This is a genomic window from Streptomyces sp. NPDC059002 (assembly GCF_042740435.1).
GTDB lineage: Bacteria > Actinomycetota > Actinomycetes > Streptomycetales > Streptomycetaceae > Streptomyces.
In genome coordinates this window covers 1-43,568 of the sequence record NZ_JBHYJI010000073.1, presented here as the reverse complement: position 1 = coordinate 43,568, position 43,568 = coordinate 1, and the positions used below count along the sequence as shown (strand labels likewise).

Below are 43,568 nucleotides of genomic sequence, written 5' to 3'. Positions count from 1 at the left end.
CCCTCGGCAGAACTCCTCCCGTCCGCCGCTTGACTCTTAGCAACGTGGGATGTCTACCGGCGCCCACTGACAATCGACCCCGGCCCCGATCCGCCCCGGCCGGTCGTCCACCGGCCGGGGCGGGCGTCCACCCGCGCGCGTACGCGCGCCGACGGCTCGTACGCCTACCAGCTGGTCTTGCGCTGCAGCTCCCACATCATCATGATCGCCGAGGGGTCGAGGGCGCGTTCGCCGCCCGCGATCTCCTCGCTGGACATGATGTACTGCTTGCCCTGCCACAGCGGCAGCAGCCGCACGTCGTCGACGAGGATCTTCTGGGCCCTCTCGAAGTCGTCGATCACGGCGCCCCGGTCGGTCTCCCTGCGCTCGCGCGGCAGCACCTGATCGGTGATCTCCTTGGAGAGGTAGGGCGTGTTGAGCACGTTCTTGGGGCCGACGAACGGCGCGATGAAGTTGTCCGCGTCCGGGAAGTCGGGGAACCAGCCGCGCCCGAAGACCGGGTACTCACCCTTGCTGTAGCCCTCCTGGAACTCGGTCCAGGGACGGTTCTTCAGCGTGATCCTGAAGAGTCCCGAGGACTCCAGCTGCCGCTTGAGCTCGGCGAATTCCTTCGCGGTCGCGGAGCCGTAGCGGTCGGACGTGTACCAGAGGGTGAGCGGTACGGGCTCGTTGATGCCCGCGTCGGTGAGGATCTTCTTGGCCTTGGCGGTACTGGGGTTCCCGTAGTCGTCGAAGAACCCGGTGGCGTGGCCGGTGAGACCCCTGGGGACCATCGAGTACAGCGGCTCGACGGTGTCCTTGTAGATGTTGTGGGCGATCGCCCCGCGGTCGACGATCTGCGCGAAGGCCCGCCGGACGGGCAGCTTCCTGGCCCACGGGTCCTTGGTGTTGAACACCAGGTAGCGGATCTCGGTGCCCGCGCCCTCGACGAGTTCGATGTCCTGCTCGCGCCTGCCCCTGCCCTGCATCTCGACGACGTCCGCCGAGTCGAGCCCGCGGAACGTCACGTCGATCTGCTTCGCCTTCAGGGCGTCGACCATCGCGGACGACTTCTTGAAGTAGCGGATGGTGACGGCGTCGTTCTTGACGTCGGCCGCCCCCTTGTAGTTGTCGTTCTTGACCAGCTCGGCCTTCTCGTTGCGTGCGTACGCCTCGAGTGTGTACGGCCCGGAGCCGGTGATCTCGTTGCCCTCGCGGAGCCGGTCGGCCGGGTACTCCTTGGGGTCGACGATCGACATGGCGGGGGTCGCGAGGACGAACGGAAAGGTCGCGTCCGGCTTCTTGAGGCGGAAGATGACGGTCCGCTCACCCTTGGTCTCGACCTTGTCGAGCGACCCGAGCAGCCCCATGGGCCCGCCCTTGACCACCTTCTTGGCGTCGAGGGTGCGCATGCGGTCGAAGGAGTACTTCACGGCCGCCGCGTCCAGCTTGTCGCCGTCGGAGAACTGCAGCCCCTCACGCAGCTCGCAGGTGAAGACCGTGCTGGAGGAGTCCTCGAAGTTGCAGGACTCGGCCGCGTCCGGCTCCGGCTCGGTGGCCCCCGAGGGGAAGCTGAGCAGCGTCTGAAAAACGTTTCTGTACAGCTCCCAGGAGCTGTCCCACGCCTTGGCGGGGTCCAGGGTGCTGGGCGCGCTCATCGTGCCTACGGTGATCTGCTCTTCGTCGTCCGATCCTTCGGAGGACAGCACCCCGCATCCCACCAGCAGGGATATGGACGCAAGCGCCGCCACATGGCGCAGACCCCTCGTCCGCTTCGCAAGGGGAACTTCACTGAACACGCGCACGCTCCTCGATCGGCCATGTCAGGGGGTCGGGAGACAATATCGCAGTGCCCCGCCGGGCCAACTCACCGCGCCGACGGGGCACTTGATGCGCGTGTACGTCGCTTTTGGCGGCGTACTCCACCCTTGAGCGGGCTTCGTCAGCCGACGCCCGCATTGAGGAAGATGCCGCCATCGACCACGAGTGTCTGGCCCGTGATCCAGTCGGACTGCGCGGAGGTGAGGAACGCGGCGGCACCCCCGATGTCCTCGGGCACGCCGAGCCTGCCGAGCGGGTAGGCGGCGGCCGCCTCCTCCTCGCGCCCCTCGTAGAGCGCCTGGGCGAACTTGGTCTTGACGACCGCGGGCGCGATGGAGTTCACGCGCACCTTCGGCGCGAACTCGTGCGCCAGCTGAAGGGTGAGGTTGACCATGGCGGCCTTGCTCATCCCGTACGCCCCGATGAAGGGCGAGGGGGAGATCCCGGCGACGGACGCGATGTTCACGATCGCGCCGCCGTGCTCGCTCTGCCAGGCCCGCCAGGTCTGCTGCGCGAAGCCGAGCGCCGAGATCACATTGGTCTCGAACACCTTGCGCGCCACATTGAGGTCCATGTCGGCCATCGGCCCGAACACCGGATTCGTACCGGCGTTGTTGACCAGGAAGTCGACCCGGCCGAACGCCTCCATGGCGCGCTCGACGGCGACCGCCTGGTGCGCCTCGTCGTGGGCCTTGCCCGGGACGCCGATGACCCGGTCGGCGCCGAGCTTCTCGACGGCCTCCTTGAGGGCGTCCTCATTGCGTCCGGTGATGCAGACCCGGTCGCCGCGGGCGACCAGTGCCTCGGCGATGCCGTATCCGATGCCGCGGCTCGCGCCCGTGACGAGCGCGGCCTTCCCACTGTCCTGCACTGCCATGATCGTTGCCTTCCAGGTCAGTTGAGCGGGCCACCGGCAACGTACATGACCTGACCCGAGACGAAGCCCGCCGCGTCGCCCGTGAAGAAGGCGATGGCGTTGGCGATGTCCTCGGGGCGGCCGACGCGCTGCACCGGGATCTGGGTGGCGGCCGCGGCCTGGAACTCCTCGAAGCCCATGCCGACGCGGTCGGCGGTGGCCTTGGTCATCTCGGTGACGATGAAGCCGGGGGCGACGGAGTTGGCGGTGACGCCGAACTTGCCGAGTTCCTTGGCAAGGGTCTTGGTGAAGCCCTGCAGACCGGCCTTGGCGGCCGCGTAGTTGACCTGGCCGCGGTTGCCGAGCGCCGAGGACGAGGAGAGGTTGACGATCCGGCCGAAGTTGGCGTCCACCATGTGCTTCTGGATGGCACGGGACATCAGGAACGCGCCACGCAGGTGCACGTTCATGACCGTGTCCCAGTCGCCCGCGCTCATCTTGAAGAGGAGGTTGTCGCGGAGCACGCCGGCGTTGTTGACGAGGATCGTCGGCGCGCCGAGCTCCGCGGCGATGCGGTCGACTGCCGCCTCGACCTGGGCCTCGTCGGACACGTCGCAGCCGACGGCGAGCGCCCTGCCACCGGCCGCGGTGATCTGCGCGACGGTGTCCTTGCAGGCGGCCTCGTCGAGGTCGATGACGGCCACGGCACGGCCCTCGGCGGCGAGCCGTACGGCGGTCGCCGCACCGATGCCTCGTGCGGCCCCGGTCACGACAGCGACGCGCTGCTCAGTGGTGGACATGCTGGTTCTCCTCGCCCTTGGGATGCGGCTCTACGGTACGCCCCGATGGTGAGCGACCGCTTAGTACCTTCAGCTGGACGAGACGCTAGAAGCCCTGGCACCGGGTGTCAACGGCACACAGGACCGCTGTGATTCATTACCTGGCCCCTGGCTCCGGGATCACCTGACGAGCAGGTCGAGGAGGCGGTCGAGCTCGGCGCCCGGATCCGCCGTGAGGCCGGTGTGCACGGGGCCCGGCTGGACCACCGTCGAACGCGGCGCGATCAGCCAGCGAAAGCGCCGGCCCGCCTCGTCCCGCTCGGCCTGACCCGCCGCCGCGCCGCCCGCGCAGATCCGCTCGACGGCGCCGAGCGCGGCCCGGATGCCGCTCACGTCGGCCGCCGGGTCGAGAGCCCGCAGCTTGGCCTCGTCGAGGTGGGTGCGCGCCCCCACGAAGGACTTGGCACGGCAGTAGACCACCACGCCCGCGTTGAACTGCTCGCCGCGCTCCACGCGGGGCACGACGCGCACCAGCGCGTACTCGAAGACGTCCCGCTGGGGCGCGGTCTGCTCGGTCACTGGGTGGCACCCTTCAGGTCGGTCCCCGGCAGGGTGATCCGTTCATGGATGGTCTTGGCGCGCGGCAGCAGCCTCGCCGCGTAGGCGCGCCGCACGTCGTCGGGGCCGTCGAAGCCCGGCTCGTCCACCAGCCACTCGTCGGGCACCTGCGCGGTGACCTCGGCGAGCAGCTCCTCGGTGACGAGCGGCGCGAGGCGCTCCGCGGCCGCCGCCACATCGGGCCCGTAGGGCGCGAGGACGTGGTCGGACGCGTCGTACGGCTTGGCGGCCGCGGTCTCGGCGGTGCGCCAGTTGTGGTGCCAGATCATGCTCGCGCCGTGGTCGATGAGCCACAGCTCGCCCTGCCGGCGCAGCAGGTTCGGGTTGCGCCAGGACCGGTCCACGTTGTTGATCAGGGCGTCGAACCAGACGATCCGGCCCGCCTCGGCCGGATCCACGTCGTACGCGAGCGGGTCGAAGCCCAGCGCGCCCGACAGGAACTCCATGCCCAGGTTGAGCCCGCCGCTGGCCTTGAGCAGCTCCTGCACCTGCTGGTCGGGCTCCCCGAGGCCGAGCACCGGGTCCAGCCTGATCTGTACGAGCCGTGGCATCCGCAGACCGAGCCTGCGCGCCAGCTCACCGCAGACCACCTCGGCGACGAGCGTCTTGCGCCCCTGTCCCGCGCCGGTGAACTTCATGACGTACATCGCGTACGCGCCCTGGTCGTCGGCGGTCTCGACGACTCCGGGCAGCGATCCGCCCTCCCGTAGAGGGGTGACATAGCGGACCGCGGTTACTTCGGTGAGCATTGGCTCAGATTACTGCCGCCGACCAGCTGTTGGATCACCCGCCCCGCTGCCTACATTGCCTGCCATGGACTCCTTTGATCTTCCTCGGCAGTTCGCACGTACCCGCCGCTTCTCGCTGGGCGTGCCACGGGCTTTCGCGGTCTCGCCGGACGGCGAGCGGGTGCTGTTCGTGCGCTCCACGGCGGGCGACGATCCGGTCAGCAGGCTGTGGCTGTTCCAGGACGGGGCCGAGCGGATACTCGTGGATCCGCTCGGCCTCGGTGCGACGGGTCCGGTGCCGGAGGCCGAGCGCGTACGCAGGGAACGCGCGCGGGAACAGTCGCAAGGAGTGGTGGCTTTCGCGACCGACCGCCACGCGCGCGTGGTCGCCTTCGCGCTGGGCGGTGCCTTGTGGGTGGTGGACACGGCCGGTGGCGCACCCCGCCGGATCCACACGGCGGGGCCCGTGGTCGACCCGCGCCCCTCTCCCGACGGGACCCTGATCGCGTACGTCACCGGGGGCGCGCTGCGGGTGGTCGGTGCCGACGGGACGGACGACAGGGCGCTCGCCGAGCCGGAGAACCCGGAGATCACCTACGGCCTCGCCGACCATGTCGCGGCCGAGTCCATGGGCAGGCAGCGGGGTTTCTGGTGGTCTCCGGAGAGCGACACGCTGTTCGTCGCGCGCGTGGACACCTCCCCCGTACAGCGCTGGTGGCTTTCGGACCCGGCGCACCCCGAGCGGGCACCGCGCGCGATCCGGTACCCGGCGGCGGGCACCGCCAACGCCGAGACGTCACTGCATCTGCTGCGTCTGGACGGCACGCGGATCGCCGTGCGCACCCCGGAGCGGGTGTCCGAGGCGCACGTCCCCGGCGAGTGGACGGACGACGCCTTCGAGTACGTCCCCACGGCGCTCTGGGACGCTCATGGCCCGCTGATCACTCTCCAGACCCGGGACCAGCGCTCGCTGTACGTCCTGGAGGTCGATCCGAAGAGCGGCGGGACGGAGCTGGTGTCGCACCGACGGGACCAGGCGTGGCTGGAGTTGATGCCGGGCACGCCCCTTCGCCTGGAGAGCGGCCGCCCCGTGAACCCCTGGCACCCGGGCGACCACACGCGCGGCCTGCGGGTGGGCAACACCCTGACGCCGCCCGGCCTCCAGGTGCACGAGGTCCTGGGCCGCACCGGCGAACGGGTGTGGTTCACCGCCTCGTACGAGCCCGCGGAGGTCCACGTCTGGTCGTTCGACCACGCGGACCACGAGCCCGACCCGGAGCGCCGCACCGGAACCCTGCGGCAGATCAGCGAGGGGCCCGGGGTGCACACGGCGGCCGTCGGGGGCGACACCGTGGTCCTGACCAGCAGGACTCCCGAGGGGCAGACGGTGACCGTGCTGCGCGGCGGCGAGCCGGTCGGCTGGATCGGGGTGCTCGCCGAGGAGCCCGTCGTGACGCCCCGGCCCCGTCATCTCACCCTCGGGGAGCGGGACTTGCGCAGCGCGCTGTACCTGCCGTCCTGGCACGAGCCGGGCTCCGCGCGGCTGCCCGTGCTGCTCTGCCCCTACGCAGGTCCAGGAATCCAACTCGTGGTCCACGCGCGCGCGTGGTGGACGGTCGTGGCGCAGTGGTTCGCGGAGCAGGGCTACGCGGTGCTGATCACGGACGGGCGCGGCACACCGGGGCGCGGGCACGCCTGGGAGAAGGCCGTGCACGGCGACCAGTTGACCCCGGTGCTCGACGACCAGGTGGACGCGCTGCATGCCGCCGCCGAGCTGTTCCCCGACGATCTGGACCTGGATCGGGTGGGCATCCGCGGCTGGTCCTTCGGCGGGTATCTCGCGGCGGGCGCGGTGCTGCACCGCCCCGATGTCTTCCGTACGGCGGTGGCGGGCGCGGCACCCACGGATCTGCGCCTCTACGACACGCACTGGAAGGAGCGCTATCTCGGCCACCCCGGCATCCAGGCGTCCTCGTACGAGAACTGCTCGCTGGTCGCGCACGCGCACCTCCTGGAGCGGCCGCTGATGCTCGTGCACGGCCTGTCCGACGACAATGTGCTGCCGGTCCACATGCTGCGCTTCTCCGCGGCGCTGCTGGCCGCGGGGCGACCGCACACGGTGCTGCCGCTGCCCGGGGCGAGCCATCTGGTGACGCAGGAGGACGTGGCGGCGAACCTGCTGCGGCTCGAACTCGACTTCCTGAACGCCTCCTTGGCCCCGGCGGTCCCGGCCACGGGCGGAAATTCTTGAACGTTTGAACACGGCGGGGCGCGCGTCCGTATCACCGGTCATGACGACTCACGACAGATCCCTCCCCGGGCCGCGCCGCCGCACCGTCGTGGCCACGCTCGGCGCCGCGGGGCTCGCCGCCGCCCTCTCCGCCTGCGGCGACGGCGACAGCAAGGACTCCGCCGATCCCGCCGACGCGGCAGCGCCCGAGAAGGGTGGTGCCGGCGGGGCCGTGCTCGCCAGGATCTCGGACATCCCCGTGGGCGGCGGGAAGATCTTCAAGGACGAGGGAGTGGTGGTCACCCAGCCCACGAAGGGCGAATTCAAGGCGTTCTCGAACCGCTGCACGCACAAACAGTGCCCCGTGACGAGCGTCGAGGGCGGCACCATCAACTGCCCCTGTCACGGCAGCAAGTTCGACATCACCGACGGCAGCGTGAAGCACGCCCCCGCGCCGAGCCCGCTGCCCACGGCGGAGATCTCCGTGGACGGCGACGCGATCAAGCTGGCCTGACGCGGCGCCCAGGGCCTGTCCGGCGGATCAGGCCGCGCGGGACAAGGCCTAGGAGCGCCGTGGCCGCTTCCACGCGCCGAGTACGTCCTCGGTGGTGGTGATGGTGGCGACGAGCGCGAGGGTGTTGCGGACCATCGCGGGCGTGTAGTCGGCGGGCACGCCCGCGATCGCGTCGGCGGGCACGACGGCGGTGTATCCGAGGTTCACGGCGTCGAACACCGCGTTCGGGATGGCGACATTGGCCGAGACGCCGGTGACCAGGAGGGTGCGGCAGCCCAGATTGCGCAGGAGCGGGTCGACGTCGGTGCCCGCGATGGGCGAGAGGCCGTGCAGTCGGCGTACGACGAAGTCCTCGTCCGCCACCTCGATCGGTGGCGCGATCCGCACGGCCGTCGTCCCCGAGAGCTGCTGCACGGGCAGCCGCGCGGCAGCGCGGAAGAGGCGGGCGTTGTGGCTGGCGCCCCGCCCGTCGGGCCGCCGCTCGGCCACCGCGTGCAGGACCTGTACGCCGCTCTGGTGCGCCCCCGCCACCAGCCGTGCGACATTGGCGAGGGCCCCGGACGACCGTGCCTCCTTGGCCAGTTCGGGCAGTGCGCTCTCCGTACCCACGACGCCCTGCTGGCACTCGACGGTCAGCAGGGCCGTGGTGGCCGGGTCGAGGAGTTCCCTGAGCTGTTCGTACGACGGCATGGCTCCCCCTGTCGCGGACGTCCGGGACATCCGGCGCCCGGAATTCGCGCGAGGCTAACGGCCATTGCGTCACGAAGGAAGAGCCCGCATGATTTCCTGACGCGCAGTCAGGTCCGGCTGTGCGCAGAGACATCCGCGCGCGGTCGGCCACGACTGTGCCAGTCAGTACGGGAGGACGACGCATGGCCGTCACACAGCGCCGAGGCCGCCGCATCATGATGACGCCGGCCGAACTCGACGAGTTCCTCGCCACGGAGCGCACCTGCCGGGTGGCGACCGTGTCCCCTGACGGCGCCCCGCACGTCAGCACACTCTGGTTCGCCTGGGACGGCACGTCCTTGTGGCTGTACTCGATCACCCGCAGCAAGCGCTGGTCCGACCTGCGCCACGACCAGCGGATCGCCGTGGTGGTCGACACCGGAGAGGAGTACGACCAGCTGCGCGGCGTCGAGCTGTCCGGCACGGTGGAGTTCATCGGCGAGTCCCCCCGCACCGGCGAGCCATGCCCCGAACTCGACGTCCCGGAGCGGCTGTTCGCCCGCAAGATGTTCGGCCTCGACCGGATGCCCCACGACAACCGCCACGCCTGGCTCCGCCTCACCCCGGACGCGATCGCCTCCTGGGACTTCCGGAAACTGGCGGGTCTTTAGGCGGCCAGGGCGCAAGAACCCCCGCACCGCCCCCGGAGGGCTACCGCAACCCCGCCCCCGCCACCCGCAGCGCCTCCACCGCCGCCCTGATCGACGGTCGGCGGTCGGCGTCCGCGCGCCACACCACGTACACATGGCGCCGCACCCGGTGCCGCACCGGAACCGTGCGCACGCCCGCGGGCATCGGGTCGCGGCCCAACTGCGGCGCCACGCACACCCCGAGACCCGCCGCGACGAGCGCGAGCTGGGTGTGGTGCTCCTCCGCGCGGTGTGCGATGTGGGGCTCGATGCCCTTGCCGCGCAGCGTGAACATGAGCCACTCGTGGCAGAACTCGCCTTCCGCCCAGGTGATCCACTCGTCGTCGGCGAACTCCTCGAGATCCACCTCCGCGCGGTCCGCCAGCGGATGCGCCGCGGGCATCGCGACATCGGCGGGGTCGTCGAGGAGCGGCGCCTTGACGAGGCCGTCCGGAATCGGCATCGGCTTGTTGTACCAGTCGAGGACGACCGCGAGGTCGATGTCACCGCGCACCACCGCGGCGATCGCGGGCGTCGGCTCCAGCTCCTGGCAGCCGACCCGCAGCCCCGGATGGTCGGCGCGCAGCGCGGACAGCGTGGCGGGCATCAGGCCCCGCATGGCCGTGGGAAACGCCCCCATGCGCAGCTCGCCGACCGCCTTGCCGCGCTGCTCCTCCAGGTCCGCCTGGGCGAGCTCGACCTGCGAGAGGATCCGCGCGGCGTGCTCGGCGAGCAGGCGCCCCGCGTCGGTCAGGCGCACCCCCCTGCCGTTCTTGGCGAGGAGCTGCTGGCCCACCTCCCGCTCCAGCTTGGTCATCTGCTGCGACACCGCCGACGTCGTGACGTGCAGACCCGCCGCCGCGCCGCTGACCGAGCCGTGCCGTGCCAGGGCGTCGAGGGTGCGCAGGCGCTCCAAGTTCAACATGTAAGCGATGCTACGCGATACCCCGCATTAAATCTCGCTTGTGCTACGAGATCGTCGAGCCTCATCGTGAGACACATGAGCACCGTCACGCCGCCGACCCGCCCGATCGCCGCGCCTCCCCAGGCCACCGACCGCCCCTCCACCGCCGAACCGGAGACCGCCGCCCCCGCCACCGATCCGGCTTCCGCCGCGCCCGGGCGCCCCGCCCTCGACTGGCGCATCCGCTTCGGCATCCTGTCGCTGATCTGGGGCTTCAGCTTCCTGCTGATCAAGGTCGGCACGGAAGGGTACGCGCCCTTCCAAGTGACGCTGGGGCGGCTCGTGTTCGGCACCGCCGTGATCGCCGCCGTGCTCGCGATGAAGCGGGAGCGACTGCCGCGCGGCACACGGACCTGGGCGCATCTGGCGGTCGCCGCGTTTCTGCTCAACGCCCTGCCGTTCTCGCTCTTCGCGTACGCGGAGTTGACGATTCCGTCGACCCTCGCCGGGATCTGCAACGCCACGTCACCGCTCTGGGGCATGGCCCTTTCGCTGGTCGCCCTCTCCGAAGACCGGCCCACCCGGCGCCGGGTCGCGGGCCTGGGCATCGGCTTCTTCGGAGTCCTCACCGTGCTCGGCGCCTGGCAGGGCTTCAGCGGACTCGACCCGCGCGGCACCGCGATGGCACTGCTCGCCTCGCTCAGCTACCCGATCGGCTGGATCTATGTACGCCGCACCCTGGCCGGTTCGGGACACTCGAACCTCTCCCTGTCCGGCGCCCAGTTGCTCGTCGCGACCGTCGAACTGGCCGTGGTGACCCCGCTGTTCACCTCGATGCCGACGCACTTCCCCGTCGTCCCGCTGCTGGCGATCGTGGCCCTCGGCGCCCTCGGCACGGGGGTCGCCCTCATGCTCCAGTACGCCCTGGTCGCCGAGGTCGGTCCGACCACCGCCCAGATGGTCACGTACTTCATCCCGGTCATCGCGACCGCCGCGGGCGTCGCCGTGCTCGGCGAGTCCCTGAGCTGGTCGACACCGGTCGGCGCGGTGATCGTCCTGGCGGGCGCGGCCCTCACCCAGTCCCGGCCGCGCCCCGGGGCGACCGCGCGTCGTCAGTCGTAGCGCCGGGCCGGAGCGGGCCCCGTGGCGGCGGCGACGGCCTCGGCCACCACCGGGATGTCCTCGTCGTCGAGCGCCGCCACGGTGATCCGCACACCGGGCGGAGCGCCGAGCCGGAACCGCGCGCCGGGGGCGACGGCCCACCCGGAGTGCAACAGCCGGGCGACGGCGCCGGTTTCGTCCGGCACGGGGATCCACACGTTCATGCCGCTGCGCCCGTACGCGGGGACGCCCCGCTCGGCGAGCGCCGCGATCAACGCGTCCCGCCGCCGGCCGTAGGAGGCGGCCACCGCACGCGCGTCCACCGCTCCGCCGGTCCACAGCCGCACCACGGCGCGCTGCTGGATCAGGCTGACCCAGCCGGGCCCGAGCCGCTGACGCCCCTGCACCCGGTCCACCGTGATGTGATCCCCCGTGAGGACGGCGAGCCGCAGATCGGGGCCGTACGCCTTGGCGGTGGAGCGGACGAGGGCCCAGCTGTGGGTCGTCCCCGCGAGCGGGTGCAGCGGCAGATCGACGATGCCGTGGCCGTGGTCGTCCTCGATGAGCAGTACGTCCTTGTGCGCGCCGAACGCCTTGCGCAGGGCACGCGCGCGTGGAGCGCTGACCGCGGCACCGGTGGGGTTCTGGGCGCGGTCGGTCACGATGGCCGCGCGCGCACCGCCCGCCAGCGCCCGTTCCACGTCGGCCGGTAGCGGCCCCTCGTCGTCCACACCGACCGGCACCGCACGCAGCGCGAGCGCCGAGACGAGGTCGAGCAGACTGCCCCAGCCCGGGTCCTCCACGGCCACCGCGTCGCCGGGCTTGAGGTGGGCGGCGAGCACCCGCTCGATGGCGTCGAGCGATCCGGAGGTGACGGCGACGGGGCCGGCGGGTACGCCGTCGGCGTCGAAGGCCACGCGCGCGTGCCGTGCGAGGTCCGGGTCCACGGCGTCCTCTCCGTAGAGCACGGGTTCCTTGTCGCCCTGCGCGGCGGCCGCCGCGAACGCCTCGGAGAGCGCGGGCAGCAGCCGGGGATCGGGGTTGCCCTTGGACACGTTCCGCACGCCGGGCGGGGCGTCCACCCGGATCAGTTCACGGGCGGTCGTGGCGGGCTTGGGCCGGATGCGACTGCCGCGCCGCCCCGCCGTCTCAATGACCCCCCGCTCACGCAGGGTGCGATAGGCGGCCGCCACGGTATTGGGATTGACCCCCAGGCGCTCCGCCAACTCCCGCATGGGAGGCAGCAATTGACCCGGTTCCAGGCCGCCGTCACCGACAGCACGCTCCACACTGGCAGCGATTTCAGCTGCGCGCCGACCCCTGATCGGATACTCTCCTAGCACAAACGCGATTATGCACTAGTGCAATCAAGGCGGCAAGTCGGCCGCACTGGGGCAGCGCACCACATCGCACACCACCACCGCCACGCCGAACACGCAGCACAGCACGCGAAGCAGCACCACAGGGAGAGGCCATGCAGACGACGCAGACCACCACGGACACCACTTCGCCGGACAGCGCCGCCTACGCACCCACCGACCGCACCGTCCCCACCCGCGCCAAGGAGCGCGCTTCGTACGACAAGGAGACGGTGTTCCAGATACTCGACGAGTCCTACGTGTGCCATCTCGGATTCGTGCGCGACGGAGCACCTGTCGTACTGCCGACGCTCTACGGGCGTGTGGGAGACCACCTCTATGTGCACGGTTCGACGGGATCGCGGCCGCTGCGCATGGCGGGTGCCGGCCAGGAGGAGCAGGCGGATCCGGGGCTCCAGGTGTGCCTGACCGTCACGCACGTCGACGGCCTGGTCCTGGCCCGCTCGGCCTTCCACCACTCGATGAACTACCGCTCCGTAGTGGTGCACGGGACCGCCCGCCAGGTCACGGACCCCGAGGAGAAGCGGACCGCGCTCGACGCCCTCGTCGACCACATCGTGCCGGGCCGCGCCGCCGACTCGCGCCCCGCCAACGCCAAGGAACTCGCGGCGACCGCCGTGCTCCGGCTCGACCTCGACGAGGTGTCGGCGAAGGCACGCACCGGCGGCCCGAACGACGACCCGGAGGACATGGACCTCCCCTACTGGTCGGGCGTGGTCCCGCTGCGCAAGGGCTACGACGCCCTGATCCCCTCCACCGACCTCGCCCCCGGCATCGAGGTGCCCGACTACCTGATCGAGCTGTGACGCGTCCCGGCCTGACGTAGGAAGCGCGGGTCCACGCAGGAATCCCGTCCTCGCGCAGGAATCCCGGCGCCACGCCACGCGCGCGTGCCGCCGGGACCGGGATCCGCCCGCCACGCGCGCGTGGCACCTACACCGGCGCCGGCACCCGCCGCGCCGCCACGACACCCCGCGCCTCGGCGACGGCGAGTCCCGTCACCGCGGCCAGCATCAGCACCGTGCCCGCCACGGTCGCCGCCGTCAGCTCCTCGCCGAGCAGCACGACCGCGATGACCGCCGCGCTCACCGGCTCCAGGAGCATGATCACGGAGACGGTCGCGGAGCGTACGACGGCCGCCCCCGCGAAGTACAGCGCGTACGCGACCGCTGTCGGTACCGCGGCGATGTACAGCAAGTAGACGCCCACGCGCGCGGGTTCGGCGGTGTGCGGCACCAGGCCCTCGGCCGCGCCGAGCGGCAGCAGACAGAGGGAGACGACGGCGAACGCCCAGACCGTGGTGTCGGACGAGTCGGCACCACCGTCCCGCCCCCACCACCGGGTGACCAGCGTCATCGCGGCGTACGCGGCCGCGGAGACGAGCCCCCACACCACGCCGACGGGCCGCACGGTGGCCTCACCACCGCCGAGTACGAGCACCACGAGACCCGCGAGGGCGCCCGCGACGGCGACGATCCCACCGGACCCGAGCCGCTCCCCCATGGTCAGCCGGGCGCCGAGCGCGATGAGCACGGGCCCCGACCCCATCGTGACGACGGTGCCGACCGCGAGCCCTGTCGTCTCCACGGCCGCGAAGTAGGCGGTCTGGAACACCGCGAGGGCCACGCCCGTCACGACGATCCGGCGGACCCTGCGCCCCAGCGGCTGCTGGGGCGCCCCGTACGGCCCGGTCCTGCGCGGCCGCACCAGGCGCGCGGCGAGCAGCAGCACGAACCCGCCCGCGCAGCGCCAGAAGGAGAGGCTCACCGGCCCCATGTCGCTGTCCCTGAAGACCAGCGACGCAGCGGCACCCGCGGTGCCCCAGCCGATTCCGGCGACGATCAGATAGAAGAGGCCGCGCCCGACGGGCAGACCGGGACCAGCGCTTGCCGCACTGGGCATGCTCGACGCGTGGGACGCACTCGACCCATGGGGCGCACCTGACGCATGGGGCGCACTTGACGTGCTTGACGTGCTTGGCATGTTCGACACGAGAATTCTCCGCAGAAGAAAGGGGCTCTGGGCTCCGTCTGCGGGCAGCACCGTTCCACCCGGCCACCGGCCTGGGCGTGTTTCCGTGAGGTGCCCCGCGCTATGCGGCGGGGGGCGGAAGAACGAGCGCTCGTGCGTGCATGATCGGCACCCTAGGTCGCGCTGCCGCTGCGCGACAACTCCGTTTCGGATTCCGGAATCCCCTGCGGCCGCGCGGGCTTCGCGGGCGCGGAGGACTGGGCGATGAACGCGCCCACGAGGACGATCGCGCCGCCGACGATCTGCGGCGCCGAGAGGTGCTCGCCCAGGACGATCCAGGCCAGGGCGGTCGCGACGACGGCTTCGAGGCAGGCCACCACGCCCGCCACCTGGGGCGAGAGCCTGCGTACGGACAGCACGCCGGTGACGTACGCGACGACCGTCGCGACGAGCACGACCCAGCCGAGCAGCAGCCAGGCGGGAACGGCCGAGCCGTTCAGGTCCGCGCGCCCGCCGAGCACCGACCAGTCCATGCCCCACGGACGCGCGACGACGGTCAGCACGACGGCGCCGACCAGCAGTCCGTACGCGATGACGCCCAGCGGATCGGGGGCGTCGTCACCCTCGTCGCTGCCCTGGTCGGACAGGACGAAGTAGCCGACCTGGCAGCAGGCGGCGCCGAGCGCGAGCAGCAGTCCCACGGCATCGAAGCTCAGTCCCGACCACACCTCGACGACGCAGGCGAGCCCGCCGACCGCGAGCACCACGCCGAGTGCGGCCGCGCGCGTCACGGGGCGCCGCTGCACGAAGCGCACCCAGCCGAGGACGAGCGCGGGGGCGAGGTACTCGACGAGCAGCGCGACGCCGACGGGGATCCGCGAGAGCGCGGCGAAGTAGCAGGCCTGGACGCCCGCGACGGCGAGGAGGCCGAACCCGGCGAGCAGCGCGGGCCTGCTCCGCAGGAGTCCGCGGTGCCGCCATGCCACGGGCAGCATCACCAGGGCGGCGCCCGCCACCCGCAGCCACACCACGTGGAGCGGGTCGAGTCCCGCTTCGATCAGCGGCTTCGCCGCGACGCCGGAGCCACCGAAGGCGACCGCCGCCACCAGGGCGAGCCCCAGTCCGACGCCTCTCCCCCGGTTCTCCCCGATCCCCTGAGTCCCCTGAGCCGCTTGCACCGGCACATCATGGCAGGCGGTGTCATGAGCGTCATCCCCCATGACCCCTGTCTCAATCGGCGGACGCACACGCCTTCACCGACGCCGCGTTCAGACCTCCCGGCCCCACCCCGCGCCGCGCGTCCTCACCGACGCCGCGCTCAGGCCCCCGCGCCATACCCTCCGGCGTACTCCTGGCACCCTGCCTCCACCCGGCTCAGCAGGTGCGGCACGTCCACGCCCGCGCGGCCGAGCACCTCGACCGCACGGCAGTCCGGGTCGGCGACGAGCCCCGCGAGCAGGTCCATGCCCAGCGCGCGCGGATCCCCGCGCAGGTCGGCGCGGTCCAGGGCCATCTCCATCGCGGTGGCCGCGGCGGGAGACCAGCCCGCCTCCTTCACGGACGTCACCACCGGCACCGCTCCGGAGTCCTCGACGGTGCCCTGCCACTGCAGTCCGTAGCCGATGCTGCGCTGCACGAGGTAGCCGAGGAGCCGTACGACCTGCGCGCCGTTCTCGAAGACGGCACGGACCGCGGGGTCGGACTCGAGCAGGGAGTGCAGGAGGTGCGCGGTGTCGATCTGCCGGTCCCCGTCCCGCACCGCGCGCCGGCGCGCACCGGCCACCACCGACGCCAGCTCAGCACTGAGCCTGGAGTCGAGTTCGGCGCGGGGGGAGCCGGGCTCGGCGCCCGGCGGGGTACGGCTTTGCACATCTCCCACCACATCAACCTCCGGCGGCATATGCATCGGCGGCGGGAAGCATCTTTGCGTCCGACACAGGGTGGGCACGCATGCCCTGGTTGTCCTCCTTACGGATGAGATCCCGCCGATCTCCACCCGGGGGCGCGCGCCGCCTTGCTTCACGCCCGCCGCGCAACCACGGCGCGGTGGCGCACGTCCCTCACAGGCATGGAGAGCAGGTGCTGGATGGTCGCCCTGCCGGCGATCGACGGCAGGCAGTACGTGTACCGGGTATACGCACCCGACGACGCCCTGCCCGCCGACCTGTTCTGGGAGGCCTGGCACTGCCACGACGAGGGTCCGTTCCCCAGGGCGTCGGACCTCTTCGACGCGGCGGTGATACGACGGGTCGGCTAGCGCCCGTCGGACGCTGTGCCACCGGACAGGCCCTCGCCCTGGGACAAGCTCCCGTCCCCGTCCCCGTCCCCGTCCCCGTCCCCGCCCCTGTCCCCGACCGCGCCGGGCCGGGTGCCGATGACGACCGTCGCGTACCACTCCTCGTCCTCGACCACCCGCGCCACGAGACCGGCGCGCTCGACGGCGTCACGCGCGGCAGGCACCTGGCTCTCGCTGGTCTCGAACAGCAGATGACCGCCGGGCGCCAGCCACCCGGGCGCCTCCTCGGTCACCCGGCGCAGCACGTCGAGCCCGTCGCTGCCGCCGTCGAGCGCCACCCGCGCCTCATGGACGCGTGCCTCGGCGGGCAGCAGGCCGACTTCGCCGGTGGGGACGTACGGCACGTTGGCGAGCAGGATGCCGACGCGCCCCCGGAGCCCGGCGGGCAGCGGGTCGTATAGGTCGCCTTCGTAGACGACGCCCCCGGCGTCCCCGACATTGCGGCGGGCGCAGCGCACCGCGGCGGGGTCGATGTCGGCGGCGTACAACTCGACCTGGCCGAGGGCCGCGGCGAGCGCGGCACCGAGCGCGCCCGATCCACAGCACAGATCGACGACGACGGTTCCGGGCCCGGCGAGCGCGGCGGCCCGGTCGACGAGGAACTCGGTACGGCGGCGCGGCACGAAGACGCCCGGGTCCACCGCGATCCGCAGTCCGCGGAACTCGGCCCAGCCGAGGACGTGTTCGAGGGGCAGTCCGCTCGCCCGGCGCTCCACCATGTCGGCGAGCTCTGCCTGAGTGTGTGCCGCGGAGAGGATCAGTTCCGCCTCGTCCTCGGCGAAGACGCACCCGGCAGCGCGCAACGCGGCAACGACGGAGGGGAAGGACGGCACCGACGAGGGGTGCGGAGAGAAGTGAGAAGAAGGTTCTGAGACCGACATCAGAAGAAGACCTTTCGGGATCCCGATGGGGCTCCCTCGGGTCACCTATGCCGGGTGAACCGCGCGGTCGCGAGAAGAGAGCACCCGACCTGCCGTTGCGGTAATGGGTCTCACCTCCCAGAGCCGTCGCCCGCGGCCTTCGCGGAGCAGGGGAACACTACCCCACCCCCTCCCGGAGGCCATCGGCCAGTCCGGCATCCCTCACAGATCTGACGGTTCATCAGTATTGAATGTTCCGGGCCCTGCCGCTACGTTCCGCGACACCGTAGCTGCGGCCGTCGCAGCGCCCGACGGGAAGAGGTGGCCGCATGGCCGAAGTCAGCGCGGAAGCACGGATCGAGGCGCCCGCCGAGAAGGTCTGGGCCCAACTCACCGACTTCTCCTCGTACGGCGAGTGGAACGCCACGCACACGAGCTTCCCCAAGGGCGGCCCGAACACCCTGGAAGTGGGCGGCACCTTCGCGGAGAACATGAAACTGATGGGCTTCCCCGCCGAGGTGAACTGGACCATCGAGGAGCTGGAGAACGCCCGCACCCTGGCCATCAGGGGCAAGGGCCCGATGGGCGTCAACGTCGGCACCCGCTACACGCTCTCCCCCGACGGGACGGGCACCCTGGTCCGCATCGACGGGGAGTTCACCGGCGCCGCGGTCTCCCTCATGGCCGGCAAGCTGAAGGACTCGGCGACCGCCGCACTCGACGAGTCGCTGCGCAAACTGGGCGGCCTCGTCACCTGACGCGCCCGCCCGCCCGACCGACCGCCGGGGCCGGGGCCGGGGCCAGGGCCGGGGAAGCGACGGGCGTACGACCGGACCGCGCCGGAACCCACGACCATCCCGCGCCGGAACGCACGACCACCCCGCGCCGGAACAACGGAACGAGGCGCCCCGCACCATGCGTGCGGGGCGCCTCGTCTGCGATGGGAGCCGTCGGCCCCCACCCCCTCAGCCCTCATCAGTCCTCATCGGCGAGGATCAGGTACAGCTTCTTGCGGGCGTCGTTGATGACCGTCAGCGCCTTCTCGCGCTGCTCCTTGCTGCCGGTCTTCCAGACCTGACCGAACGCCTCCATCAGACCGAAACCGGCCTGCCGGATCTCGTTCAGCGTGTCCCAGTCGACCCCGCGCCCGGCTTCCTCCCAGGGCGCGTCGGGGCCTTCCTCGGCCGCCTCGGTCCCTGCCTCGGTGAGCGAGAAGAGCTTCTTGCCGCCCTCGCTCTCGCTGCTGATCAGGCCCTCGTCCTCCAGGAGTTGGAGGGTCGGATAGACCGAACCCGGGCTGGGCTTCCACGCCCCGCCGCTGCGCTCGGCGATCTCCTGGATCATTTCGTAGCCGTGCATGGGGCGGTCCTTCAGGAGGGCCAGGATCGACGCGCGTACGTCGCCGCGCCGCGCCCTGCCCCGCGGGCCGCCTCGTCCGCCTCGGCCGCCGCCCCAAGGGCCGCCGGGGCCCCCGAAGCCGGGACCGAACGGACCGAAGGCCCCGCGCCGCCCTTCGAATCCTTCTCGACCGAACGGGCCGAAACCTTCACGGCCCTGGGGGCTGCCGCGGCGGCCCCGTCCGTGCTCGTGTTCAAAACCGTGGGAACGCATAGCGATCACTCCTTGATTCTCTGCTCGATCCACCCGATGCGCTCGGGATGGATTCTCGATCTTTGATCTGTCGCGAACCTGTCGTGAATCTGTCGCGATGCCTCAACGATATATCGGAACTGTTCGGCTGACAAGCCTCGGGGGCGGCCGTCCGCCGTCCTGTGAAAGTGGACCTTGACCAACTGCCACTGAACTTTGACCACCGGTACGCCCCCCTTGGGATCGGCCTTCTAGGCTGGCGTGGTGACTGATGCGCAGGAGCAGGTGCAGCCGTCGGGAGTGTGGGCCACTGCGGTGGGGGTGGCCAGGGTGCGGGCGCTGGAGACGGAGCGGGAGAACGCCCTGTTCCGCGACCCACTGGCACAGGCCTTCGCCACCGCCGGCGGCCTGTGGCCCTCCTCACCGCCGCTGCCCGATGACGAGGCCGCGCGCCGCCGCCGGCTGGCCGTGTCGTTCTCCATCGTCATCAGGACGAAGTTCCTCGACGACCTGTTGCAGCAGGCCGCCGCGTCCGGTGTCCGGCAGGTCGTGCTGCTCGGCGCCGGCATGGACAGCCGGGCCTTCCGGCTGGACTGGCCCGAGGGCACCCGGCTGTTCGAGGTCGACACCGCCGCGCCACTGGACTTCAAGGCTTCGGTGCTGCGCCAGGAGCGGGCCGTCGCACGCTGCGAGCGGATCACCGTCGCGGTGGATCTGCGCGAGGACTGGCCAAGGGCACTGGCCGCCGCAGGGCACGACCCGGCAGCGCCGACCGTGTGGATCGCCGAAGGACTGCTGATCTATCTGCCCGAGGACGCGGTGGAGCTGCTGCTGGCCCGGATCGGCGCGCAGTCGGCGACAGGCAGCCGGATGGGGCTGACGTTGGGCTCGCGCGGCGTGATCGAGCGCTTCGGCGCCAACGCCGTGCCGGGATCTGCGGCGTCCATGTGGGTCTCGGAGATGCCCGACGACCCGGCGGGCTGGCTGGCCGGGCACGGCTGGGAGGCAGACAGCCACACCCTGCGCGAGCGCGCTGCCGCGTACGGCCGCCCGATCAGCACCCCGCCGCAGCGCGAGGAGCGGCCCGGCGGACTGATCTCGGCGGTCCGCCGGTAGAGCGCCTCCAGGCGGTCACACTTCAGTGGCAGTTGGCCGAGGTCCACTGTCACAGGACATCCACTGGCCCGCTCTCCGCCGATCCGGGAACCCGGGTCAGCCGGTCCGGGACCCGGGTCAGCCGATCCAGGACCCGGGTCATGGGGGCTACCCCCCGAAAAGGTGTCGCGCTGGCCCCAGCGCGCCCGGGCCGCCGCGCGCGTGACGATCTCCTCAACAGCGCCTGACACCCAGCACGTTGAGGAGTGATCGCACATGACCGGCACTGGGAAACGATGCGCGGCGGCGGCTCTCGCCCTGGCCGCGACGCTGACCCCCGCGGCGGCCGCGCACGCGGCACCGGTGGCGCCCGCGTCGGCCGTCGCGTCGGACCCCGTCCGCGCCCTCGACCGCATCGCCCATCCGCTGCGGTCCGCGGAGCCGGGCACCGGCACGGCCGATCTGCGCGCCCTGGGGGTGATGGTCGGCGACGCCAAGGTGGTCGGCGTGGGCGAGGCCACGCACGGCTCGCACGAATTCTTCGCCCTGAAGGACCGGCTCTTCCGCCACCTCGTCGAGCAGAAGGGATTCACCACTTTCGCCCTGGAGATCAGCTGGTCGGCGGGTCTGCGGATCGACGACTACCTCCAGCGCGGCGACGGTGACCGCACCGCACGGCAGGTCGTGCACGAGGTCATGGCCGGATCCCCCTGGGACCGCGAGGAGTTCGCGACCCTCGTCCAGTGGATGCGCGACCACAACCTCCGGCACCCCGACCGCCCGGTCCACTTCGTGGGCGACGACATCGGTGCGCCCAGGCTCGATGAACGGGTCTTCGACAGCGTCACCGACTACGTCCGGCGGACCCGTCCGGAGTCGATGCCGCGCCTGGACGAGCTCCTCACCGGTCTGCGCCCGCTCGACGACGCCTTCGCCTACCTGAAACGGCCGCTCGCGGAGCGGCAACAGAACGCGGCCAGGGCAAAGCAAGTCCTTGATCTTGTGCAACGCCAGAGATCCGCAGGCGGCGAGGACTTCGAGTTCGCTCTGCAGAACGCACGCCACATCGCCCAGACCTACACCTTCCTGAGCGTCGACCCCGGCGACCAGGCATCGCTGACCGCCATGCAGCGCTACCGCGACCAGGTGATGGCCGAGACCACGGCATGGTGGCAGCGGCGCACCGGCGGCAGGGTCCTGCTGTCGGCCCACAACGACCACGTGGGCTACGCGGCCTCCGATCCCACGACGTACCCGAAGACCCAGGGCTCGTTCCTCCGCGACACCCTGGGCGCGGACTACCTGGCCATCGGCACCACCTTCGACCGGGGCTCCTTCCTCTCCAAGGACCAAGCGCTCGGCGGCGAGTGGAAGAAGTTCACCGTCGGCCCGGCCGGTCCCGGCACGAACGAGTACACGCTCGACCAGGTCCGGTACCGCGACTACTACGCCGACCTGCGCAAGGCCCCTGCCGCCGCCCGCAGTTGGCTGGGCATGTCACGCCCGACATACAGCGCGGGCACTCAGTACCCGAATGACAAGACCCCCGAGCTCGCCATAGGCGACGCATACGACGCCCTGGTCCACCTCCACACCGTTCGGGAGGCGGGCAAGCTGTAGCCCTCCCGGCGCGCACCGGGCGGCCGCCGACCATGGCTCGCCGCCCCATGTCACATTCCGCCCCACCCGCTCCGTCCACAAGGCATACGCATCGACGACAACCCAGGAGCGCACGATGGAAGCCCGCTTGAACCCCCTCGCAAGCCCGGTCGCCGCCAAGGCCGTCAAGCACGTCGTCGCGGCACACAAGGCACTCTCGGAATCGGGTCTTCCGCTCGCGACGCAGGAGTTGGTGAAGCTCCGCGCCAGCCAGATCAACGGCTGCGCCGGATGCATCGACATGCACACCAAGGAGGCCGCGTACGCCGGGGAGACCTCGGTGCGGCTCAACCTGGTCGCGGCCTGGCGCGAGGCCACCGTCTTCACCGATGCCGAGCGCGCCGCCCTGGAGCTGGCGGAGCAGGGCACCCGGATCGCCGACGCCGCCGGCGGCGTCACGGACGAGGCGTGGGCGAACGCCGCCAAGCACTACGACGAGGACGCACTCGCGGCCCTGGTGGGCGTCATCGCCCTCATCAACGCCTTCAACCGCCTGAACGTCATCACCCAGCAGCCCGCGGGCGACTACCAGGTCGGCCAGCACGGATAGCACGGACAGCGGGGAACACCCGGCCGGGTCCGCCCGCGCCGCCCCGCACGAACAGCACGCGCCCTGGGCACCGCACACCGGCACCCAGGGCGCACCCCTTCCCCACCCACCAAGAGCACGTCCGCCACGAGTACGTCCATCAAGAGCACGTCCGCCAAGGACACGTCCACCATGAGCACCTCCGCCAAAATCAAGTCCACATACCCAGGATTGGCCTTGGTTCGCGACTCCATTGGACCTCTACCGTCGACACCATGCCGACTTCCCACCGCATCCGCATCGTCGACGCCTTCACCGACCGCCCCTTCGCCGGCAACCCGGCAGGGGTACTCCTCCTCGACGCCTTCCCCGACGACACCTGGCTGCAGCACGTGGCCAGGGAGGTCAACCACGCGGAGACCGCCTTCGCCCACCGCCTGCCCGAGGGCAGCGAGGCCGACTGGGCGCTGCGCTGGTTCACCCCCGCCACCGAAGTGAACATGTGCGGCCATGCCACTTTGGCCACGGCACACGTCCTGAACACCACGGGCGCCGCCTCAGGCCCCGTACGCTTCGCCACCCGCAGCGGCATCCTCACCGCGACGGCCGACGAGGACGGCACCCTGACCCTCGACTTCCCGACCGCGCGGCTCGTCCCGGTCGACGTGCCCGACGGCGTCGCCGCGGCGCTCGGCGCCGAGCCGCTCTCCGTGCACGACACCGGCCATCTCATCGGCGACCTGGTCGTCGAGCTGGCCGACGAGAAGACGGTCCGGGCGCTCAGCCCCGACCACAAGTCGCTGGTGCGGCACTCCGAGCGCGGCATCATCGCCACGGCGCGGGCCGAAGACCCCACATGCGGCTACGACTTCGTCTCCCGCGGATTCTTCCCGCGCGTCGGCATCGACGAGGACCCGGTGACGGGCAGCGCCCACACGGCCCTCGCGCCCTTCTGGTCCGAGCGCCTCGGCGGCCGCACGGACCTCACGGGCCTGCAGGCCTCGCCCCGCACCGGCCTGGTCCGCGCCCGACTGCGCGGCGACCGCACCCTGCTGACCGGCCGCGCGGTCACGGTCATCGAGGGCGAACTCTTCGCCTGAGCCCCTAAGACCCAAAGCCCCAGAGACACCGCACGACCCGCCCCTCCCCCAGGCTGCCTACGAAGGCGTGGGCAGCCACCCCACCTTCCCCGCGAGCAGGCCGTACCCCACGAACGCCCCGATATCGAGCAGGGAATGGGCCACCACGAGCGGCCCGACCCGCCCCCACCTGCGGTAGAGCAGCGCGAAGACCACACCCATCGCCACGTTCCCGAGGAACCCGCCGATGCCCTGATACAGGTGGTACGAGCCGCGCAGCACCGAACTGCCCACCAGCGCGGCCATCGGCGTCCACCCCAACTGCCCGAGCCTGCGCAGCAGATAGCCGACCACGATGACTTCCTCGAGCACCGCGTTCTGCACCGCGGACAGCACGAGGACCGGGTACTTCCACCACACGTCGGGCAGCGCCTCCGGCACCACCGTGAGATTGAAGCCGAGCCCCCGCGCCGACAGGTAGAAGGCGATCCCGACGCTGCCGATCACCGCTGCGATCGCGGTGCCCCGTCCCAGGTCCGGCCAGGGCCGCGTCCGGTCGAACCCGATCGTCCGGAAGCCCGCCCCCTCGCGCAGCAGGAAGTGCGCGACGAGCGCGACCGGCACCAACGCGGTCGTGATTCCGAACAATTGCCACGCGAGATCAAGCCATGGACGCCCCGGCGCCGCCGAGGCGTTCATCGTGGCCGCCTGGTCCTTGAGACCACCCGGTTTGGTGACCGATCCGACAAAGCTAATCAGCGCGGACACACCGCTCGCTCCCAGCGAGAGCGCCAGAACGAGCAGTGTCTCGTCCCGGAGGATCCGTCGCGAGGGCCCACCCGTGGGAAAAGAACCGGCCATCGGCCCCGGCTCCGCTTGCACTTACGCCTCCAGTTGAGTAATCCCGCCTCATCCCCATCCTCGTCCCGCTAGGGTCTCGAAAGAAGTTACGAAGATCGTGCGCGACAGGCCGAGGGGGATGGACGCCGATTTCGGGCGTACCGCCCCCTCTTTCCTTGCTTCATCACTCAAGGAGGGGCACCACCGCCATGGGACGTCACAGCTTGCCCGATGAGTACGGGTCGGGCGCGCCCGACCCCCGCCCGCGCGCTCGCGGCCGCACGGTCGCCATCGCCACGGCTCTCGTCCTGGTGGTGGCGGGAGGCACGGCGGTGGCGGTGCGCAGCGGCCTGCTCTCCTTCGGCGGCTCCTGCGACGACGACGCCGTACGCCTGAACGTCGTCGCCGCGCCCGATGTGACACCCGCGCTGCGCGAGGCCGCCGACGAGGCCCGCGAGAAGGAGATCACCTCCGACGGGCACTGCATCGACGTGCGGGTGACCGCCCGCGACGCGTACAAGGTCGCCGACGAACTCCGGTCGGGCAAGGGCGATCCGGAGTACGACGTGTGGGTGCCCGACTCCGACATATGGGTGCAGCGCGTAGGCCTCGGCACCAAGCAGACGAAGGTCTCCCCCGCGGGCAACATCGCGTCGTCGCCCGTCGGCATCGGCATGGTGCCGTCCGCCGCGGAATCCCTGGGCTGGCCCAAGAAGACGTACAACTGGCCGGAGTTGACGGCCGCCGCCATGAAGGGCGACAAGCGGCGCCTCGGCGCCGCCGACCCCGCCCGCAGCGCGACCGGCCTGCTCGCCCTCGCCAAGATCGGTGTGTCCGCGAAGAAGCAGGGCGGCAAGGAGGGCGACACGCAGGCCGCCGCGCTGGCGAAGGCGCTGTCCACCCGCACCTCCGACAGCGACGGCCAGCTCCTGGACACCCTGGCCCGCGACGGATCGGGCACCGAGCAGGGCAACCCCCGCCGCAATCAGGCGCTGATCGTCTCCGAACAGGCCGCGTTCACGCACAACGCGTCGGCGGGCGAGGAGGACGGCCTCGACCTCTTCTATCCCAAGGACGGCTCGCCCCAGCTCGACTATCCGTACACGCTGGTCGACGACGAGGGCATGTCCACGGACCTGAGCCGCGCGGCGCTGCGCTTCATGACCATGTTCAGCGACGCCGAAGGACAGCGGATCCTGACGAAGCACGGCTTCAGGACCGACCCCGACCAGCCGTCGGACAAGCTCGTCACGGCGGCCGGCGGCCGCACCCCGCAGCCCTACGCCGACGAGGCCACCGAAGCGCCGTCGGACAAGCAGATCCAGGAGACCCTGGGCATGTGGACGATCACGGTGCAGAGCGCCCGGCTCAACACCGTCGTCGACGCCTCGGAGTCGATGAGCCAACTGGTGCCGGGACGCAGCCAGTCGCGCATGGAGGTCACCAAGGCCTCGCTGCTCCAGGCGCTCGCGGGCTTCACGGACGAGGACGAGATCGGCCTCTGGGAGTTCGCCACCCGGCTGGACGGCACGCGCGACTACCGCAAGCTGCAGCCCACCGAGCGCCTCGGCGACCGCGAGGGCAGTGCCACCCACCGCGACAAGCTGTCGGAGGCCTTCAGCGGCCTGCAGCCCGTGCCCGGTGGCGCGACCGGCCTCTACGACACCACGCTCGCCGCCTACAAAGAGGCACGGGCCGGCTACGCGAGGGGCAAGTTCAACGCGCTGGTGATCCTGACCGACGGCGCCAACCAGGACCCCGGGAGCATCTCGCGCAGCTCCCTCATCTCACAGCTCCAGGAACTCTCCGACCCCAAGAAGCCGGTGCCGATCATCGCGATCGCGGTCGGCCCCGACGCGGACAAGGACGAGGTCCAGCAGATCGCCGCGGCCAGCGGCGGCTCGGGCCACCAGGTCGACGACCCGGCGCAGATCCACGCGGTGATCCTCAAGGCCATCATGGAGGCGGGCAGCAACCGCGGCTGATCCCGGCCCGCGCACCGGGACGGCACCAGGCCCGCTCATCCGCGTGCCACCGGCCTCAGCGCAGCGGCACGGCCGGCTCCGGATGCCCCACGGGCCAGGTGTGCACGGGCTCGCCCGCGTGCATCAGCTCGCTGTAGCGCCGGGTGGTCGAGGCGAGCGCGGCCTCCCTGCTCAGTCCGCTCTCCAGGGCCCGGTGGTACGTCGCCGTCTGCCAGGACGCGCCGTTGACCCGCCGTCTGCACCGCTCCTCGATCACCCCGAGGTACAGGTCGCGGTCGGCGGGTTCGACACCCCACGCGTCCAGGCCCGCGGCGGCCAGCGGCAGCAGTTCGTCCCGTACGAGCTGCACCGCGGGCAGTTCGGCGGTGCCCCCGAGCCTGCCGCGCCGCGGCCACTGCAGCCGGGCGTCGATGCCGTGGCGGCACGCGGAGTCGAAGTTCCGCTCGGCGGCCTCGAAGGGCAGCCGGGACCACACGGGCCGCGACTCCTCGGCGAGCGCCCGCACGAGGCCGTAGTAGAAGGCCGCGTTGGCGATGACATCGGTGACGGTGGGCCCCGCGGGCAGCACCCGGTTCTCCACCCGCAGGTGCGGGACCCCGTCGGCGATGCCGTACACCGGACGGTTCCAGCGGTACACGGTGCCGTTGTGCAGGACGAGTTCACCGAGCCGCGGCACCCCGCCGGCGTCGATGACCCCCAGCGGATCCTCCTGGTCCATCAGGGGCAGCAGCGCGGGGAAGTAGCGCAGGTTCTCCTCGAAGAGGTCGTACGGCTTGGTGATCCAGCGCTCCCCGAACCAGGTGCGCGGCCGCACCCCCTGGACCTGCAGTTCGGGCGGGCGCGTGTCGGTGGACTGCAGGAACAGCGGCGGCCGCGACTCGCGCCACAGCTCGCGGCCGAACAGGAAGGGGGCGTTGGCGCCCACGGCGACCTGTGCCGCGGCGACGGACTGCGCCGCGTTCCACACATCGGCGAACCGGCCCGGCGTGACCTGGAGGTGCAACTGCACGGAGGTGCACGCCGCTTCGGGCGCTATCGACGTGGACGTGCACGTCAGCCGCTCCACGCCCTCGATGTCCAGCGCGAAGTGCTCACCGCGCGCCGCCACGATCTGGTCGTTGAGCAGGGCGTAGCGGTCGACGTCGGAGAGGTTCGCGGAGACCAGGTCGGCGCGGCCGAGCGTCGGCAGAATACCGATCATCACGATGCCCGCGTTCAGTTCGTTCGCTTTTCGCTGGGCATAGTTGAGTCCGGTGCGCAGCTCCTCGGCGAGCTGATCGAGAACGCGTCCGCCCAAACGGTGCGGGGCAATGTTCACTTCCAGATTGAACATTCCGAGTTCCGTCTGGAAATCCCGGCTCGCGATGCGCTCGAGAACCTGTGCGTTCAACATTCTCGGCAGCCCGTCGGGCCCGGCGAGATTCAGCTCGATCTCCATCCCCATCAGATTCTTGGGACGGTCGAACCGCTCCTCCTCCAGAAGTCGCCCGAGCCCCTCGAGGCACTCCCGGAGCTTCCTTCGGTACAGGTGCCGATCGGTCAGGTCGAACGTGCCCGCCACGACCTTCTCCCCCATCGAAGCGTCCCTCCCTCGGATGGGCAGCCAAGGACCCGGCCGCTGTGTACGGGGGATGATGCCCAGCCGATGTGATCCATAACGCCCCGCGAAGGACCGTGGGCCGCTACGCTCGACGCAGTCGCCGTACGGCACATTCACCAGGCATGCGGCATGGTGAAGATTCCGTTCCGTGGCGCCTGGGCAAATATACCGGCGCAATTCAGCCGACCGCTTCGGCGAGGTATTGCGAGGTCGCGGAAGCGGACCCCACGCGAAATCGGGAGAAATACCGCACAAGGACGGCTCGTTAGCGCCTTGCCCGCAATATCCACCGCGTCTAGAGGAAACACCGCCCGAACACGTCTCGTATAAACTCCGCACCGAGACAGAGAGTTGGCGCTCGCGGCCCCCCTGCCCCCGCCCCTCTGGCCCAGAGCTGACAGCGCCGTCCGCATCTGTCCCCCCGCTCCGCCGTGCCTGTCGTATGAGAGAGGCGACCCACCATGCCGCTGCATGTTCCCCCTGCCCCCGCGCCCGCCCTGCGCAGCGTCCTCGCGGCACTCGGTTCCCCCACGGCCGTACGCGAGGCCCGCACCCCGTCACTGCGCGCGGCCCAGAGCCCGGCGATCCCCGAACTGCCGCTGCCCGTCCATGTGCTGGACCGCATCACGTCGACGAGCACCGCACCGACCCGGCTGGCCGGCTGGCGATTCCTGATCCGCTGCGGCGAACGCGCGGTGGCCGCGGCCGACACGATGCTCACGCCGGACGGCTGGGCCTTCTCGCACTTCTTCGAAGGCCCCTACGTCGCCGCCACCGAACGCGCCCTGCGGCACGCCGAGGCCATGCCGATGTCCTGCCAGCCCCGGCTGCTCTCCGTCCCCGAGCTCTACATGCTCACGCTGTGGCTGCACCGGGACTGCACGGACGACGGCGCCGACGGATCGCTCGCCGCCACCGACCTGCTGGTTCCCCTCGCGCCCGCACCGCCCGGCATCGCCGCGCACCGCCCGCACCGCGTCGCCGACCTCCTGCCGGTCCTCACCCACCGGCTGACCCCGGCGCCGCTGCTCGGCTCACCCGCCTGACCCGCGCACCCGGGACCGCCCGGGACCTCCGCACCTCCTGTGCCCCGCCGCCGTCGGCCGCGGGGCACAGCGCTGCCCACCCATGTGGACTAGCCCGGCCGGGCCACCTCGAACCACCCGAAGAGACAGGGGAGTTGGGCTGAACCGTCCGGGCGGGTGATACGTCATTAAGCAGTAGGAGCCGCTGCAGCAAAATCCCTGCGGATTGACAGCCTGTAGGGCAACACTGGGATCGGACCGACTACAACGGGGGGCGGTTATGAATACCGCATCGAGCCACAGGACCGACGTCACCGCCATCACATCGCAGCGAAAGAACCCTTCCATGTGCCAGCACCAACCACCGTGCCCGACAGCCGACTCCGCCGACCGGGAAGCCGCGCTCCTCATGGCGAGCCACCCGGAGCAGGGCTGGAGCCTGCTGTGCAACGGCGTCCTGCTCTTCGAGGACACCGGTGAGTTGCTGCCGGACGGCCAGATCATCGCCCCGCACCGACCGCTGGGCACCGACCAGATCATGACGGCCGCCTGAGCACCGCCGGCACATCCGCACGGCGCATCCGCACAGCAGCACGAACAAGGGGCCGGCCCGGAGAGAACCTCTCCGAACCGGCCCCGACGCATGCCCGCACCACGCGGGCTGCGGACATCAGTCCTCGTACGCATCCAGCGGCGGGCAGGAGCAGACCAGGTTCCGGTCGCCGTACGCCTGGTCGATGCGGCGCACCGGCGGCCAGTACTTGTCCGACGCCACGACACCGGCCGGGAAGACGGCCTCCTCACGGGTGTAACCGTGCTCCCAGTCACCGCCGAGGGCGGCGGCGGTGTGCGGCGCGTTCCGCAGCGGGTTGTCGTCCGCGGCCCACTCGCCGGAACCGACCTTCTCGATCTCCGCGCGGATGGCGATCATCGCCTCGCAGAACCGGTCGATCTCGACCAGGTCCTCGCTCTCCGTCGGCTCGATCATCAGCGTCCCCGCGACCGGGAACGACATGGTCGGCGCGTGGAAGCCGTAGTCGATGAGCCGCTTGGCGATGTCGTCGACGCTGACCCCGGTCGCCTTGCTGAGCGGCCGCAGATCGATGATGCACTCGTGCGCGACGAGCCCGCCGGGACCGGTGTAGAGCACCGGGAAGTGCGGCTCGAGGCGCTTGGCGATGTAGTTCGCCGACAGGACGGCGACCTGGGTGGCGCGCTTGAGGCCCTCGCCGCCCATGAGACGTACGTACGACCAGGAGATCGGCAGGATCCCGGCCGAGCCCCACGGCGCGGCGGAGATCGGACCGACACCGGTCTCGGGCCCTGCCGCGGGCTGCAGCGGGTGGTTGGGCAGGTACGGCGCGAGGTGCTCGCGCACACCGACCGGACCGACGCCCGGACCGCCGCCGCCGTGCGGGATGCAGAAGGTCTTGTGCAGGTTCAGGTGCGAGACGTCGCCGCCGAAGTGCCCCGGCTTGGCAAGGCCCACAAGGGCGTTGAGGTTGGCGCCGTCGACGTACACCTGACCGCCGGCCTCGTGCACCTCCGCGCAGATGTCGGCGACGTGCTCCTCGAAGACGCCGTGCGTCGAGGGGTACGTGATCATCAGCACGGCCAGCTCGTCGCGGTGCTTCTCGATCTTGGCGCGCAGGTCCTCGACGTCGACCTCGCCGTCGTCGGCGGTCTTCACGACGACGACCTTCATGCCGGCCATGACGGCGCTCGCGGCGTTCGTGCCGTGCGCGGAGGACGGGATGAGGCAGACGGTGCGCTGCTCGTCGCCGTTGGCGCGGTGGTAGCCGCGCACGGCGAGCAGACCCGCGAGCTCGCCCTGCGAACCGGCGTTGGGCTGCAGCGAGACCTTGTCGTACCCGGTGACCTCGGCGAGACGTTCCTCCAGCTCACGGATGAGCGTGAGGTAGCCCTGCGCCTGCTGGGCGGGCGCGAACGGGTGCAGCTGACCGAACTCGGGCCAGGTGACCGGCTCCATCTCGGTGGTCGCGTTGAGCTTCATGGTGCAGGAGCCCAGCGGGATCATGCCGCGGTCGAGCGCGTAGTCGCGATCGGCGAGCTTGCGCAGGTAGCGCAGCATCGCGGTCTCGGAGCGGTACTGGTGGAAGACCGGGTGCGCGAGGAATTCGTCGCCGCGCAGCAGGCCATCGGGCAGCGTGTCCGCGACCTCGGCGTCCAGCGCGTCGATGTCGGCCTCGACACCGAAGGCTCCCCACACGGCGGCCAGTTGCTTGCGCGTGGTGGTCTCGTCGCAGGCGATGGAGACGTGGTCGGCGTCGACCGGACGGATGTTCACGCCGCCTTCGCGGGCGGCGGAGACGAGCTCCTCGGCCTTGCCCTCGACGCGCACGGTCAGCGTGTCGAAGTACGCGCCGTGCACGACCTCGACGCCCCCGGCGGTGAGCCCCGCGGCGAGCAGCGTCGCGTACCGGTGGGTGCGCCGCGCAATGGACTTGAGGCCCTCGGGCCCGTGGTACACGGCGTACATTCCGGCCATGACAGCGAGCAGCACCTGCGCGGTACAGATGTTGCTGGTGGCCTTCTCACGGCGGATGTGCTGCTCGCGGGTCTGCAGCGCGAGCCGGTACGCCTTGTTGCCGTCGGCGTCGACGGAGACACCGACGAGCCGCCCGGGCAGGCTGCGCGCGAACTTCTCGCGCACCGCCATGTATCCGGCGTGCGGACCGCCGAAGCCCATCGGCACACCGAAGCGCTGCGTCGTACCGACGGCGATGTCCGCGCCCAGCTCACCGGGCGAGGTGAGCAGCGTGAGCGCGAGCAGATCGGCGGCGACGGTGACGACGGCACCGAGCTCGTGCGCCTGGTCGATGAGGGGCTTGATGTCGCGTACGACACCGGAGGCACCCGGGTACTGGACGAGCACACCCACGACACCGCGCTCGGCGGCCTCCGCGGGGATGCCCTCGCTCAGATCGGCGACGACGATCTCGACACCGGTCGGCTCGGCGCGCGTCTGGATGACGGCGATGGTCTGCGGCAGCGCGTCGGCGTCAACGAGGAAGACCCCGTTCTTGACCTTGCCCATGCGCCGCGACAGGGCCATGGCCTCGGCGGCCGCGGTGCCCTCGTCGAGCAGCGAGGCCCCGGAGGTGGGCAGGCCGGTCAGCTCGGCGACCATCGTCTGGAAGTTGAGCAGCGCCTCGAGGCGTCCCTGCGAGATCTCGGGCTGGTACGGCGTGTAGGCCGTGTACCAAGTCGGGTTCTCCATGACGTTGCGCAGGATGACCGGCGGGGTGAAGGTGCCGTAGTAACCAAGCCCGATCATGGAATCGAGAACCTGATTCCGGTCGGCGAGGGAGCGCAGCTCGGCGAGCACCTCCGCCTCGGTGCGCGCGCCGGGCAGGTTCAGTGCCTCGGCGTTCTTGATCACATCCGGCACCGCGGCGGCCGTCAGCTCGTCGAGCGAGCCGTACCCGACCTGGGCGAGCATCTTGGCCCGCGCTTCCGCATCGGGCCCGATGTGCCGCTGCTCGAAGGGGATGCCCTGCTCCAGCGCGGAGAGCGGGATGCGATTGGTGGCAGTCATTGCGGAGGCCTCCTGGTCTGCACGACCTGCGAGGGGTACCACGGCGCGGGTACCCGGACGGCCTCCCCCTCTGTCATCTCAACCTGAGAGCTTCACAGGTCCGTCCAGTCCAGCGACAGATCTGCTTTCACCGTCGGTGAGGAAGGGTTCCGAACGTGCCCGCCCGACGCCCGCCCTGCTTTCCAGAGTGACCTCGTCCGTGCGGTACGGGTGCCTGAGAGATTCCGGGGAGGATTTGCTCCTTCGGCGCCTCCGGAATCACGTTCCGGAGAGCTCTCCCGCACGGGGTCAGCAGCCAGGCGCCAGCCTACCAGCGAGGTCCGCGGGCGATCCCTCGAGTGGCCGCCTGCCCCGAAGTGCTCTTTCGTAGTGACTACGAACGATTGAGGATGAGTTACGCCCGAATCCGACAAGCCGCGACCAGCTGGAGGGCCCGTGCAGACCGACATCGATCCGCGCAACCTGATCGGCCGCAAGGCGTTCGACCGGAACGGTGCGAAGATCGGCACGATCGACGAGGTCTATCTCGACGATGCCACGGGCGTCCCCGAGTGGGCCGCCATACGCACCGGCCTGTTCAGCCGCGACGCCTTCGTCCCCCTGGAACCGAGCGAGCTGATCGACGACGGCACCCTGCACATCCCCTTCGACCGCGCCCTGATCAAGGACGCCCCGGACTTCGGCGTGGGCCGCCATCTCTCCCCCGAACAGGAACTCCAGCTCTACCACCACTACGGCCTCGACACCACGCCCCCGCCCGCGTCCCCACCGCCCGACCAGGACTTCGGCCACATCGCGGGCACAGAGACCCCATAACCCCGGAACACCCCCGGTCCACGCGACCAGGCCCTCGCGCTACCGCCCACCGGGCGCGGCCACCGGACCCTCAGCCCCGGCCCCGCCCGGCCTCGCCCGGGCCGCACCGCCCAGACTCCCCTCGTCGAGCACCCCCTCACCACGCGCTCCGGCACCCACCAACGGCAACGGCTCCGCCGCCTCAAGATCCGGATCGTCGGTACGGAACGTCCGCACCCGCCCGGGCTCCGACCCCGGCGTCTCAAAACGCACCGTCACCCGCCCCAGGCCGCTCCCCTGCACCCACCCGTGCCCGTGCTCGGCATGCCGCACATCGTGCCCGGCCGCCCACCGCCGCTCGGCCGGCACCACCGTCTCCTCGACGGCCTCCTCAAGCTCGCCCGCAGGAACCTCACCCCCCGCGTCCTCCGCCCCCACCCCCGGCTCGACCTCGGCCCCGGCCTCCGCCTCGGCGGCCTGCGCCTGCGCGAAGAGGTCCTCCTGCGTGTAGTCCGCAAGCCCCGTGACCCCCACGCCCAGCAGCCGCACCCCGCCCGTGGTGTCCACGGACTCCAGCAGCCGCGCCGCGGCCTCCCGCACCACACCGGGGTCGTCCGTGGGCCCCCGCAACGTCTCGGACCGCGTCAGCGTCGAGAAGTCGAACCGCCGCACCTTCAGCACGATCGTCCGCCCGGAGTGCCCCGCCGCCCGCAACCGCTGCACACACCGCTCGGCAAGGCGCGCGACCTCCGTCCGGACCCGCACCCGGTCATGGATGTCCACGTCGTACGTGTCCTCGACACTGACCGACTTGGCGTCCCGCTCGGCCACCACGGGCCGCTCGTCCCGCGCCAGCGCCATCGCGTACAGCGAGCCCCCGTGCGCCTTCCCCAGCAGCCGTACGAGCTCGTCCTCCCCGGCCTCCGCGATCTCCTCGACCGTGGTGATCCCGGCCCGCCGCAGATGATCCCCCGTCGCAGGCCCCACGCCGGGCAGCGTACGCACCGACATAGGTCCCAGCAGGGCCCGCTCCGTCCCCGGCGCTATCAGCCTGAGCCCGTCCGGCTTGGCCTCCTCCGAGGCGATCTTCGCGAGCATCTTGGACACCGCGAGCCCCACCGACCCGGTCAGCCCGGTCACCGCCCTGATGTCCGCCCGCAGCCGCTCCCCCACGGCCCTGGCCGACGCCTCGTCATCGGCGACACCGCCCGCTTCGAGGTCCACGAACGCCTCGTCGAGACTGAGCGGCTCCACCAACGGCGACAGCTCCCGGAGAAGCCCCATCACCTGCTCGCTGACCTCCCGGTACAACCCGAAGCGCGGCACGAGATAGGCCGCGTTCGGCGCCAGCCTGCGTGCCTGCCCCATCGGCATCGCCGAGTGCACCCCGAACCGCCGCGCCTCGTACGACGCGGTGGCCACCACACCCCGCGGCCCGAGCCCGCCCACGACCACGGCCTTCCCGCGCAGGCTCGGCTTCGCGGCCTGCTCCGCGGACGCGTAGAAGGCATCCATGTCCAGATGCAGAATCGTCGGGGCGCTTCTCACACACCCGATGCTGCCCTACGCCACTGACAACGCCGCCTCGCGCCATGCGAAGCGGCGTTGAAGCCCGTACGAGGCCCCCGCGCAACGGCGTGGGGCCACGGAGGAGCGGACGTCCTCAGACGGCCCTGTTGCGGCGCCTGGCTAGCTCATCGGCGGGGTTGTGCCCCACGAGCGTCTCCCCGGTGTCGATGCGCTCACCGTGCAGCTGGGACAGCGCTGCCTCGACGTCCCGCCACACGACACCCACGGCGATACCGAAGACCCCCTGTCCGCCCTGGAGCAGATCGTGGACCTCGCTGGGCGACGTGCACTCGTACACCGTCGCCCCATCGCTCATCAGCGTCATCCGCTCGAGATCTCGGAACCCGCGCTCCCGCAGATGCTGGACCGTGGTCCGGATGTTCTGCAGCGACACCCCGGTGTCGAGGAACCGCTTCACGATCTTCAGGACGACGACGTCCCGGAAACTGTAGAGCCGCTGGGTCCCGGAACCACCGGCAGCGCGCACGCTCGGCTCGACCAGACCCGTACGGGCCCAGTAGTCGAGCTGTCGATACGTGATGCCGGCGGCCGCGCACGCGGTAGGCCCGCGATACCCGATCTGCTCGGAATTCTCGAACGTCGCGTCCCCGCTCCCCTGGACCGCCATCGGCCGTTTCGGAGAGTGATCGGCCGCGCCGCTGTGAAACGGGTACGGACCGCCCACCGCCGTACCGTCGCCGCTGCTTCTCACGCCGACCTCCGTCCTTGACCTGCCTTCTCGACGGTAGGCAGTCACCAGGGGCTCGTCAACGATCGCCACACTAGGCACGCCGAGTGATAATCACCCTGAGAGTGGTTTCCCGGATCTCACCGCCGGGAAAGGCTAGCCGAATGGTCCGGCGCGAGCCGCCCGGAGGCGGCTCACTGACTGTTGGTACCGAAGTCCTCGGGCGAGATCTGGTCGAGGAACTCGCGGAACTTCTCCACCTCGTCCTCCTGCTCGTCCGGGATCGCGATGCCCGCGTCGTCCAGGACACCGTCACTTCCGAAGATCGGAGTCCCGGTGCGCAACGCCAGCGCTATGGCGTCGGAAGGCCGCGCGCTCACCTCGACACCGCTCGCGAAGACCAGCTCCGCGTAGAAGACACCTTCGCGCAGGTCGGTGATGCGCACTTCGGAGAGCTCCTGACCCACCGCCTCCAGCACGTCCTTGAACAGGTCGTGGGTCAGCGGCCGTGCGGGTGCCATGCCCTGCTGCGCGAAGGCGATGGCGGTCGCCTCCCCTGGTCCGATCCAGATGGGGAGGTACCGGTCGCCTCCCACTTCACGCAGGAGCACGATCGGTTGGTTGGAGGGCATTTCGACCCGGACACCTACGACGTCGAGCTCGTTCACACAGCAACCCTAGGACGTGGCTGGCAGGTTTGGGTAGTCGGGCACCCGCCGAGTACCGGCGGAGCATCCTCCGGGTCAGGGCAGTCTGACCCCGAGCGCGGTCTGCACCAGCGCCGAGTGCAGCTTTCCCGTGAGCCCCACCAGCTCTTTGGTTCGGGCCTCGGCGTGGGCCCTGGTCTGCGGATTACGATGCCGCCGCAGCGGCGCGACGATCTGGTCGACGAGCCCCGCCTCCCGCTCGGCGGCGGCCTTCATGGCACGAAGATGCCGCGGCTCGATGCCGAACCTGCCGAGTTCGACGACGAGCGAAGCGACCGTGACGGCCTCGGCGTCATAGCCACCGTCCGGCAGCGGAGCGACGAGTCCGTACGTCTCCCACTCGTCGAGCTGCCCCTCGTCGATCTCCGCGACGGCCAGCAACTCGTCCCGGCCGACACGGGCCGCGGTCGGCCCCTCGCTCTCGTCCTGGCCCTCGGCGTCACCGAGCCCCCGCTGCCGCCCCAGGGAAGGCAGCGGAGCCCGCTCACCGCGCTCCAGGGCGTCCAGGTACTCACGGATGACCTTGAGCGGCAGATAGTGGTCCCGCTGCATCCTCAGGACGTGGCCGAGCCGTTCGACGTCCTCCGGGCTGAACTTCCGGTAGCCGGAAGGCGTGCGCTGCGGCTCGATGAGGCCCTCGGACTCCAAGAACCTGATCTTGGAGATGGTGACCTCGGGAAACTCGTCGCGCAGCTCGTTCAGCACGGTACCGATGCTCATCAGCCGACGGTCCGCGGCGGCGGTGCCGTGACCGGCACCGCCCCTCGGTGTTTGAAGCATGGGCCTTCCCTGGGGGTCTCCCGGACGGAGTCCGGGAGAGAGTCAGATGCCCCGCTGGCTCGCGTAGAAGACCAGTCGGTACTTGCCGATCTGGACCTCGTCGCCGTTCGACAGCGCGACGGAGTCGATCCGCTCCCGGTTGACGTACGTGCCGTTGAGACTGCCCACGTCGGCGACGGTGAAGGAACCGTCCTGGACGCGACGGAACTCCACGTGGCGACGCGACACGGTCACGTCGTCGAGGAAGATGTCGCTCTGCGGGTGACGGCCCGCCGTGGTCAGCTCACCGTCGAGCAGGAAACGGCTGCCCGAGTTCGGACCGCGACGCACCACGAGGAGCGCCGAGCCCAGCGGCAGCGCGTCGACGGCCGCCTGCGCCTCCGGAGAGAGCGCGGGCGAGGGCGTCTGCCCCGTGACCTCCGCGTCGTAGGCCTCCAGGCCCGAGATCGAGATCGTCGAGGTCGTCTCGGACGCGCGCTCAGGCGCGGCCCCGGCCCGCAGCGGCGCACCGCAGTTGGAGCAGAACCGGCTCGCCTCAGCGTTGCGGTTCCCGCACCTCGTACACACCAGGGCCATGGACGGATCCTCCTGCCGCGGCTGCCCCGCGGGGGCATTCGTTGCGTACGGGTCGGGGGCAAACCCTCCACCCGTACTTGAGGTTGACGGTTCTCCGAAACCTATGCGGCCGGGACCGGCAGGGTCAACAGACGACGCGCCCTGTCCGCCCGAAATGTCACCGCCTGGACCAGCGACCTGATCCCGGAACATCGGGCGCCCCGCGCCCTGCTCCTCGGCATCTCCATGGCGCGGGGCACGGTGCCGGGCAGTGGCGGGATTGCCGCTGTCCTCACGTGCACTCTTGCCGAACAACTTCGCAAACAACTTCACGGGCGATTCCCCTTGACCGAAACAGACCCGCCCGTGGGGCAGGACGAACCCTGATTGCACACACCGGCATTCATCGGTGAACCAGACATCCTCACAACGTCCGTATCCACCAAACAGTTTCCACCACGCACCACCCCTTCGGTGCGCCGACCCCCCGCATCCTCATGCCCTAGCCCAGCGGCCCCCATGCGCCCCCGCCTCACTGGGAGGACGACCGAGCGTAGTCAGGCCGCTTCGCAGGTCGCAAGGCATCCACGACGATCTTCTCCGAGCGGGTCACGCTGACCGTGGCCTGCTCCTTCTCCAGAGTCTGCACCACGCCTCCCGGGATGTTCAGCGCAGGTTCCAGATCCTGCGGCTTCCCGATCACCTTGAAGAGGTACGGTGCGCCGACCTTGCGCCCGTCCACCCGCACACCGCCACCGCTCGCGTCCGAAAGGTGGGTGTTAGCCACCACGCGTACGTCGTTGATCTGGATGGCCTCGGCGCCCGCGGCGCGCAGCTCCTGAATCGCGTCGAGCAGCATGTCCGCCTCGATCGCCCCCTTCTCGTCCTTGATGGAGAGCGTGATGCCGGGCCCCTGGGCCGCCACCGTCCCGGCCAGGATGCCGAGTTGCCGTTCTCGCTCGACCGTCTGCTTGCGGGCCTCTTCTGCCTGGTCCGAGCTGTTCTCCAGCCCGGTCCGCTGCTCTTCGAGGCGCCGCTTCTCCTCTTCCAGACGCTGAGTACGGTCATCCAGTTCATCGAGGATGCGTACGAGATCTTCTTGCCGCGCGCCACGCAGCGCACTGCTGTCGTTGTTGGACCGCACCTGGATGGCCAGACCGAGGCCCAGCACGAACAGCAGCAGGGCGACAATGAGTTGAGGCCGCGTCACCCGCGGCGGCCACAGCCCCTGTGCCAGCCTCTGACGGCCGGTGAGCTGCGGCGGTCCCTGCTCCGGCGGTGCGGGCGTCTCCGGCTCGTTGGGGACCTCCGCCGGGAGTTCCCTGCGCCGGCCGTAACCGGGCGTCTCGTCAGCGTTCATCGGCGTCACGCCCTGAAGACGTGCCGGCGGATCGCGGCCGCGTTGGAGAAGATCCGGATGCCGAGGACGACGACGACGCCGGTCGACAGCTGGGCGCCGACGCCCAACTTGTCGCCCAGGAACACGATCAGGGCGGCCACCACCACGTTCGACAGGAACGACACCACGAAGACCTTGTCGTCGAAGATGCCGTCGAGCATCGCGCGCAGACCTCCGAACACGGCGTCCAGCGCCGCGACCACGGCGATCGGAAGGTACGGCTCGACCACCGCCGGAACCTCGGGCCGAACCAACAATCCGGCCACGACTCCCACGACGAGGCCCAGTACGGCGATCACGATGTGCCCTTTCCTGCTTTCGGCTCTGCTGTACGTACGGTCACACTCGGCGCGGCCGGCAACACGAGCTCGTCCGACACGGAAATGCTGGTCCGGATGCCGAAGTTCTCCTGCAGAGCGTGCAGATACTGACCGTCACGGCTGTTCTGGAACCGGGTGCTCAAGCGCTTCCCGTCCCCCACCGCGAGCACCGTATACGGCGGCACCAGCGGCCTGTTGTCGACCAGTATCGCGTCACCCGCGGCCCTGATCGCCGACAGCGCGGTGAGCCGCTGGTCGTTGATGGAGATCGCCTCGGCGCCGGACTCCCACAGGCCGTTGACGACGCGCTGCATGTCGCGGTCGCGCACCCGTCCGGTGTCGGAGAACCCCGCGCTCTCACGCGGCCCACCGCCGCCCTGGTCGGCTTCCTTCTTGTCGTCCACGACGAGCTTCACGCCGGGCCCGTGGACCTCCGTGGCACCCGAGAGCAGACCCACCAACTCGCCCTGGCTGCCACCGTGCTTCTTCAGCGCAGCCTCCTGCCGCTCCCCCACGTCGTCGCGGAGCTCGTCCACGTCGTCCTCGAGCTTGTCGGCCCCGGCCGTCGCCTCCTCGACGCGGTCGATGAGCTCCTCACGCTCCTTGGCGACCACCGGCGCCGCTATCCGCGCCTGCGCGGCCCCCACCGTGACCACGAGCGCGGCAAGCACGAGACCCGCCGCGAGCCCGAGCTTGGCCCGCAGGGGACGCGGCACACCACTGTCCCCCCTGGCCTTCTTCCGGGCCGCCGCCTCCGCGTACCCCTCGTCCAGACTGTGGTCCATGACGGTGGTGAGCAGCGACATGGAAGCGTCCGGGCGCCGGGGGCGCGAGGGGGTGCTCCGAACGGGGGGCTGCTGCGGCATGCCGCACATCGTCGCACGTCGCGGGCGTTACCTCCGAATGGCCCCACCGGCGCGCCGGGCAGCACCTGTTGCACATACTGCCCGGCACCCGCCGACGGGTCAGCGACCGGCGCTGTCCACCACCGCGGACCACTCGTCGAGCAGCGCCTGGGCGGACGCGTCGTCGGGTCCTTCGGCCCACAGATGAGTGACCGCCTCAGCCGGATCGGGCAGCACGAGCACCCACCGCCCGTCGGTCTCCACGACCCGCACACCGTCGGTCGTGTCCACGGATCGCTCCCCCGCCGCCTCCACCACGCGCCGCATCACAAGCCCCTTGACGGCCCACGGAGTCGCGAGATCACGCCGCAGCACATGCGCGCGCGGAATGCGGGCATCGATCTGGCTCAACGTGAGCTGGGTACGCGCCACGAGACCGATGAGCCGTACGAAAGCTGCCGTTCCATCGAACACACCGCTGAACTCGGGCACGATGAACCCGCCGCGCCCGTCCCCGCCGAAGATCGTCGAGTCACCGCGCCCGACCCGCGTCAGATCGTCCGGCGACGTGGTCGTCCAGTCGACCTGCGTGCCGTGATACGCGGCCACCTGCTCGGCGATGCGCGTCGTCGTGACCGGCAGCGCCACCCGCCCGCTGCGCCGCTCGGCGGCCACCAGATCGAGCATCACGAGCAGCGCCCGGTCGTCCTCGACGATCCGCCCCTTCTCGTCGACGAGCGAGAGCCGCTCACCGACCGGGTCGAAACGCACCCCGAAGGCGGCCCGCGCCGACGCCACGATCTCCCCGAGCCGCACAAGACCCGACCTGCGGGCATCGGCGGTCTCCGTGGGCCGGGACTCGTCGAGCCCCGGATTGATGGTGAGCGCGTCCACGCCGAGCTTGCCAAGCAGGCTCGGCAGCACAAGCCCCGCACTGCCGTTGGACGCGTCGACGACCACCTTCAGCTCGGACTCGGCCACACCCGTGGTGTCGACATTCCGCAGCAGCGACCCCGTGTACGAGTCGAAGACGCTCGCAGGGAAGTGCAGGTCACCGATCTCACCGGGGAAGGCACGCCGGTACTCCTGGCGCGCATAGACCCGGTCCAGTTTCCGCTGGCTGCCCTGCGACAGATCCGCGCCCTGCCCGTCGAAGAACATGATGTCGACGGAGTCCGGCACCCCGGTCGTCGTCCGGATCATGATGCCCCCGGCACTGCCCCGGGCCGTCTGCTGCCGCGCGACCGGCAGCGGAACGTTCTCCAGATCCCGTACGTCGATGGCGCTGGCCTGCAGCGCCGAGATCACCGCCCGCTTCAGTGCCCGCGCACCTCGCGAGTGATCACGTGCCGTGGTGACGGTCGAGCCCTTCTTCAGCGTCGTCGCGTACGCGCCCGCAAGGCGCACCGCGAGTTCGGGCGTGATCTCCACGTTCAGGATCCCGGACACCCCACGGGCCCCGAACAGATGCGCCTGGCCGCGGGACTCCCAGATGACGGACGTGTTGACGAACGCGCCGGCCTCGATCGTCTTGAACGGATAGACGCGGACGTTGCCCTGGACGATCGATTCTTCACCGACGAGGCACTCGTCACCGATGACCGCACCGTCCTCGATACGGGCCGCACGCATGATGTCGGTGTTCTTCCCGACGACGCAGCCGCGCAGATTGCTGTGCTGCCCGATGTAGACGTTGTCGTGCACGACGGCCCTGTGCAGGAACGCACCGCTCTTCACCACGACGTTCGAGCCCACGACCGTGTGCTCACGAATCTCCGCGTTCGCCTCGACCTTGGCGTAGTCCCCCACATACAGCGGCCCTCGCAGTACGGCGTCGGGATGCACCTCGGCACCCTCGGCGACCCACACCCCGGGTGAGATCTCGAAGCCGTCCAGCTCGACGTCGACCTTGCCCTCCAGCACGTCGGCCTGCGCCTTGACGTAGCTCTCGTGCGTGCCGACGTCCTCCCAGTAGCCCTCGGCGACGTACCCGTAGACGGGCTTGCCCTCCTTCATGAGCTGCGGGAAGACATCACCCGACCAGTCGACCGGCACATCGGCCTCAACATAGTCGAAGACCTCGGGCTCCATCACATAGATGCCCGTGTTCACCGTGTCGGAGAAGACCTGCCCCCAGGTCGGCTTCTCGAGGAAACGCTCGACCTTTCCTTCTTCGTCGACGATGGTGATGCCGAATTCCAGCGGATTGGGCACGCGCGTCAGACAGACGGTGACCAGCGCGCCCTTTTCCTTGTGGAAGTTAATCAACTCGGTGAGGTCGAAGTCGGTCAGTGCGTCGCCGGAGATCACGAGGAACGCGTCGTCTTTCAGCGCTTCCTCGGCGTTCTTCACGCTGCCTGCTGTGCCGAGTGGCTTCTCCTCATTGGCATAGGTGAGCTCCATACCGAGCTCTTCACCGTCGCCGAAGTAGTTCTTGACGAGCGAGGCCAAGAACTGCACGGTCACTACGGTCTCGGTGAGCCCATGCCTCTTCAGCAGGCGCAGCACATGCTCCATGATCGGGCGATTGGCCACAGGTAGGAGCGGCTTGGGCATGCTTGAGGTCATGGGGCGAAGGCGAGTGCCTTCGCCGCCGGCCATCACGACGGCCTTCATGTCGGAAACGTCCTCCTATATAGACGACGATCTAGCCGACTTAGCCCACCAAGATGGACCCACATATGTTGCTGTGTGAGCCTTCGAGCCTCTGCAGCCGCCGAATCGGCAAGCTCAATCGGCCGTACTGTCCGCCTTGATGAGCCGGCGGACCTGAACCACGTAGAGGATCCCTGCCCACCAGTAGAGCGTTGTACCCCATCCGGCGAACGCCCATCCGAAAATAGCAGCGAGCGAGGCAAGCCAGCTAGTTCCGTCACTGAGGAGCAGTAGTGGAAAGGCGTACATCAGGTTGAAGGTGGCGGCCTTGCCCAGGAAGTTCACCTGGGGCGGCGGATAGCCATGGCGCCTGAGGATGCCAACCATCACCAGCAGAACCAGCTCGCGCAACAACAGCACCGCGGTCAGCCAGAGCGGCAGAATCTCGCGCCACGTCAGCCCGACCAGCGTCGAGAGGATATAGAGCCGGTCGGCCGCTGGGTCGAGCAGCCGGCCCAGGTTGCTGATCTGGTTCCATCGACGCGCGAGCTTGCCGTCGAGGTAGTCGCTCACACCGCTCAGCGCCAGGACCAGCAGCGCCCAGCCGTCGCAGTTGGGCCCGCCGAACTCCGGCCTGAGGATCAACCACAGGAAGAGGGGCACGCCTGCGAGACGCGCCATGCTGAGGATGTTCGGGATGGTGAGGACACGGTCCGTCTGGACGCGCGTCTCCTGGACCTCCACCCGGGGGCCTCCTGTGGGAAAGAGCCAATGATGCCCCCTGACCTTACCCTCAGTTGCCGCACCACGGTGCAGAGGGGTGGCCGGGTGCCGCGGCCCCATCAAAACAAAAAAGCCGTGGGGGCGGGGAGGCAAAGAAACCAGGCCCCCGCCATGAAAATACATAAGGGGGCGGCGACAGAACACCACCGCCGCCCCCCCACGAACAGAACGGCCGGG

Annotated in this window: 41 protein-coding genes and 1 riboswitch; of the genes, 15 read left to right on the top strand and 26 right to left on the bottom strand. The window is 70.4% G+C overall.

Features of this window, described 5'->3' with window-relative positions; translation table 11 throughout:
- Nucleotides 1–164 precede the first annotated feature (164 nt).
- From ACFWZ2_RS38430 to ACFWZ2_RS38410, 5 genes are all read right to left on the bottom strand, one after another.
- Complete coding sequence (locus ACFWZ2_RS38430) at nt 165–1,637, bottom strand: ABC transporter substrate-binding protein (RefSeq protein ID WP_384553911.1); 1,473 nt, start codon at nt 1,635–1,637, stop codon at nt 165–167.
- A 284-nt stretch (nt 1,638–1,921) separates the two neighbouring features.
- Nucleotides 1,922–2,677: an SDR family oxidoreductase gene (locus ACFWZ2_RS38425; protein ID WP_384553909.1), complete on the bottom strand. Its 756-nt coding sequence runs from the start codon at nt 2,675–2,677 to the stop codon at nt 1,922–1,924.
- 17 nt (nt 2,678–2,694) lie between these two features.
- Entirely contained in the window at nt 2,695–3,456 is a 762-nt protein-coding gene (fabG, locus tag ACFWZ2_RS38420; protein WP_384553907.1) for a 3-oxoacyl-ACP reductase FabG, read from the bottom strand.
- Nucleotides 3,457–3,615: 159 nt separating this feature from the next.
- Nucleotides 3,616–4,014, bottom strand: coding sequence for a DUF3037 domain-containing protein (locus ACFWZ2_RS38415; RefSeq protein ID WP_384553905.1), 399 nt, complete (start codon nt 4,012–4,014; stop codon nt 3,616–3,618).
- Nucleotides 4,011–4,802 (bottom strand): HipA family kinase, encoded by a 792-nt coding sequence (locus tag ACFWZ2_RS38410; RefSeq protein ID WP_384553903.1) that lies wholly within the window; start codon nt 4,800–4,802, stop codon nt 4,011–4,013. Before ACFWZ2_RS38410 ends, ACFWZ2_RS38415 begins: the two co-directional genes overlap by 4 nt.
- 64 nt (nt 4,803–4,866) lie before the next feature.
- Here ACFWZ2_RS38410 and ACFWZ2_RS38405 point away from each other — a divergent pair, with 64 nt between their 5' ends.
- Both ACFWZ2_RS38405 and ACFWZ2_RS38400 read left to right on the top strand, forming a co-directional pair.
- Nucleotides 4,867–7,032 (top strand): prolyl oligopeptidase family serine peptidase, encoded by a 2,166-nt coding sequence (locus tag ACFWZ2_RS38405; RefSeq protein ID WP_384553901.1) that lies wholly within the window; start codon nt 4,867–4,869, stop codon nt 7,030–7,032.
- A gap of 40 nt (nt 7,033–7,072) precedes the next feature.
- A complete protein-coding gene (locus ACFWZ2_RS38400) occupies nt 7,073–7,525 on the top strand; it encodes a Rieske (2Fe-2S) protein (protein ID WP_384553900.1) in 453 nt (150 codons plus the stop codon).
- Between the two features lie 48 nt (nt 7,526–7,573).
- Here the strand turns inward: ACFWZ2_RS38400 and ACFWZ2_RS38395 are convergent, their stop codons facing one another.
- Nucleotides 7,574–8,215 carry a cysteine hydrolase gene (locus ACFWZ2_RS38395; protein ID WP_384553898.1) on the bottom strand — a complete coding sequence of 214 codons (642 nt, stop codon included), beginning with the start codon at nt 8,213–8,215 and terminating at the stop codon, nt 7,574–7,576.
- A gap of 182 nt (nt 8,216–8,397) precedes the next feature.
- Between ACFWZ2_RS38395 and ACFWZ2_RS38390 the strand changes: the two genes are divergently transcribed.
- Nucleotides 8,398–8,865 (top strand): pyridoxamine 5'-phosphate oxidase family protein, encoded by a 468-nt coding sequence (locus tag ACFWZ2_RS38390; protein ID WP_384553897.1) that lies wholly within the window; start codon nt 8,398–8,400, stop codon nt 8,863–8,865.
- Between the two features lie 40 nt (nt 8,866–8,905).
- Here the strand turns inward: ACFWZ2_RS38390 and ACFWZ2_RS38385 are convergent, their stop codons facing one another.
- Entirely contained in the window at nt 8,906–9,808 is a 903-nt protein-coding gene (locus ACFWZ2_RS38385) for a LysR family transcriptional regulator (protein WP_384553895.1), read from the bottom strand.
- Between the two features lie 75 nt (nt 9,809–9,883).
- On the opposite strand from ACFWZ2_RS38385, the gene ACFWZ2_RS38380 reads away from it, so the two are divergent.
- Entirely contained in the window at nt 9,884–10,909 is a 1,026-nt protein-coding gene (locus ACFWZ2_RS38380) for a DMT family transporter (RefSeq protein WP_384553893.1), read from the top strand.
- Here the strand turns inward: ACFWZ2_RS38380 and ACFWZ2_RS38375 are convergent.
- Nucleotides 10,900–12,231, bottom strand: a complete 1,332-nt coding sequence (locus ACFWZ2_RS38375) for an aminotransferase class I/II-fold pyridoxal phosphate-dependent enzyme (protein WP_384553891.1) — start codon at nt 12,229–12,231, stop codon at nt 10,900–10,902. The two genes, ACFWZ2_RS38380 and ACFWZ2_RS38375, sit on opposite strands and share 10 nt — an antisense overlap.
- A gap of 131 nt (nt 12,232–12,362) precedes the next feature.
- Between ACFWZ2_RS38375 and ACFWZ2_RS38370 the strand changes: the two genes are divergently transcribed.
- On the top strand, nt 12,363–13,073 hold the full coding sequence (locus tag ACFWZ2_RS38370; RefSeq protein WP_384553889.1) for a pyridoxamine 5'-phosphate oxidase family protein: 711 nt from the start codon (nt 12,363–12,365) through the stop codon (nt 13,071–13,073).
- A 127-nt stretch (nt 13,074–13,200) separates the two neighbouring features.
- On the opposite strand, the gene ACFWZ2_RS38365 is transcribed toward ACFWZ2_RS38370, so the two are convergent.
- The 3 genes from ACFWZ2_RS38365 to ACFWZ2_RS38355 all read right to left on the bottom strand — a co-directional run bounded on the left by ACFWZ2_RS38365 (nt 13,201) and on the right by ACFWZ2_RS38355 (nt 16,108).
- Complete coding sequence (locus ACFWZ2_RS38365) at nt 13,201–14,169, bottom strand: DMT family transporter (protein WP_384553887.1); 969 nt, start codon at nt 14,167–14,169, stop codon at nt 13,201–13,203.
- A gap of 242 nt (nt 14,170–14,411) precedes the next feature.
- Entirely contained in the window at nt 14,412–15,416 is a 1,005-nt protein-coding gene (locus ACFWZ2_RS38360) for a DMT family transporter (RefSeq protein WP_384553885.1), read from the bottom strand.
- A 140-nt stretch (nt 15,417–15,556) separates the two neighbouring features.
- Nucleotides 15,557–16,108, bottom strand: a complete 552-nt coding sequence (locus tag ACFWZ2_RS38355) for a Clp protease N-terminal domain-containing protein (protein ID WP_384553919.1) — start codon at nt 16,106–16,108, stop codon at nt 15,557–15,559.
- A gap of 198 nt (nt 16,109–16,306) precedes the next feature.
- Between ACFWZ2_RS38355 and ACFWZ2_RS38350 the strand changes: the two genes are divergently transcribed.
- Nucleotides 16,307–16,495, top strand: coding sequence for a hypothetical protein (locus ACFWZ2_RS38350; protein ID WP_079036666.1), 189 nt, complete (start codon nt 16,307–16,309; stop codon nt 16,493–16,495).
- On the opposite strand, the gene ACFWZ2_RS38345 is transcribed toward ACFWZ2_RS38350, so the two are convergent.
- Nucleotides 16,492–17,415 (bottom strand): putative protein N(5)-glutamine methyltransferase, encoded by a 924-nt coding sequence (locus ACFWZ2_RS38345; protein WP_384553883.1) that lies wholly within the window; start codon nt 17,413–17,415, stop codon nt 16,492–16,494. The two genes, ACFWZ2_RS38350 and ACFWZ2_RS38345, sit on opposite strands and share 4 nt — an antisense overlap.
- A gap of 308 nt (nt 17,416–17,723) precedes the next feature.
- Here ACFWZ2_RS38345 and ACFWZ2_RS38340 point away from each other — a divergent pair, with 308 nt between their 5' ends.
- Nucleotides 17,724–18,152 (top strand): SRPBCC family protein, encoded by a 429-nt coding sequence (locus ACFWZ2_RS38340; RefSeq protein ID WP_384553881.1) that lies wholly within the window; start codon nt 17,724–17,726, stop codon nt 18,150–18,152.
- Between the two features lie 217 nt (nt 18,153–18,369).
- Here ACFWZ2_RS38340 and ACFWZ2_RS38335 read toward each other — a convergent pair whose 3' ends face one another.
- Nucleotides 18,370–19,005: a PadR family transcriptional regulator gene (locus ACFWZ2_RS38335; protein WP_384553880.1), complete on the bottom strand. Its 636-nt coding sequence runs from the start codon at nt 19,003–19,005 to the stop codon at nt 18,370–18,372.
- Between the two features lie 279 nt (nt 19,006–19,284).
- Between ACFWZ2_RS38335 and ACFWZ2_RS38330 the strand changes: the two genes are divergently transcribed.
- From ACFWZ2_RS38330 to ACFWZ2_RS38315, 4 genes are all read left to right on the top strand, one after another.
- Nucleotides 19,285–20,100 (top strand): class I SAM-dependent methyltransferase, encoded by an 816-nt coding sequence (locus ACFWZ2_RS38330; RefSeq protein ID WP_384553917.1) that lies wholly within the window; start codon nt 19,285–19,287, stop codon nt 20,098–20,100.
- A 255-nt stretch (nt 20,101–20,355) separates the two neighbouring features.
- On the top strand, nt 20,356–21,699 hold the full coding sequence (locus ACFWZ2_RS38325; RefSeq protein WP_384553878.1) for an erythromycin esterase family protein: 1,344 nt from the start codon (nt 20,356–20,358) through the stop codon (nt 21,697–21,699).
- 115 nt (nt 21,700–21,814) lie between these two features.
- Nucleotides 21,815–22,288, top strand: a complete 474-nt coding sequence (locus ACFWZ2_RS38320; RefSeq protein WP_384553876.1) for a carboxymuconolactone decarboxylase family protein — start codon at nt 21,815–21,817, stop codon at nt 22,286–22,288.
- Nucleotides 22,289–22,542: 254 nt separating this feature from the next.
- The gene (locus ACFWZ2_RS38315; RefSeq protein ID WP_384553874.1) at nt 22,543–23,367 is read left to right on the top strand and encodes a PhzF family phenazine biosynthesis protein; all 825 of its coding nucleotides are present in this window, start codon (nt 22,543–22,545) and stop codon (nt 23,365–23,367) included.
- A gap of 57 nt (nt 23,368–23,424) precedes the next feature.
- Here the strand turns inward: ACFWZ2_RS38315 and ACFWZ2_RS38310 are convergent, their stop codons facing one another.
- Nucleotides 23,425–24,228, bottom strand: coding sequence for a CPBP family intramembrane glutamic endopeptidase (locus tag ACFWZ2_RS38310; RefSeq protein ID WP_384553872.1), 804 nt, complete (start codon nt 24,226–24,228; stop codon nt 23,425–23,427).
- Nucleotides 24,229–24,395: 167 nt separating this feature from the next.
- On the opposite strand from ACFWZ2_RS38310, the gene ACFWZ2_RS38305 reads away from it, so the two are divergent.
- On the top strand, nt 24,396–26,171 hold the full coding sequence (locus ACFWZ2_RS38305; RefSeq protein ID WP_384553870.1) for a substrate-binding and VWA domain-containing protein: 1,776 nt from the start codon (nt 24,396–24,398) through the stop codon (nt 26,169–26,171).
- Between the two features lie 55 nt (nt 26,172–26,226).
- Here the strand turns inward: ACFWZ2_RS38305 and ACFWZ2_RS38300 are convergent, their stop codons facing one another.
- Nucleotides 26,227–27,747, bottom strand: a complete 1,521-nt coding sequence (locus ACFWZ2_RS38300; RefSeq protein ID WP_384553868.1) for a glutamate--cysteine ligase — start codon at nt 27,745–27,747, stop codon at nt 26,227–26,229.
- Nucleotides 27,748–28,232: 485 nt separating this feature from the next.
- Here ACFWZ2_RS38300 and ACFWZ2_RS38295 point away from each other — a divergent pair, with 485 nt between their 5' ends.
- Both ACFWZ2_RS38295 and ACFWZ2_RS38290 read left to right on the top strand, forming a co-directional pair.
- Nucleotides 28,233–28,817 carry a hypothetical protein gene (locus tag ACFWZ2_RS38295; protein ID WP_384553866.1) on the top strand — a complete coding sequence of 195 codons (585 nt, stop codon included), beginning with the start codon at nt 28,233–28,235 and terminating at the stop codon, nt 28,815–28,817.
- 325 nt (nt 28,818–29,142) lie between these two features.
- Complete coding sequence (locus ACFWZ2_RS38290) at nt 29,143–29,349, top strand: DUF5999 family protein (protein ID WP_030794330.1); 207 nt, start codon at nt 29,143–29,145, stop codon at nt 29,347–29,349.
- A gap of 117 nt (nt 29,350–29,466) precedes the next feature.
- Here the strand turns inward: ACFWZ2_RS38290 and gcvP are convergent, their stop codons facing one another.
- Nucleotides 29,467–32,355: an aminomethyl-transferring glycine dehydrogenase gene (gene gcvP / locus ACFWZ2_RS38285; protein WP_384553864.1), complete on the bottom strand. Its 2,889-nt coding sequence runs from the start codon at nt 32,353–32,355 to the stop codon at nt 29,467–29,469.
- 192 nt (nt 32,356–32,547) lie between these two features.
- A riboswitch (glycine riboswitch) is annotated at nt 32,548–32,646 on the bottom strand.
- A gap of 144 nt (nt 32,647–32,790) precedes the next feature.
- Between gcvP and ACFWZ2_RS38280 the strand changes: the two genes are divergently transcribed.
- Nucleotides 32,791–33,171 carry a PRC-barrel domain-containing protein gene (locus ACFWZ2_RS38280; protein ID WP_384553862.1) on the top strand — a complete coding sequence of 127 codons (381 nt, stop codon included), beginning with the start codon at nt 32,791–32,793 and terminating at the stop codon, nt 33,169–33,171.
- A 39-nt stretch (nt 33,172–33,210) separates the two neighbouring features.
- Here the strand turns inward: ACFWZ2_RS38280 and ACFWZ2_RS38275 are convergent, their stop codons facing one another.
- The 10 genes from ACFWZ2_RS38275 to ACFWZ2_RS38230 all read right to left on the bottom strand — a co-directional run bounded on the left by ACFWZ2_RS38275 (nt 33,211) and on the right by ACFWZ2_RS38230 (nt 43,352).
- A complete protein-coding gene (locus ACFWZ2_RS38275) occupies nt 33,211–34,698 on the bottom strand; it encodes a DNA polymerase IV (RefSeq protein ID WP_384553860.1) in 1,488 nt (495 codons plus the stop codon).
- 115 nt (nt 34,699–34,813) lie between these two features.
- A complete protein-coding gene (locus tag ACFWZ2_RS38270; RefSeq protein WP_384553915.1) occupies nt 34,814–35,431 on the bottom strand; it encodes a MerR family transcriptional regulator in 618 nt (205 codons plus the stop codon).
- Nucleotides 35,432–35,601: 170 nt separating this feature from the next.
- Complete coding sequence (locus tag ACFWZ2_RS38265) at nt 35,602–36,075, bottom strand: bifunctional nuclease family protein (RefSeq protein WP_063795355.1); 474 nt, start codon at nt 36,073–36,075, stop codon at nt 35,602–35,604.
- A 75-nt stretch (nt 36,076–36,150) separates the two neighbouring features.
- Nucleotides 36,151–36,894 carry a MerR family transcriptional regulator gene (locus ACFWZ2_RS38260; RefSeq protein WP_384553857.1) on the bottom strand — a complete coding sequence of 248 codons (744 nt, stop codon included), beginning with the start codon at nt 36,892–36,894 and terminating at the stop codon, nt 36,151–36,153.
- Between the two features lie 42 nt (nt 36,895–36,936).
- Nucleotides 36,937–37,899 (bottom strand): FHA domain-containing protein, encoded by a 963-nt coding sequence (locus ACFWZ2_RS38255; protein WP_384553913.1) that lies wholly within the window; start codon nt 37,897–37,899, stop codon nt 36,937–36,939.
- Nucleotides 37,900–37,981: 82 nt separating this feature from the next.
- On the bottom strand, nt 37,982–38,809 hold the full coding sequence (locus ACFWZ2_RS38250; protein WP_384553855.1) for a DUF881 domain-containing protein: 828 nt from the start codon (nt 38,807–38,809) through the stop codon (nt 37,982–37,984).
- 5 nt (nt 38,810–38,814) lie between these two features.
- Complete coding sequence (locus ACFWZ2_RS38245) at nt 38,815–39,147, bottom strand: small basic family protein (RefSeq protein WP_003988855.1); 333 nt, start codon at nt 39,145–39,147, stop codon at nt 38,815–38,817.
- Nucleotides 39,144–40,043: a DUF881 domain-containing protein gene (locus ACFWZ2_RS38240; RefSeq protein WP_384553853.1), complete on the bottom strand. Its 900-nt coding sequence runs from the start codon at nt 40,041–40,043 to the stop codon at nt 39,144–39,146. The genes ACFWZ2_RS38245 and ACFWZ2_RS38240 overlap by 4 nt, the downstream gene beginning before the upstream one ends.
- A 90-nt stretch (nt 40,044–40,133) precedes the next feature.
- Entirely contained in the window at nt 40,134–42,629 is a 2,496-nt protein-coding gene (locus tag ACFWZ2_RS38235) for a sugar phosphate nucleotidyltransferase (protein WP_384553851.1), read from the bottom strand.
- A gap of 114 nt (nt 42,630–42,743) precedes the next feature.
- Complete coding sequence (locus ACFWZ2_RS38230) at nt 42,744–43,352, bottom strand: CDP-alcohol phosphatidyltransferase family protein (protein ID WP_384553849.1); 609 nt, start codon at nt 43,350–43,352, stop codon at nt 42,744–42,746.
- Nucleotides 43,353–43,568: the final 216 nt, after the last annotated feature.

What these genes read in the sequence shown, in the direction of transcription:
- ACFWZ2_RS38430 (WP_384553911.1), bottom strand. Translation starts at nt 1,637, where the DNA reads ATGAGCGCGCCCAGCACCCTGGACCCCGCCAAGGCGTGGGACAGCTCC.
- ACFWZ2_RS38425 (WP_384553909.1), bottom strand. Translation starts at nt 2,677, where the DNA reads ATGGCAGTGCAGGACAGTGGGAAGGCCGCGCTCGTCACGGGCGCGAGC.
- fabG (WP_384553907.1), bottom strand. Translation starts at nt 3,456, where the DNA reads ATGTCCACCACTGAGCAGCGCGTCGCTGTCGTGACCGGGGCCGCACGA.
- ACFWZ2_RS38410 (WP_384553903.1), bottom strand. Translation starts at nt 4,802, where the DNA reads ATGCTCACCGAAGTAACCGCGGTCCGCTATGTCACCCCTCTACGGGAG.
- ACFWZ2_RS38405 (WP_384553901.1), top strand. Translation starts at nt 4,867, where the DNA reads ATGGACTCCTTTGATCTTCCTCGGCAGTTCGCACGTACCCGCCGCTTC.
- ACFWZ2_RS38400 (WP_384553900.1), top strand. Translation starts at nt 7,073, where the DNA reads ATGACGACTCACGACAGATCCCTCCCCGGGCCGCGCCGCCGCACCGTC.
- ACFWZ2_RS38395 (WP_384553898.1), bottom strand. Translation starts at nt 8,215, where the DNA reads ATGCCGTCGTACGAACAGCTCAGGGAACTCCTCGACCCGGCCACCACG.
- ACFWZ2_RS38390 (WP_384553897.1), top strand. Translation starts at nt 8,398, where the DNA reads ATGGCCGTCACACAGCGCCGAGGCCGCCGCATCATGATGACGCCGGCC.
- ACFWZ2_RS38385 (WP_384553895.1), bottom strand. Translation starts at nt 9,808, where the DNA reads ATGTTGAACTTGGAGCGCCTGCGCACCCTCGACGCCCTGGCACGGCAC.
- ACFWZ2_RS38380 (WP_384553893.1), top strand. Translation starts at nt 9,884, where the DNA reads ATGAGCACCGTCACGCCGCCGACCCGCCCGATCGCCGCGCCTCCCCAG.
- ACFWZ2_RS38370 (WP_384553889.1), top strand. Translation starts at nt 12,363, where the DNA reads ATGCAGACGACGCAGACCACCACGGACACCACTTCGCCGGACAGCGCC.
- ACFWZ2_RS38365 (WP_384553887.1), bottom strand. Translation starts at nt 14,169, where the DNA reads ATGCCCAGTGCGGCAAGCGCTGGTCCCGGTCTGCCCGTCGGGCGCGGC.
- ACFWZ2_RS38350 (WP_079036666.1), top strand. Translation starts at nt 16,307, where the DNA reads ATGGAGAGCAGGTGCTGGATGGTCGCCCTGCCGGCGATCGACGGCAGG.
- ACFWZ2_RS38345 (WP_384553883.1), bottom strand. Translation starts at nt 17,415, where the DNA reads ATGTCGGTCTCAGAACCTTCTTCTCACTTCTCTCCGCACCCCTCGTCG.
- ACFWZ2_RS38340 (WP_384553881.1), top strand. Translation starts at nt 17,724, where the DNA reads ATGGCCGAAGTCAGCGCGGAAGCACGGATCGAGGCGCCCGCCGAGAAG.
- ACFWZ2_RS38335 (WP_384553880.1), bottom strand. Translation starts at nt 19,005, where the DNA reads ATGCGTTCCCACGGTTTTGAACACGAGCACGGACGGGGCCGCCGCGGC.
- ACFWZ2_RS38325 (WP_384553878.1), top strand. Translation starts at nt 20,356, where the DNA reads ATGACCGGCACTGGGAAACGATGCGCGGCGGCGGCTCTCGCCCTGGCC.
- ACFWZ2_RS38320 (WP_384553876.1), top strand. Translation starts at nt 21,815, where the DNA reads ATGGAAGCCCGCTTGAACCCCCTCGCAAGCCCGGTCGCCGCCAAGGCC.
- ACFWZ2_RS38315 (WP_384553874.1), top strand. Translation starts at nt 22,543, where the DNA reads ATGCCGACTTCCCACCGCATCCGCATCGTCGACGCCTTCACCGACCGC.
- ACFWZ2_RS38305 (WP_384553870.1), top strand. Translation starts at nt 24,396, where the DNA reads ATGGGACGTCACAGCTTGCCCGATGAGTACGGGTCGGGCGCGCCCGAC.
- ACFWZ2_RS38300 (WP_384553868.1), bottom strand. Translation starts at nt 27,747, where the DNA reads ATGGGGGAGAAGGTCGTGGCGGGCACGTTCGACCTGACCGATCGGCAC.
- ACFWZ2_RS38295 (WP_384553866.1), top strand. Translation starts at nt 28,233, where the DNA reads ATGCCGCTGCATGTTCCCCCTGCCCCCGCGCCCGCCCTGCGCAGCGTC.
- ACFWZ2_RS38290 (WP_030794330.1), top strand. Translation starts at nt 29,143, where the DNA reads ATGTGCCAGCACCAACCACCGTGCCCGACAGCCGACTCCGCCGACCGG.
- gcvP (WP_384553864.1), bottom strand. Translation starts at nt 32,355, where the DNA reads ATGACTGCCACCAATCGCATCCCGCTCTCCGCGCTGGAGCAGGGCATC.
- ACFWZ2_RS38260 (WP_384553857.1), bottom strand. Translation starts at nt 36,894, where the DNA reads ATGCTTCAAACACCGAGGGGCGGTGCCGGTCACGGCACCGCCGCCGCG.
- ACFWZ2_RS38250 (WP_384553855.1), bottom strand. Translation starts at nt 38,809, where the DNA reads ATGAACGCTGACGAGACGCCCGGTTACGGCCGGCGCAGGGAACTCCCG.
- ACFWZ2_RS38240 (WP_384553853.1), bottom strand. Translation starts at nt 40,043, where the DNA reads ATGTGCGGCATGCCGCAGCAGCCCCCCGTTCGGAGCACCCCCTCGCGC.
- ACFWZ2_RS38235 (WP_384553851.1), bottom strand. Translation starts at nt 42,629, where the DNA reads ATGAAGGCCGTCGTGATGGCCGGCGGCGAAGGCACTCGCCTTCGCCCC.